Source organism: Pseudooceanicola sp. NS-SX8 (assembly GCF_057380755.1).
On the sequence record NZ_CM170819.1, the window covers coordinates 3,192,309 to 3,248,598 of the forward strand.

The window sequence follows — 56,290 nt, forward strand, 5'->3', positions numbered from 1 at the left end:
GCGTGTCCGTCACCGAACAGACGGCCGAGGCGGTGAAGCCTGCCCGCCCTGCCGGCCCGTCGGTGGTCACGATGTTCACCGCGCCCGCCAGGCAGGCCATGCCGTTGCGGAACTCTTCCTTGCTGACATGGGGATAGCTCATCGCCCTCTCCTTTCCTCTGTGCCCCTCAGGGCCCTCTTTCCGAAGAAGCGACGGATCGACGGTCAAGTCCAGCCTCTCCTGCGCGCGACCGATCGTGCGCCAGCGCAAAGGTTTCAGAAAGGATTGCCGCTAACCTCCCCCTCAACCTGTCATGTCCACGCCAGCGCCCCGACGCGCGCAGGCACCAGGTTGGTCCTCCCCCATCGCCCCACAGGCGGCCCGCCTCCAGCCTCCCGAACGGCTCCACAGCTCCGCTTCCGCCCGAAATCCATACGTACACATATATCTCGGCAGCCCGTCAGCCAGCGCCCACCTTTCAACGGTGGCGAAAATTCCACCTTTGATATCAGTTGGATCCCCGACCGACCGCGGCACTGGAAGTGCTCATGCTTCCCGCCTTTACCCGGGGCATCCCAACGCCTGCATGTCTCCGCCGCTCAGGATTTGTGCACTTTTCCGGCGGCCGGAAATCCCTTCCCCTACAGGCCCGCTCCCGGGAAATTGCCCCCGAACACCTCCGGCCGCCCCGGTCGCCCGGCGCGAATTTAAACAACAGATGTTTTCTCCCCCCGCGGCATCTGCCACTAATGGGAAGCGGATCCCGGGCAGCAAGCACCGGTTCCGCCGAACGGCCCCCACGGCTTCCGGGTGCCGCGCGTATTGTCCCGTCGGAGGCCGAAGGACGATTACATGTGTTGTGTTGTGAAGACCTGGTGGGTGATGAGGGACTCGAACCCCCGACATCTTCGGTGTAAACGAAGCGCTCTACCAACTGAGCTAATCACCCGCCGGCCGCCGAATTACTCCAAGCCGTGCAGGGGACGCAAGGGGGTGACATGACAAATCCTCCATTCATCGTATTCACCGACCTCGACGGCACCCTCCTCGACCATGAGGACTATGCCTACGCCGCCGCCCTGCCCGCCCTGGCACAGCTTCGGGCGCGCAATGTGCCGGTCGTGCTGGCCTCGTCCAAGACCGGGCCGGAAATCCACGCCCTGCGGGACGAACTGCGCCTGTCGGCCGCGCCGGCCATCGTGGAAAATGGCGCAGGCCTGCTGATGCCGAAGGAGGCTCCGCCCGAACGTGGCGAAACCTACCTGCGCCTGCGGGCCCTGCTGGAAGAGGTTGATCCGGCCCTGCGTGAAAAATTCAACGGTTTCGGGGACATGGGTCCCGAAGGCGTGATGGAGGATGCAGGCCTGCCGGAACACAAGGCCCGCATGGCCTGTCAGCGCGCCTACTCCGAACCCGGCATCTGGACCGGCAGCCACGAGGAAAAGACCGCCTTCATCGAGGCCCTGTCGACCCTTGGCATCACCGCCCGCCGCGGCGGTCGCTACCTCACGCTGTCCTTCGGCGGCACCAAGGCCGACCGCATGGATGAAGCCGCAGCCCTCTTCGGCGCGCCGCATTCCATTGCCCTGGGCGATGCCCCGAACGACCGGGAAATGCTGGAACATGCCGACATCGGCGTGATCATAGCCAATCCGCACGGCGCCCCGCTGCCCGAACTGAAGGGCGAACGCGACGGCGCCATCCTGCGCAGCACCAAACCCGGCCCTTCGGGCTGGAATGAAATGATGCTGAAGTTAATATCCAGACTGACCTGACTGACCACGGGGGGCCCTTAGGTGGCTGACTTTCACCAGAACGGCAATATTGCCACCATCCACAACCTGCGCACCCGCTCGTCGGAGGATATCACACGCGAACTGACCAGCTACGGCGCCAGCCGGAAGATTTCCCTCGTCCTGCCCTCCCTCTATTCAGAGCTGGAAGGCGATGCGCTGCCCAATATCATCAAGGAGTTGTCGGAGGTTCCCTACCTCCACCGCATCGTCATCGGCCTCGATCAGGCGACGGAGGAGCAGTACCGCCACGCGCGTGAATTCTTCTCGGCCCTGCCGCAGAACCACGTGGTGATCTGGAATTCCAGCCCGCGCATGACCGCCATCCAGGACCGCCTGACCGCGCTCGGCCTCGGCCCGATCGAGAACGGCAAGGGCAAGAACGTCTGGGGCTGCCTCGGCTTCCTGATCGCCTGCGCCGACAGCTCGGTCGTGGCGATCCACGACTGCGATATCGTCACCTACGAAAAGGACCTGCTCAACCGGCTGGTCTACCCGGTGGCGAACCCGTCGTTCCCCTACCAGATTTCCAAGGGCTACTATTCCCGCGTCGGCAACAACAAGATCAATGGCCGGGTCAGCCGCATGCTGGTCTCCCCCATCCTGATCGCGCTGAAGCGCACCATCGGGGACCGCGATTACCTCGACTACCTGCGCGCCTTCCGCTACCCGCTCTCGGGCGAAATGGCGATGCGCACCGGCATCCTGCCCGACCTGCGCATCCCCTCGGACTGGGGCCTGGAAATCGGTGTCCTTTCAGAGGCCTGGCGCAACCTCGCCCCCAAGTCTGTCTGCCAGGTGGAGATCGCGGACAACTACGACCACAAGCACCAGGACCTCTCGCCCGAGGACAAGACGAAGGGCCTGTCGCGCATGTCGATCGACATCTGCAAGGCCATGTTCCGCAAGCTGGCCGCCGACGGCACCGTCTTCAACGAAGAAGTCTTCCGCACGCTGAAGGCCACCTACTACCGCTCCGCCCTCGACCTGCTGGATTGCTATTACAACGATGCCAAGGCCAATGGCCTCTACATCGACCGCCACGCAGAAGAAGGCGCGGTGGAACTCTTCGCCGAAAACATCATCGAGGCCGGTCACATGTTCCTCGACAACCCGTCGGAAACACCCTTCATCCCGACGTGGAACCGGGTGCATTCGGCGGATCCGGACCTGATGTCGGACATGCTGAAGGCCGTGGCCGCTGACCTCGAAGAGTTCAAGTAGATCCCCCGCAACGGGCCATGCTCCACAGGGTCACGAAATGCAGACAGGGCAGCGATCTTCCCGCTGCCCTGTTTTCGTTTTGCCTTGAACTGTGGTGACTTAGCCGCGGTTGGTGATCCAGCGGCACTGGTAGGGCGCGAAACGGATGGGCGCGCCGCCGGTGGCGATTTCCTCGTCCGTCAGAAGGTCCACCCAGTCTTCCCCGTCGATCAGGTTGATCGCCATAGGGTCGATTTCCATGTCGTCACCCGACACGTTGTGCAGGGCAAAGATCGACTGGTCGCGGTCCAGGCTCTGCCGCCACAGGCCGAAGATGCGGTCGTCCAGCTGCAGGGTGAACTGCGTCGCATTGGGGTGGAAGGCCCGCTGGCGGCGGCGCACACCGATCCTGCGGCGCATTTCCTTCAGCACCTGGTGCTGGTCGGTCGCCGGATCGTCCAGCCGCGCCTGCAGGGCCTCATAGTCCCAGCGGTGGCGGTTGATCGCACGGTTGTGGCCCGATTTCTCCACCCCCTCCTGATCGTTCGGCGTGGCCAGCAGCGAATGGATGTAGAAGGCCGGGATCCCTTCCAGCGCCATCACCAGTGTCTGGGATGCCAGGAACCGCTGCACCTGGTGTTCATCCTCGCCCTTGAAGGTCCCCTTCATCGCCTCGAACCAGGTGATGTTCAGCTCATAGGGCGCCTCGCCCCCGCCCGGCAGGGCGCGCATCGACACGCGACCGCCGAAACCCTTCATCGTATCAACGATCTGCGCCTGATCCTCCGGCTTCAGGATGCCCTCGGCCGGGCGCATGCCGATCCCGTCGTGGGAGGCGGTGAAGTTGAGGTAGGCACAGCCCAGCTGCGCCGGCGGCATCGTCGCCTGCCAGCGGATCAGGTTCTTCGCCGTCCCTGCCAGCATCGCGTGCAGCACCAGCGGCGGCAGCGAGAAGTTGTAGACCGCATGCGCCTCGTTCCGGTTGCCGAAATAGCTGAGGTTCTCGGCATTGGGCACGTTGGTTTCGGTCAGCAGGATCACCGGCTCCGCCGCGAAATCGGCAAACAGCCGCATCAGCCGCACGATGGCATGGGTCTGCGGCATGTGGATCGACTTGGTGCCGATCTGCTTCCAGATGAAGGCCACGGCATCCAGCCGGATGATCCGCACGCCGTTGTCGACGTGCAGCCGCATGACCCGCAGGAATTCCTTCAGCACCTCCGGATTGCGAAAGTCGAGGTCGACCTGGTCGTGGCTGAAGGTGCACCAGACATGGCGCACCCCGCGAGATGTGTTCACCTCCCGCAGCAGCGGATGGGTGCGCGGGCGGACAACGTCGCTCAGATCGTCATCGGGCGAGGCCTCGAAGAAGAACTTGTCGAAGGGTTCGTGCCCCTGTCTGTAGGCGTTGAACCAGGCAGAGCTGGAGGACACGTGGTTCAGCACTAGGTCCGACATCAGCAGGAATTCCGATCCGATCCGCTTGATGTCCGCCCAGTCGCCCAGCACCGGGTTCACCGCGCGGTAGTCGGTGACCGCGAAACCGTCATCGCTGGTCCAGGGGAAGAAGGGCAGGATATGCACCCCGTTCACGACCCCGGCCAGGCGGTTGTGCAGGAAATCCCGCAACAGATCGAGGGGCTTATGCACCCCGTCTACGATCGAATTGCCGTAGGTGATCACCAGGGCGTCCCGTTCGGACCACTGCCGGTTGCCCGGCACGCGGCCCCGGCGACGGCGCGTCGTGCCATCGGGCCAGAAGGCCTCCGCCAGCTCCTCCGCAAGGGTCTCTGCGTCATGATCGGGATAGATCTGGCGGACCAGTGTCTCGAGCTTGTGGTGAAAGGTCGAGGAGGCTTCGGCGGTCATGTGGGATGATCTCCATGTGACGTCTTCATGACTTCACAGATTGAGAGACGACTTTCAAGCATCCTGCACCCCGCCGCCACCCGGGTCTACCAAAGCGTGACAGGAAATGGCCTTCGCTTGTGCATCGGGCGCTTCTGCATCGGGCGGACGCCGCGCCGCCGATCACGATGCCCCGCACCGCCCCCGGCTACCGACATCGGGCTCTGGTCGCCTGCCCCGGCCGACAACCACCCCGGGGCGGGTGGAAAATGACTGTCCGTCAGGCGGTTGCCAGCGCCAGGCCATCCACCACGGCGGTAAAGGCTTCGGACCGGCGCAGCTGCGCACCGGGGCAGATCCCCTGCGCCTCCTCCTGCACCATCGACATCAGGCTGGAGCCCCCAACGAGGATGACCGAGCTTACCTGAGCAGGCATCACGCCCGCCGCCATCATCGTTTCATAGATCGCACCGCGCAGCGCCTCGCGGGCTTCCGACAGGGCACCGTTGACGGACCCTGCCGTGACGCGGGCAGACAGGCCCCGCTCGATCATGCCCATGGCGATCTGCCCAGCCTTCTCCGGCCCGTTCGCGGCGATCTTGCCCCGTTCAACCGCGAAGGCCAGTTCATGGCCCAGTTGATCCTCGATCACCGTGGCGAGGCGCTTCATCGGAACCGGCTCCACCGCGTGCGCTTCCATATCGGCCACGGCGCGGCGGGTTTCGGCACTGTAGAGAAACGGGATTGTCGCCCAGGTCGACAGGTCCACGTAGATCGGCTTGGGCACCGGCAACAGCCCTTCGCCCAGGGTGCGGCGCAGCTGCCCGCCCAGCCCGAGAAGCGGCATCGCATGGGTCATCGACACGGCATGGTCAAAGTCCGTCCCGCCCAGCCGGATCCCGTGACTTGCCAGGATCGCGATCCCGTTGCCCTCTGCCCGGAAGAGCGTGAAATCCGAGGTGCCCCCGCCGATATCGACGATCAGGCCAAGCGCCCCCGGCCCCCCGTCACCCAGGCTTGCCAGCGCAGCGGCCTCCGGCTCGTACATGAAGGAGATCTCTTCGAACCCGGCCGCCTCGTAGCAGCCGCGCAGGTCCGCTTCGGCGCGCGCATCACGCTCCGCATCCGCGGTGTGGAAATGCACCGGCCGCCCCGACAGGACGCGCGTCATGCCTTGCCCGGTCTCCTGCTCCGCCCGGCTGCGCATGGCCACCAGGAAGCTCGTCACGATCTCTGCCAGGGTACGCCGCTTTCCGCCAACCAGCCGCTTTTCATGGAAAAGCCCGGTGCCCAGAACGCTCTTTAGGGCGCGCATGTAGCGGCCCTCGTCGCCCTCGATCAGCGCTTCCGAGGCCGCGGCCCCGATCAGCATCTGGTTGCTGTCTGCCGGGAAGAAGACCGCGGTCGGCAGCGTTTCCTCGCCCGCTTCGATATGGATGCGCCTGATCTTTCCGCCCTCCAGAACCGCCGCGGCGGAGTTGGAGGTGCCAAAGTCGATGGCGAGCACGGGGCCCGCAGAAGAAGCGGTCATGGGAAGGTCTCCGGAGCAGAAGAGCCTGCCGGGCTACTGCATCGGAGGACGCGGTGCAAGAGGTTGCAGGGCTCAGCCCATGTCCATCAGTGCGCTCAGCACATCCGAACGGCGCAGCATGCCAAGGACGCGCCCATCTTCCACCACGGGAAAGATCCGGTGGGGGCACTGCATGAAGGCCTCGGCGGCGGTGATCAGGTCATCCGAGGGGGCGACGCTCACGGCATCTGCGGTCATGTTCTCGGCCACCGTGCCCTTCCATTCCTGGTAGTAGGAGGCGTAGAGCGCGGGGCGGAAGCAGTCCTTCTGGGTCAGGATACCGATCAGCATACCGCTCTCGTCCACGACGGCCGCTGCGGCGGCCCTGGCCTCCACCAGCAGGGCCGCCGCGCGGCGCATTGGCATCTCGGGGGTGACCTCCACCCAGTCGGTCTGCATGATGGCGGCGACACGGGCCTCGGTCGTCATGCCTCGCCCTCCTCTCTGGCGCGGTTGGGACAGAAATCACAGGCGACACGCTTCCCGCAGGACACCGCCCCCCCGCAGGACGTCTTCACCGGTCCGCGTCCGAAGGCGAGGCCAAGCGCAAGCCCCCCCGCAGCCAGCAGGAAGATCAGGAAGACAAGAAGCAATTCCATGGCCACCCCCTACACAAGATGGTCCGCGAAGGCGCCGGTGACCTCCCGGTGCAGGCCGTTTGGCCCTGCCGAAAGGAAAAGCGTATCAAGACCGGCCGCCCGTGCCAGCGCGGGCCCCGCGTCGCCCGCCGCGAACAGGGCGGTGGCCCAACCATCCGCCTGCATCGCAGTTTGCCCCAGGACCGAAACCGACAAGAGCCGCGCGTCCACCGGCGCGCCTGCCTGGGGATCGATTATGTGGGAATAGCGCCGCCCGTCCAGGTCGTAGCCCTGGGTCTTCACCCCCGAGGTCGCAACGCTCCGTGTCAGGGTAAGCACCGCCGCCAGCCCCGGTTGCCCCGCGCGCGGATCTTCCACCGCGACATGCCAGGCACGGCCCGTGGGATGCCTGCCCCGCGCTGTCAGCTCCCCACCCAGGTCGATGACGAAACTGTCGTGCCCGGCCGCCTGAACCAGCTCTGCCATGCGATCGAGGGCATAGCCCTTCGCGATGCCGCACAGGTCCAGCGTCAGCCCCGGATGCGACTTGGCGACACCGCCCGCCTCCGCCGCGAAACCGCGCCAATCGGGGCGCTGATCACCCTGGATCGGGCCAAACCCCCAACGCGCGACAAGCGGCCCCACGGAAGGGTCGAAGTGCCCGCCACTGTCGCGAGCCAGCTCCAGCGCGGCGCGCGTTACCGTCATCGCCTCCTCCGGCAGGGCACAATTGCCCGCCCCGGCCCGGTTGAGGCGGGAGATATCGCTGTCAGGCCGCCAGGGCGACATTTGCCTGTCGACCTCTGCCAGAAGTGCGGCCAGGGGGCTCCTCAGGCGGTCCACGCCGGCCCCCGCGGGCAGGGTCACCTGCCATTGCGTCCCGAAGGCGCCGCCGCGCAGGATCTCCGTCCCGGCTCCCGCCCGAAGCAATCCGGGCGCCGCCAGCAGGGCCAGGGTGCCCGCAGATCCCGCCAGGAAGCGGCGGCGGCTTTGGGTCTGCTCTTGCTGCTTCATCATGGCTCAGCCTCCGAAATCGTCCTTGAAGATGTTCTGCGGCTCCACCCCCAGCCGCTCCAGCGTGGCCAGCACGGCAGAGATCATCACCGGCGGCCCGCAAAGGTAGTATTCGCAATCCTCCGGCGCGGGATGTCCTGCCATCGCGCGCCGGACACTGTCGTGGATGAAGCCCGTCGCGCCCGTCCAGCGATCCCCGGGGGCGGGATCGGACAGGGCCGGCATCCAGCTGAAATTCGGATGCGCCTCGGCGATGGAATCGAACTCTTCCACGTAGAACAGGTCCGCGACGGAACGCGCGCCGTAGAAGTATCGCATCTTCCGCCCCGTCCCGAGGCCGATCTGTTCGTGGATCATCGCCCGAAGCGGCGCCATGCCGACGCCCCCGCCGATAAAAACCATGTCCGCTGCAGTGTCCTGCACGTGGATTTCCCCGAAGGGCCCCGAAACCTGGACCAGATCACCCGGCTGCCGGGCAAAGAGCCAGGAGGACACCTGCCCTGGCGGGATTTCCTCCTCCCGCCCGGCGGGTGGCACGGCCAGGCGGATGTTGAACACCACCTGCCCCGCCTGGGTATCCTGCGGGCGCGACGCGATGGAATAGGCCCGGGTCACCGGGCGCAGCGCATCGGCCACCAGCGTGTCCCACCGGGCCATGTGCCAGGCATCGCGGAAGGCCTCGTCGACCGGCATGGCGGAGAAGTCCAGCTCGTAGGCCGGGGCGGAGAGCTGCATGAAGCCGCCGGCACGGAAATTGAACTCATGCCCCTCCGGCAGTTGAAGGACCAGTTCGCGGATCAGCGGAGCCATCATGCGGTTCGACACGACCTCGCATTCGAACCCGCCGCCGCCGGACAGGAATTCATCGGGAACCGTCACGGAACAGGGGCCGCGCAGCTGGGTCTGGCAGGCCAGCCGCTTGCCTGCCTTGCGTTCTGCCGCAGACAGGATGCCACGTTCCGTCGCGCCCGCTTCGCCGGCGCCCTCCCCGTCCACGATCACACGGCACAGGCCGCAGGTGCCCGACCCGCCACAGCCCGCCGGAATGCCGATACCTGCCCCATGCAGCACGCCAAGCAGGCGATCGCTGCGCTGCGCCTCGATCTCCCTTGAACCGTTGACCCTCACGCATATCGCCGCCTGCGGCACCAGGCGGCGCCGGGCGAAGAGCAGGCCAAGTGTCAGCCCCACGACCAGCAGGACAACGATGAGGGAAGCCAGGAGGATCTCGTCGGTCATGGCGCGGCCATCTGGGCAAAGGAGGAAAAGCCGAGCGACATCAGCCCGGCGAGGACGAAGGTGATGCCCAGCCCCCGCAGGCCTGCGGGCAGATCGGCATAGGCAAGCCTGGCGCGGATCGCGCTGAGCATGATGACCGAAACAGCAAAGCCCGTGCCACCGCCCAGGCCAAAGACGAAACTTTCCGCCAGGGAGTAGTTGCGCTCGACCATGAACAGGCTTCCCGCAAGGATCGCGCATTGCACGGTCAGCAGTGGCAGGAAGACCCCGAAGGCCGCGTGGACCTTCGGCATGAACCGGTCGAGCAGCATTTCGAGCAGCTGCACGATCGCGGCGATGACGCCGATGAAGGCAACGAGGGCGAGATAGGACAGGTCGATCTCGGGATAGCCCGCCCAGGCCCAGGCGCCGGGCGCCAGCAGGAAGGCATAGATCACCTGGTTCAGGGGCGTTGTCACCGCCATCACCGCAATCATCGCGATGCCCAGTCCCACGGCCGTCTCGGGACGTTTCGACAGGGCCAGAAAGGTGCAGAGGCCAAGAAACAGCGTAAGCGGCAGGTTCTCGACGAAAGCGGCAGAGAGGAAAAGGGACCAGAGCGCGCTCATTCCGGCACCTCTGTCGTATCCGGTGCGGTGAATTCAGCCGGCTCCGCCTGTTCCGGCCAGATGCTGCGGATACCCCAGACAAGCCCCCCCAGGATGAAGAAGGCCGAGGGCGCCAGCAGCATCAGCGAAAGCGGCGTGAACCAGCCCCCCTGTTCGACCAGCGGCAGCACCTGAATGCCAAGCAGGCTGCCTGCGCCGAAAAGCTCCCTCAAGGCGCCGACGATGCACAGGATCAGGGAATAGCCCAGCCCGTTGCCGAAGGCGTCGATCATCGCAGGTACGGGCGGGTTCAGGCGGGCATAGCTTTCGGTGCGCCCCAGCACGAGGCAGTTGGTGGTGATCAGGCTGACGAAGACGGACAGGCTCCGGCTGATCTCGAACAGGTAGGCCTGCAGCAACTGGTCGATGACGATCACGAGCGAGGCCACGATGACGATCTGAACGATCAGCCGGATGGTGTCCGGGATATGCCGCCGGATCAGGCTGATAATTCCCGCCGACAGGACCAGCACGACCGTCAGCGAACCGGCCATGGTCAGCGCCGTCGGCAAGGAAGTCGTGACCGCAAGCGAGGAACAGATACCGAGGATCTGCAGCGTCACCGGGTTTTGCCGGATCAGCGGATCCGTGAAGGTGGACCAAAGGGGGGACGGCGCGGTCATGGATCAGAACTCCCCGCGCCGGATGGCCTCGATCAGCGGGCCGTAACCCAGGTCCCCAAGCCAGAACCGCAGGATCCGCGTCATTGCGGAGCTGGTCCGCGTGGCCCCGGTGATCCCGTCGACCTCGTACTCGGTCGCGGCGGGCCCCTTGGCGACGGCGAAGCGGACCTCCCCCGCGGCGTCGACCGTTTTCACCCCGTTGAAGGAGGACTGCCATGCAGGCTCCTCGATCCGGGCCCCGAGGCCGGGTGTTTCGGACTGATCCGTGATGGTCAGCCCCGCGATGGTGTGCATGTCCCCCTTCAGGGCCAGAATGCCGTCGATCTGACCGTTGTACCCCTGCCCGCTGAACGGCAGCAGCAGCAAGGAGATCTCCTCTCCGGTCCGCAGCAGGTAGACCTGCGCGTAGTCCGGTCGCTGCACCAGACCGGCCAGGTCGTCGCCCGCATCCAGGACGGTCCAGTTCGCGGTGTCTCCCAGGGCGGTTTCAAGCGTCGCCGGGGTGATCTGGGTCGCCGCCCGCCCCTTGTCGAGGTCGATCACGACCGTGGAAAGCGTGCCGCCCGACTGTTCCAGAAGGTCCGACATACCGGGAATGCCGGCGATCAGCGCCTCCAGCCGGGCCTGCTCCTCCGCCGCGCGATTGGCGGCCTGGATCGGCCGAAGGATGACCGTCGCCCCGCTGACCATCAGCGCGCAGCAGGCCGAGACAAGAAAGGCCACGACGACAGTCTTGGTCCGGCTCTCGTTCGGCAGGGCCAGCAGCCGGCGCCAGGCGGAGAATGGGTTGAGGTCAGCCAAGGTACTTCCTCCGTCTTGCGCGCCAGATGGTAAGGGCGGTCTCATCGAGTATCGGGGCGGCGAGCGATGCCAGAAGCGCTGCGGAGACCGTGATCTGAACCGGTTCGCCGCCCTGCCAGCCAACCGCGAAGAGCACCACCAGCGCCCCGTAGAGCAGACCGTTGCCCCAACGGCCCGGTCGGGTTGCGGCACTGGCGACCGGATCACAGACCAGCAGAACGAGGCCCAGCCAGGCCGCCGGAAGCACCTCGGCCAGGCCCTGGGGCCAGCTCCCCCCGGAGGCGAGCCAGGTCACGCCCGCCGCCAGCAGCGCCCCGGCCAGAACGCGCCCCGGAAGCACACCCAACAGGACACCCAGCCCCGCCGCGGGGATCGCCGCCCAGGCGACCGGCAGAACGAATTCGGGCCAGGGGGCGGCGGGGAAACCGAAGCCCAGGAAGGCAAGCGTCACCGTTGCCGGGTTGATGACATTGCGTCCCCAGCCGCCGAAGACCAGCTCGCCCATAACCGATCCGAAGGTGATCCCCAGGATCAGCCGGGCCGGGCCCAGATCCTCGGGGGCCAGCATCGCCACGGCCAACGCCGTCACCGCCCCGGCGAAGCTGGGAGGCTGCGCGCGGGCAATCATGAAGAACAGGTGCCAGATCCCGGACACCAGCAACGCAAGGGCAAGGCGCCCCGAGGCCTCGATACCGCCATACCAGAGCCATGCCAGGGCTAGTGGCATCAGGCAGATCAGCAGCAGAAGCGCAATCGTTTCCCTATCCCAGATCCCCCGGCTCATGCGGCTTCCTCCGCCGCGATGCGATCAAGGGACACCCGCAGCATCGTCGACAGCGGCGGCTCCGCCCCTGTCACGTAATCAGCAAGGGCCAGGTCCTCCTCCAGCAGGGATAGCCCCCCGAGCGAAACCAGGGTTTCGTCATCTCCGGACGACAGGGCGCGGACAAGCGCAACCCCGGCGAGCGTACCACCGAGCGCCTGTTCCAGCGCGGCAGAGGGGATGATCGGCAGCGGTCGAGCCGCACGGCGCAACGCGGCGCGAAACCAATGACCCCTGTGCGGAGGCCTGTGCCTTGGCAAAACCGTCACCAGCCGGTCGCGCGGCCCCAGCCAGGCCCCTTCACGCCCCTCCAGCGAGGATCCGAGCAGCAGGCTCTGCGCCCCCGGTTTCGTGAAACCATGGCACAGCCCGCGCAGGCTCGCCCCCTCCTGACAGCGAAGCAAACGCGCCTCGGTCATGGCGGGACCGGCAACCGAAACGGTGCGCAGCATCGGGCGCATCCCGCTCATAAGCAGCGCACCGAGATCGGCCACATCCTCTGCCGCGACATCCCAGACCGGCGCCTCGACCGACGCGGGGTGTCTCGCATGAATGCGGAACCCGGCCAGCCCGCCGGGATGAAGAGAACCACAGGTCAGAACCTGCAACCGGCCCTCGATCGCCCCCGGCCCGGCCAGCAGAGGCCCTTCAGGCTGGCAGAGGAAAACGGGCCCCTCCGTCAGTCGCCCAAGGGCTGCCAGACCCCGGAGCAACTCTTCTCCACGGCCCTCCAGCTGTGCCACCGGGTCGGCGGCGAGAGGCCGGCTGTCGACCGCCATGACGAAGATGGCGGCGGGGATCTCCTCCGATCGGGGCATACGCCCGAAAGGACGGCTGCGCAGCGCCCGCCAGAGCCCGCTTGCCTGCATCAGCGCCCGCAAGGCGCCGTCATCCCCGGCAGCCGCACCTTCCACGTCATGCTGATGGCGGTCCTCCCCGGGTTCCCGGAACAGGACGATTTCCTTCAGCTGCCGACCCGGCCCCAGTCGCACCTGCGCGACCCGCGCAGGCATCGGCGCCACCAGGCAGATTTCGGGGTGATCGCGCAACCGCGCGACCGGAGCGCCAGCCGGGATCGGGGCATCTTCCGCCACCAGCATGTCCAGTCGCAGATGTTCGCCATGATTCGCCGTGATCGCAGCCTCGTCGGTGATCAGATCCGTCAGTGCCGGCGCCGAAACGGACACGCCCTGAGTGGGCAGAGCCAGCCCTGCCTCAATCGCACGTTGAAACATCGTCCCTCCAATTTGATGGCATGATCTGGCCGGGCACCCACTCGCACATTGCTCAATACGCCACCGAAGGTACTATGGCATGGGAACGCCATTTTGAAAGCCAGCATCAGGGAAAAACCAATGCCAGGTCTCTTTGCAGCCAAAAGACACTTCGTTTCACTTCTGATCGCCTGCTTCTGCGCCACCGCCGTTCCGGCCGTTGCCCAGGACGATGCAGTCACCCCTTTCGTCCTGCCGGAAGCAGGCCCATTTGAACCAAAGGCGCTTTCGGCGCAGAACACCGCGGCCATCACCGCCTGGCTGAAAGGCGGGCATTCCGACGCCACTGCAGAGGCCTTCCGCCACTGGGACGAGGACGGCGAAATCCCGCCCAACTGTTCCGTTTGCCACTCCGGCGCGGGCTTCCGCAGCTTCCATGGCCTCGACGGCAGCGCCCCCGGCCTGCCGGAGAACCCGATTCCGACCGGCGGCGTGGTCGATTGCGAGACCTGTCACAACGACGGGCTCGCCTCCATCACGGAAATCACCCTGCCCTCCGGTGTCGTGCACCCGGTGGTCGGGGTCGAAGCCGCCTGCATGACCTGCCACTCCGGTCGTGCCGCAGGCAGCAGCGTGGCCGGTGCGGTTGCGGACAAGCCCGTCGACACGCCCGACCCGTCGCTGCGCTTCGTCAATCCCCACTACGCCACGGCAGCGGCCAGCTGGCTCGGCGGATATGGCGGTTCCGGCTATCACTACGACGGCAAGACCTACTCGGGACGTTTCTTCCACGCCCGTCCGGTCGCCACCTGCGTCTCCTGCCATGATAAGCACAGTCTCGAAGTCAAAGTGGAAACCTGCACGACCTGCCACGACGCAGAGGGCCCGCGCGCCATCAGAATCCGCAAGCAAAGCTATGACGGGTCCGGCAACCTGTCCGTGGGCATCCAGTCCGACATCGCCGCGAACGCGCAGACACTGATGGATACCCTTGTCGCCTACACCGGCGAGGTGGCCGGCACCGCGCTCGTCTTCGAAGCGCATTATCCGTACTTCTTCGCAGACGCGAACGGCGACGGTGTCGCGGATCAGGTTGATGGCAAGACGGTGAGCTACGGCAGCTGGACCCCGCGATCCCTCAAGGCGGCCTACAACTGGAAGCTGGTCACCGCAGACCCGGGCATCTACGCGCATAATCCGCACTACGCGCTGGAGCTTCTGTACGACTCGATCGAGGATCTGGCCTCGGCCACGGACAGCGTCGATTTCGACGCCCTGAACATCCTTCGCTAGGCCGGAATGAGGCGCGCCAACCGCGTTCCCGCCCCTTCTACCGGGGCGGGAAGACGCCGGGAATCGGGCATCTCTTGAACTTGCAAATTGTCTGTAGGCTTACTCTGGGGTAATCAGGTCGTGGAGGAGACCGAAATTACCGACAGAAGCCTGCATATCGAACGGGTGATGAGCGCCATTGCGTCGCGCTCCGCCGCTGCACGCTCGCCCCTGGCTGCGTCCTGGCGGCGTTCGGCCACGCACTTCGGGCTGGACCCGGCGACCGAAACCCCCGTTGATCGCCTCGCCCAGGAGGCCCTTGCCACCCGCCGTGGCGAATTGGAACGCTTCATGCGCATCGCCGCGCCCAAGCTGGACCAGCTTTTCGACCTGGTCGGCCAGTCCGGCTGCGGCGTCCTGCTGACGGATGGCAGCGGGATCATCCTGGACCAGCGATGTTCCTCCGGGGATGCGGACACCTTCCGCGACTGGGGCCTCAGCCCCGGTGCCGACTGGTCGGAAGCGGCGGAGGGCACGAATGGAATCGGCACCTGCATTGCAGAACAGCGGCAGGTCACGATCCATCGCAATGAACACTTCATGGCGCGCAATATCGGCATGTCCTGCATGGATGCGCCCATTTTCGATCCGGATGGCCAGATCCTGGCAGCGCTTGATGTGTCCTCAGCCCGTGCCGACCAGACCGAGGGCTTCAACCGGCTGATCGCGGCAATGGTCGGTGAAACCGCCCGCGCAATCGAGGCGGACTTCTTCCGCTCCTCCTTCCCAAAGGCCCGGATCGTCGTGACCGGTGAAGGTGAGGCAATCGCGGGCGCGCTCCTCGCGGTGGACAATGACGATATCGTCGTCGGCGCCACCCGCGAAGCCCGCCGCGCCTTCGGCCTGGAAACCTGCGGCAGCTTCAGACCCCGTCCGGCATCGGATCTCTTCGGTCGCGAAGACGGCGCCAAGGGCTTCGAAAAGGCGGAACGGGCCGCGGTCAAGCGGGCCCTGACCCGCGCCGGCGGAAACGTTTCGGAGGCCGCACGCGACCTCGGGATCGGCCGCGCCACGCTCTACCGCCGCATGAAGCGCCTCGGCATCGGCGACTAGCCGCAAGAGAACCTGGCCCCTGTCTCTGATCTGAGACACTTCGCCGGATCCGAATGCTTGCCCCATCCTGACGAATCCTTCGGCCACTGCCATCTTCCCTGACACCCGGATGGAGGATCCGGGCACATGGAGGAGACCCAAGATGAACGAGATGACACAGGCCGCAGGGCAGTACACCTCGCCGTTCAAACAGCGCTACGACAACTTCATCGGCGGCAAGTTCGTCGCCCCCGTCAGTGGCCGCTACTTCGACAACATCACCCCCATCACCGGCGCGACCGTTTGCGAAGTCGCCCGTTCCGATGCCGCCGATGTGGAGCTGGCCCTTGATGCGGCCCATGCGGCAAAGGACGCTTGGGGAAAGACACCCGCGGCGGAACGGAGCAACATCCTGCTGAAGATCGCCGACCGCATCGAGGAAAACCTGGAGCTGATCGCCACCGCGGAGACCTGGGACAACGGCAAGCCGATCCGGGAAACGATGGCGGCAGACATTCCGCTTTCGGTCGACCATTTCCGCTACTTCGCAGGCGTCCTGCGCAGCCAGGAAGGCACCATGTCCGAAATCGACGCGGACACCGTGGCCTACCACTTCCACGAACCCCTGGGCGTCGTGGGGCAGATCATTCCCTGGAACTTCTCGGTCCTGATGGCCGCATGGAAGCTGGCCCCGGCCCTGGCCGCGGGCAACTGCATCGTGCTGAAACCTGCGGAGCAGACCCCGGCCGCCATCATGGTGCTGGTGGAATGCATCGCGGACCTTCTGCCCGACGGCGTGTTGAACATCGTTAACGGCATGGGCCCCGAAGTGGGCAGCCCGCTGGCCGAAAGCGACCGGATCGCCAAGATCGCCTTCACCGGTTCGACCGAAACAGGCCGCATCATCATGAAGGCCGCAACCAAGAACCTGATCCCGGTCACGCTGGAACTCGGCGGCAAGTCCCCCAACATCTTCTTCTCCGACGTGATGGCCGAAGATGACGCCTTCCTCGACAAGGCGGTCGAAGGCTTCGTCCTCTTCGCCTTCAACCAGGGAGAGGTCTGCACCTGCCCGTCCCGCGCGCTTATCCAGGAAGACATCTACGAGGAGTTCATCAAGCGCTGCATCGCGCGGGTGGAAGCCATCGTTCAGGGAGACCCCCGCGACATTAACACCATGGTGGGCGCGCAGGCCTCGGCCGAGCAGCAGGACAAGATCCTGTCCTACCTGACCATCGGGGTCGAGGAAGGCGCGGAAGTCCTGGCAGGGGGCGCCGCGGCACGGTTCAACGGCGACATCGCCAACGGCTACTACATCCAGCCGACCATCCTGAAGGGCCACAACAAGATGCGCGTCTTCCAGGAGGAAATCTTCGGCCCCGTGGTCTCAGTCACCACCTTCAAGGACGAGGAAGAGGCGATGGCGATCGCGAACGACACGATGTACGGTCTCGGCGCCGGCGTCTGGACCCGTGACGGGACCCGCGCCTACCGCTTCGGTCGCGGCATCGAGGCCGGCCGCGTCTGGGTGAACAACTACCACGCCTACCCGGCCCACGCGGCCTTCGGGGGTTACAAGCAATCCGGCATCGGGCGGGAAACCCACAAGATGATGCTCGACCACTACCAGCAGACCAAGAACATGCTGGTCAGTTACAACCCCAACAAGCTCGGCTTCTTCTGAAGCGAGGTCGGACGGCAGCGGCCACATCCCTCCCGCTGCTGCCGTCCTTCAGATCCCCCGGGCGGATGCCGTCGTCTCCATCCAGGCTTCGGCCGTCTCCCCCTCGGCCTCCGGCCCGATGTCCCCGGGTACCGGGGGATCCGGCCCCGCGTCCTTCCGCGGGGCCGGTTGCCTTTTGCGGGTCCGTTGCCTTTTCGAAAAGGAGGCGCGACGCCCTATTGAATGGCAGAAAGCCCCGCATAGGCCGCGCGGAAGCCGGCGTAGCCTTCGTCGAACTGGTCTTTCAACCCGGCCACGGGTTCGATCCGTTCGCAGTCCGTGGGCGGAAGCATCACATCCTCGGGCCGGCGCCCCGTCGCGGCGGTGATCCCCAACCGTGCGGCGCCCAGTGCCGCGCCGAACTCCCCTCCGCGCGGTCTGAGCAGCGGCAGATCCAGCACGGTCGCCAGCAACCGCAACCAATAGCGGGAGGCCGTCCCGCCGCCGATCGCATGGAGCGTTTGCGGCCTGGCCCCGACAGCCCGAAGGGCCTCCGCACTGTCGCGCAAACCGTAGCAGACGCCTTCCAGCACCGCGCGTGTCATTGCCGCCAGGTCGCTTTCGGTCCCGAGCCCCGTGAAACCTGCGCGTATGTGCGCATCATTGTGGGGCGTTCTTTCGCCTGCGAGGTAGGGAAGGAACCGCTCCCTTCCCGGCGGGGCGACGTCCTCTCCCAGAAGCGCTGTCAGCTCTGCCGGTCGGCGACCGCAAATGCGGGAAAACCAGTTCAGGCTGTCCGTTGCCGAAAGCATAACGCCCATCTGGTACCAACGGTCCGGCACCGCATGGCAAAAGGTATGCAGGGCGGTTTCCGGCGCGGGCATGCAGCCATCCCGCGCGACCAGCAGCACGCCGGAGGTTCCAAGGGAAACGAACCCCTGCCCTTCATCCAGCGCCCCGATCCCGCAAGCGGCTGCAGCATTGTCCCCAGCACCACCCGCAACGGCAACCGGCCCCGACAGCCCCCAGCGTGCGGCAAGCTCCGCGCGCAGATCCCCTGCATGCGCCGATCCCTCTACCAACCGGGGCATCTGATCCGCCCGCATGTGCGAAACACCCAGCAAACCCGAAGCCCAGTCCCTTGCCCGCAGATCCAGCCAGGAAGTCCCCGCGCTGTCGGACATGTCCGCCACGTTTTCGCCGGTCAGATAGCGCGAAAGGAAAGCCGCCGGCAAAAGGACCGTGGCGACCCGCGCGTGGACCTCGGGCTCATGGATCCGCAGCCATTCCAGCTTGGGCGCCGTGAAACCGGGGAAGACGATGTTGCCCGAAGCCTCCTGCACGCCCGACGTCCGGTCGAGTTCTGCAGCCTCGAGATGACTGCGGGTGTCGTTCCACAGGATGCAGGGGCGCAGCACCGCGCCCTTGCGATCAAGCAGGGTCGCCCCATGCATGTGCCCCGCGACACCGATGCCACGCAGCCCCGCGAACTCGGGGTGGCTGGCACGAAGCTCTGCCACTGCGTCCTCCAGGGCGGCAATCCACTCTGCCGGGTCCTGCTCCGACCAGCCGGGTTTGCGACACTGCACGGTGCAGGCTCGCTCCGCCGCCCCGATCGGCACCCCCTCCGCATCCACCAGCAGCGCCCTCAGGCCCGAGGTGCCAAGGTCGATCCCGAGAAAGCTCATGGTTCAGCCGTCCAGGTAGGCGGCAAGGGTCGCCTCTGCCCCGTGATCATACAAACCCTGCAGCCAGCCGGCGAAGCTCTCCGCGAAGTCGGCAGCGTCGGCGAGGCTGCCATAGAACTGTCGTTGCTCCAACCAGGCCTGTGGCTCCTGCTGGGCAGCGACAGCGGCACCGACCAGGTCTTCCCAGACCGGATCGTTGGGTTCGATGACCGTCCCATTTTCCCTGACACCGCTACACATTCGCGCCCAGAGAGCCTGGGACAGGGCAAGCCCCGCGACCGACGCGCCACCCGCCAATCCCTCCCGGATCACAGGCAAAAGCGCCCCGGTATGGCGCGATGACCCGTCGAAGGCCACGCGGCGCACGGTATCCAGGATCTCAGGGTTGGAAAAACGCCTCTCGATCAGGTCGACATAGGCCTCTGGCGTCATGCCCGGAACGTCGCGGATATGCGGCGCGATTTCCTCTGTAGCGATCTTGCGAAAGAGGCCCCGGATCAGCGGGTGAGCCATGGTTTCCGCAATCGTCGTCAGGCCCAGGATCTCTCCGGCGTCCGAAATGATCTGGTGGCCGCCATTGAGGATACGCAGCTTCATCGCCTCAAAGTCATGCACATGTTCAGAGATGGTCGCCCCGACCTTCTCCCACGCGGGGCGACCGGCGCAGAATTTGTCCTCTATCACCCATTGGCGAAAGTTCTCATGGGTGACGGGCGCCATGTCCTCGACACCGAAACCCTGCGCCAGGGCAAGTTCGCGCGCCCCGGTGGCCGGCACGATGCAGTCCACCATGGAATTGGGAAAGCTCACCTCGGCCTCGATCCAGTCGGCAAGCGCTGGATCCGATAGCCTGGCCAGAGAGGTGACGACTTCCTTCAGGATCGCACCGTTGCCGGGAAGGTTGTCGCAGCTCTGGCAGGTGAAGGGCCCCGTCCCTTCTGCCCGGCGCATGCGCAACGCCGCGACAATGGCCCCGAAGGCCGTGCGCGGTGCCAGCGGTGCAGCGGCATCATGAGCGATGTCGGGATGGGTGGGATCAAATTTCTTGGTCGCCGGATCAAGGTAATAGCCGCCTTCCGTGACCGTCAGCGATACGATCCGGATCTCCGGTGCGGCCATCTGGGCAATCAGCGGCCCGTTCCCCTCCGCAATCGGAATATACCCGATGATGGAGCCGATGACCTCGGCCGAGGTGCCAGCGGGGTCCAGTTCGATCAGCGTTGTCAGCCCGTCCTGGGCAAGCAATTTTTCCCGCATTGTGGCATCATAGGGCCTCACCCCCGCGCCAAGGATGCCCCAGTCCATCGCCTGCCCTTCCTGCATCAGCCTGTGCAGGTACCAGGCCTGATGGGCCCGGTGAAAATTCCCCATGCCGATATGCACGATGCCCGGGGTGATCGCATCACGATCGTAGACGGGGCGCAGCATGGTCTCCGGGAGGTCGGAAAGTGTGGCGTTGCAAAGTTTCATGAGCAGGTCTTTCGCACGAGGAGCGGGCGCGGGAGGAGCCGCGGTGTCCGCGCCCGCGAATGGGCGCGGAAGGGCCGTTCAGTCAAAGCGCAGGCCGTCAGCGCCGAACTTGTGAACGGAGTCGTCACGCGGTGTCAGGAAAATCCGGTCGCCGTGGCGGATGGAAACTTCCCCCCCGGCCCGCACGGTGATCGTTTCCGCCAGGCCGGTTTCATGGATGTGGAAGAAGGTATCGGAACCGAGATGTTCCGATACGCCCACCTTCCCGGACCACTGCCCTGCTTCGGCCGACACGTCGATATGCTCGGGCCGGATCCCGATGGTGTGGGCTCCGTGCTTCGCCGCTTCTTCTCCCTCGATGAAGTTCATCTTCGGAGAGCCGATGAAGCCGGCAACGAACAGGTTGCGCGGACTGCGGTAGAGTTCCAGCGGGCTGCCCACCTGTTCGATGTTGCCCTTGCGCAGCACCACGATCTTGTCGGCCATGGTCATCGCTTCGACCTGGTCGTGGGTGACGTAGATCATCGTGGTCTTGAGCCGTTCATGCAGCTCGGAAATTTCCAGGCGCATTCCGACCCGCAGCGCAGCGTCGAGGTTCGACAGCGGCTCGTCGAAAAGGAAGGCTGCGGGTTCGCGCACGATGGCACGGCCGATCGCCACCCGCTGCCGCTGGCCACCCGAAAGCTGCCCGGGACGCCGGTCCAGGTAATCCGTGAGATTCAGCACCGAAGCGGCGTTTTCGACCCGCTTGTCGATCTCTGCCTTGTCCAGCTTCGCCATGCGCAGGGGGAAGGCGATGTTCTTCCTCACCGACATATGCGGGTAGAGGGCGTAGCTTTGAAACACCATGGCCAACCCGCGTTTCGCCGGCGGCACATGCGTGGCATCCTCCCTGTCGATGCGGATCTGGCCGGAGGAGATGTCCTCGAGCCCCGCGATCAGCCGCAGCAGGGTGGACTTGCCGCAGCCGGACGGGCCGACAAAGACGGTGAATTCGCCATCTTCGATGGTCAGGTCCAGCGGCGGGATGACTTCCAGGTCGCCGAACCGCTTGGTGACCTTGTCGAGGGTGATACGTCCCATTGTCTTCTAGTCCTTGTTTCAGGGCTCTATTTCCGGGCCATGCTGGCCTGTTTCACTTCACCGCGCCGAAGGTCAGACCGCGCACCAGCTGCTTCTGGCTGAACCAGCCCAGGATCAGGATCGGCGCGATGGCCATGGTGGAGGCCGCCGAGAGCTTGGCGTAGAACAGACCTTCGGGGCTGGAGTAGCTGGCGATGAAGGCCGTCAGCGGCGCCGCTTTCGCAGCCGTCAGGTTCAGCGTCCAGAAGGCCTCGTTCCAGGCGAGGATGATGTTGAGCAGGATGGTGGAGGCGATGCCCGGCACCGCCATCGGCGTCAGCACATAGAGGATCTCCGCCCGCAGGGTCGCGCCATCCATCCGGCTCGCCTCCAGGATCTCCGAAGGGATCTCGCGGAAGTAGGTGTAGAGCATCCAGATGATGATCGGCAGGTTGATCAGCATCAGCACCACCACCAGGCCGATCTTGCTGTCCAGCAGACCCAGACGGATGAAGATCAGGTAGATCGGGTAGAGCACCCCCACGGCCGGCAGCATCTTCGTGGACAGCATCCACATCAGGATGTCCTTGGTCCGCTTGGAGGGCACGAAGGCCATGGACCAGGCGGCCGGCACCGCCACGATGATGCCGAGCAGCGTGGAACCGCCGGCGACGATGATCGAGTTCCACAGGTAGCGCATGTAGTCCGAGCGCTCCTGCACCACCGCGTAATTCTCCAGCGTCCAGTGGAAGTTGAGGAACAGCGGCGGGCTGGCGATCGCATCGGCTTCGGTCTTGAAGCTTGTCAGGATCGTCCAGAGGATCGGGAAGAAGATCAGCAGCCCCACGGCCCAGGCAAGGACGGTGTTCAGGATCTTGCGGTTGGTTCTGACGGCTCGTGCCACGGTCTCTCCTCCTCAGGCGTCCAGGTTCTTGCCGACGATGCGCATCAGGAAGAGCGCGACGATATTGGCGAGGATGATGGCATAGACACCACCGGCGGAGCCGAGCCCGACGTTCTGGCTTTCCAGCACGCGCTGGAAGATCAGGTAGCTCAGCGTCCGGGTCCCGAAGGAGCCCTGGGTGGTCACGAAGATCTCTGCGAAGATCGACAGCAGGAAGATGGTCTGGATCAGGACAACCACCGTCATCGCCCGCCCGAGGTGCGGCAATACGATGTGCCAGAAGCGCTTGATCACCGGGGCGCCGTCCATCTCCGCCGCTTCCAACTGCTCGCTGTCGAGCGACTGGATCGCGGTCAGCAGGATCAGTGTCGCGAAGGGCAGCCATTGCCAGCTGACGATCAGGATGATCGAGGGCAGCGAGGCCTCGGTCAGCCAGGAGACGGGCTCCGCCCCGAAGGCCTTCCACAGGTGCGCAAGCAAGCCATTCACCGGGTCCATGAACATGTTCTTCCACACCAGCGCCGACACGGTCGGCATGACGAAGAAGGGCGCGATCACCAGGATCCGCACGATTCCCTGTCCCCACATCGGCTGATCCAGCAGGATCGCCAGCAGCACGCCGAAGACCACGGTGATCACCAGAACCCCAAGGACGATGACCAGGGTCGTCTGAACTGCGGGCCAGAACGAGCTGGAGGAAACGAAGCGGACATAGTTGTCGAAGCCCACCCAGCCCAGGTCGCCACCTCTCAGTGGCAGGTATTTCTTGAAGGAAAACCAAAGGGTCATGGTGAGAGGAACCAACATCCAGCCAAGAAGCAGGATCACCGCTGGGGCCATCATCAGCCGGGCTGCGGATCGGGAATGCTGTGTTGCCATTGAAAGCACCTCCGCCACCGGCGCGCGGCGCCGATCGTCGTCAGGGTGTGGGTCTTTGGGTGAAGTGCCGAAGGGCGCACGCCAGCGCCCTTCGGTCAGGTTGTCAGCATGGACGGCTCAGTAGCCGGCCGCTTCCATCGCATCGGTGGTCAGGGCCTGGGCCTTTTCCAGCGCTTCTTCGGCCGTTTGCTGGCCGGCCAGCGCGGCAGAGAACTCCTGCCCCACTTCGGTGGCGAAACCCGCGAATTCCGGGATCGCGACGAATTGCACGCCGACATAGGGCACCGGATCGACGGTGGGCTCCAGCGGATCAGCAGAGTTGATGGAGTCGAGGGTCATCTTGGCGAAGGGCACCTCCTGGTACTCCGGCGTCTCGTAGAGAGAGGTCCGTGCACCCGGGGGAACATTCGCCCAGCCTTCCTTGGACGCGACCAGCTCGATGTACTCTTTCGAGGTCGCCCACTCGATGAACTCCTTGGCGGCGTCCACGTTGTCGGTGCCCGCCGGGATGCCAAGCGCCCAGGCCCAGAGCCAGTTGCCACGCTTGCCCTTGCCGGTGTCGGGCGCCAGGGCAAAGCCCACCTGGTCGGCGACCGAGCTGTCATCGGGGTTGGTCACGAAGGAGGCCGCCACCGTGGCGTCGATCCACATGCCGCACTTGCCCTGCTGGAACAGCGAAAGGTTCTCGTTGAAGCCATTGCCGGACGCACCGGGAGGGCCCGCCTTGTCCATCAGGTCCAGATAGAAGGTCAGCGTTTCCTTCCAGGCGTCGCTGTCGAACTGGGCCTGCCAGTCCTCGTCGAACCAGCGCGCGCCGAAGGAGTTGCCCATGGCCGTCAGGAAGGCCATGTTCTCCCCCCAGCCGGCCTTGCCGCGCAGACAGATGCCGTAGATCTCGTTGTCCTTGTCGGTCATGGCCAGGGCCGCATCCCGGATGAAGTCCCAGGTCGGCGCCTCGGGCATTTCCATGCCGGCCTTTTCCATCAGGTCCTTGCGATACATGATCATGGAGCTTTCGCCGTAGAAGGGCGCCGCGTAGAGCGTGCCGTCGACGGACAGGCCATTGCGCATGGCCGGCAGGATGTCGTCCACGTCGTAGTCGTCGGACAGGTCGTCCAGCGGCACGAGCCAGCCGTTGGCACCCCAGATCGGGGTCTCGTACATGCCGATGGTCATGATGTCGAACTGACCGCCCTTGGTCGTGATGTCGGTGGTGACGCGCTGACGCAGCACGTTCTCCTCCAGCGTCACCCATTCGACCTCGTGGCCGGTCTTCGCGGTGAAATCGTCGGTCAGACCCTGCATGCGGATCATGTCGCCATTGTTCACGGTCGCGATGGTGATGGTGCCTGCGTGGGCCGCAACCGCCGAAATCAGCGTAAGTGCAGTCGCCGCACGAAGTGCGTTCTTGGCAAACATCCTTTTCCTCCCTTAACTCTGGATGCCTGCAGACCCTAGCCAAGCCTCTCATGACTTGTCAAAATAAATTTTACGCGCGGAAATTTTTAACTTTGCTCACGCAGAATCCCGCATCACGAGCCGCCCTTCGAAGAAGGTATTTTCCCTTGATTTTTCATCGCCCTCTATGGCCTGAAACAGCCTCTCCACCGAGGTGCGGGAAACGGACTCGTAGTCCTGCGCGACCGTGGTCATCGGCGGGCAGGTGAAGCGTGAAAAGGGGTGATCATCCTGCCCGGCGACGCGAATCTGGCAATCGGGTTCCAGCCCGACCTTCAGCCCGCGCTTGTAACACGCCGTCAGGAAACCGATTGCCAGTCGGTCATTGCTGCAAAGAACCGTATTGGTATTGAACGCGCCCTCATCAAGCGCCGCCAGGCCCCCGCGAAGGCCGATCTCCTCGAAGTCCCAGCCCTCGCCCGGCGCACGCACGATCCGAGGCTCGTGGCCATGCGCTTCCATCGCTTCGATGTATCCCAGCCGACGCCTGTTCGCGTTCGGGTTGGCTGGTGTCTCCATCTCGAAGAAGCAGGGCGGCTCGCCGGACCTGCATAGATACTCGACGATGAGCTTGGCAAACTGATGGTTATCGGAGCCGACGAACGCCAGGCCGAAATCCGGCAAGAAGCTGTCGAACAGCACGGTCGGGACATCGGCGCAGAACTTCTCCACCACCGCCTTGTCCGATCCCCGCCCGAGCGCCGCGAGAAGCACGCCCGCGGGCTTGAGAGAGCGCAGACTGTCGAGGATGTCGTTTTCAAGCGCCTGCTGCCCGTGTGAGCTGTAGAGCGTTGGCTGATACCCGACATCGATACATCGCTGTTCGATGTTGCGCGCCAGTTCGGCAAAGAAGGGATCCGCAAGGTAGGGAACCACGATGCCGACATTCTTCGTCAGCTTCCGGTTCTGATTGATGGCAAAGACGTTCGGTCGATAGTCGTACCGTTCCAGCGCCTCCTCGATCCTTGCCCGGGTCGTTGCGCGCACGCTCATCGGATCCTGGAAGTATTTCGAAACCGTCGGTCGAGAGAGCCCGCTAACCGAGGCAAATTCCTCCATGTTCCTGATCTTGCCACCCGACACGCGCGCGCCCTCCATACTCAAACGACCAGCCCTATCTTTACACGAACTTTCCGCGCGACAAGATCAAATCAGGAGTAACTTCCCGGACCCGCGATTCCCCACCCATTATCCGCCTTGCAAAAACGAAAGCCCCGGCCGTGACCGGGGCTGTCCATATCGTGTCGGCCCGAGGGCCTCAGAAAGGATAGTGCTGCTTGGGATCCTCGATCGTGATCCAGCGAAGCACAGTGAATTCGGCGATCCCCGACTTGCCGCCGAACCGGCCATAGCCAGAGGCTTTGACACCGCCGAAAGGCATCTGCGGCTCATCCGAAACCGTCGGGCCGTTCACGTGGCATATGCCGCTTTCGAGGCGGTTCGCCACATCAAGCGCCCGGGTGATATCCTGACTGAACACGGCCGAGGAAAGTCCGTACTCGGTATCGTTCGCGACCCTGATAGCCTCTTCCGTGTCTGCCACGCGGATCACGGACTTCACCGGACCAAAGCTTTCCTCGGCGTAGATGCGCATCTCGGGCGTCACACCGTCCAGCAGGGTCGCGGAATGCAGGGCACCTTCGCACGCGCCCCCAGCCACGAGTGTCGCGCCCTTCGCCGTGGCATCGGAAATCAGGGCTTCCATCTTTGCACCCGCTTCCGGAGAGACCAGCGAGCCCAGCACAACATCGCCCTTTGCCGGATCGCCCCACGGCAGGGTCGCGGCCTTGGCGGCCAGCTTCTCGACGAAGGCATCGGCCACGGCATCCACGACGATGATACGTTCGGTCGACATGCAGATCTGCCCCTGGTTCATGAAGCTTCCGAAGATCGCCGCATTCACCGCGCCCTCCAGGTCTGCATCTTCCAGAACCACGAAGGGCGCCTTGCCGCCCAGTTCCAGCAACGCGGGCTTCAGGTTCTCACCGGCCAGACGACCGATGATGCGACCGACTCCGGTGGATCCGGTGAAGTTCACATGCCGCACCTCGGGCGCCTCGATCAGGGCCTTCACCACTTCAGCCGCGTCTTCCGGGGCGTTGGAAATGACGTTGATCGCCCCTTTGGGCAGCCCCGCCTCCGTCAGGCACTCGCCAATCAGCCGATGGGTGCGCGGGCACATCTCCGATGCCTTCAGAACTACGGTGTTGCCGCAAGCCAGCGCCATGGCGACAGCGCGCGTCCCCAGGATCACCGGCGCGTTCCAGGGCGCGATGCCCAGGCAGACGCCACGCGGCTTGTTGACGGCCATGGCCAGCGTGCCCGGCTTGTTCGAGGGGATGACCTCCCCGCCGATCTGCGTGGTCATGGCGCCTGCCTCGCGCAGCATGCCAGCGGCAAGGTGCACGTTGAATCCGGCCCAGATCCTGGTGGCACCGGTCTCTTCGGTCATGGCGGCAACGAAGTCACCGGCACGGGCATCCATGATGTCGCCCGCCTTTACCAGCACGGCGCGGCGCGCCTCCGGCCCCAGGGCGGACCATTCGGCAAAGGCCGCCTGTGCCGCGGCAACCGCAGCCTTGGCATCGGCAACGGACGCCGCCGCCGCGCGGGTCGCGGTTTCGCCGCTGACCGGATTCACGCGGTCATAGCTGCGCCCACCCTCGGCGGCGGCATTCTCGCCACCGATCAGAAGATCCAGATCCTTCATGATTATCTCCTCATTCCAGGCCGTTGGACGTGGCCTCGATATGGGCCCTCATACCACCGTCGCAGGGAATATTCACGCCCCGCAGCCAGATCGAACCCGGCGACAACAGGAACGTGACCACCGGCGCGATGTCCGTGGGCCTGCCCGGACGGTCCATGATCCGCATGTCCTCCTCGGCGCGCTCGCCCAGGGTTTCCAGGAAGTCACCCAGGATCGGCGTATCCACCGGCCCGGGGCTTACGCTGTTCATGCGGATGCCCCGGTCGCGCCAGGTCCAGCGGTTCTGGTGGGTCCAGGCGACCAGCACCTGCTTGGTGAAGAAATAGCTGTTCTCCGAAGTGATCCCGTTTGCCGCGCAGAAGGCCGGGACATCGGAATGGGTCAGCCCCTCGGCCGCCTTGATCTTGGCGACCTCCCCTTCCCAGCCGAGACCGGCCAGAGAGGCGAGGTTCACGATTGAGGCCCCATCGGCCAGGCTGCCCACCAGCCCCATGGTCAGCTTCTTCAGTGCCACCAGGTTCACCGTAAGAACCACTTCCTTGGGGGCGGTCGGCGGCACACCGGCGATGTTGGCCAGACCGTCGGCCTTCAGGTCGCTCAACTTGGCGATGAGCTCGTCCACCGCGGCCTCGTCCATCAGGTCGACCTGATGGAACTCCTGCATCTCGATCGCAGGCGGGTTGCGGTCGATCCCGACGACCTTGCCGCCAGCCGCCAGTACCTGCTTCGCCGTCTCCTGACCGATCCCCGAGGAAACCCCGGTGATGATGATGATCTTGTCCTTCAACATGGTCTTTCCTTACTCGGCTGCGACAGCGCCCGTGGACATCTCGTAGCCCTCGGGGTGGAAGTGGCCGTTCTCGTCACGGAACGAATGCGCATAGTCCGGCCAGACCAGCGTCAGGCGGCCGGAGCGTTCATCGACGTACCAGGACTTGCAGCCGCCAGCGAGCCAGACGGTGCCTTCGGCCCGGCCCTGCAGCTTGTCCATGTAGGCGTCTTCGGCGGCGCGGGTGGCCTCGAAAACCTGGACCTGCTGGGCTTCAAGGTGATCCAGCGCTTCCAGAATGTAGTTCACCTGCGCCTCGATGATGTAGACGACCGAGTTATGGCCCAGGCCGGTGTTCGGCCCGTTGATGATGAAGAGGTTCGGGAAGCCATTGACCGCGATGGAGTCATAGGCCTGCATGCCCTTGTCCCAATGCGCGTCGAGGCTGATGCCCTCGGTGCCGAAGACCCGCGCCGCGAAGGGCGGACGGACAGCCTCGAACCCGGTGGCGAAGACCAGCACGTCCAGCTCATAGCCCTCCCCGCTGGCGCCATAGACCATGTTGCCGTCGATCTTTGCCAAGGCCGAGGCCTCCAGCGTCGTGTTCTCGGCGCACATGGCGGGGTAGTAGGCATTCGAGATCAGCAGGCGTTTGCAGCCCACGTCGTAGTTCGGCGTCAGCTTGGCGCGCAGCTCGGGGTCGGGCACGTTCTGCTCCAGGTTCCCCAGGGCAAGAGCGCGGGCCTCTGCGATGAAGCGGGGCACGTTGCGGCGCTGCGCGAAGTTGTATTCGCCAGCCCAGAAAATTTCCGACCGCATGGCCTCCACGGTCGAGGGGTCACGGCGGAACATGCGCTTTTCGCCCTCGGTGAAGGCACGGTCCCAGCGGGGGATCATGTAGGGGGCCGAACGCTGGAAGACGACCATCTCGCTGGCCACCTTCTGCATCTCGGGCACGATCTGGATCGCCGAGGCGCCGGAGCCGACAACCCCGATGCGCTTGCCTTCCAGCGGCACCTCATGGTTCCAGTCGGCCGAGTGGAACAGGTCGCCGGTGAAGGTCTCGATCCCGTCGATCTTGGGCATGTGGCTGTCGGCCAGGTGGCCGGTGCCGGTGATCAGCACGTTGCAGGTGTAGTCGCCCTTGTCGGTCTCGATGGTCCAGAGCTTCGTCGCATCGTCCCAGCGGCTGGCCAGCATAGAGGTGCCGAAGTGGATATGCTCCAGCAGGCCCTCGCCCGCGGCGCAATCCCGGATGTACTGCTGGATCTCCGGTCCCGGGGAAAAGACCCGACTCCAGTCGGGTTTGGGCAGGTAGGAGAAGGAATAGAGATGCGAGGGCACGTCGCAGGCGACGCCTGGATAGTGGTTGTCGCGCCAGGTGCCGCCGACATCCTCGGCCCGTTCGATGATCAGGAAATCGTTGCGGTCGGTGCGCTTCAGCTGAATGCCCATGCCGACACCGGCAAAGCCCGCGCCGATGATGATGATCTTGCTGTGGGTGGTCATGATGGGAACCTCCGTTATCTCGGCGTCAGGGTTTCTGGGCGGGGATCATGGTGCCGGCCGGATAGGTGTCCGGGGCCCGGGTGAACATGTCGATCTGGTGGAACAGCTCGGCCGCGCGTTCATGCACCACGGCATGGCCCGAGGGGATCTCGGTATAGCGGGCATCCTCGATGGCGCCGAAGAGCTGCTTGGAATGATGCTTGGGCACCATCATGTCGTAGGCGCAGCCGATCACCAGGGTCTTGGCGGCGATGGTCTCGCAGTCCGCCGCGATGTCGATCCGGGTGTTCAGATCCATCTGCTTGTCGACGAAGGGCGACATCTTCAGCATCCCTGCCGCGCTTACCATGTCGTCCAGCGTCTTCATGTTCATGAAGGCGGGAGAGAAGGCGCAGAAGGTCATGTATTCGGTGATCGAGGGGCTGTCCTCGTCCCGCAGCTTGCGCCAGCCCCGGTTGCGCATCTTCTGATGGGTGTCGGTCTTCAGCCAGCCGGCGACCAGGATCAGGTTCTCGACCTTGCCCGGCAGCTCTGCCGCGACCTTGGCCACCACGCAGGCGCCCAGCGAATAGCCCAGCAGGGTGATCGGGCCTTCGGGCACCGCATCCTCGATCACGGCGCGGACCTGGGCCACCAGATGGGCCAGCTCGACCGTTTCGCCGTCCGGCTCGGACCAGTCCAGTGCGATGACCCGCTGACGGTAGGCCATCATCGGGAAGATGTAGCCGAAATGCCCGTCGATCGAGCCTGCGGTGCCATGCACCAGCACCAGCGGCGTGCGGCCATTGTCGGGGCCCGCCACGCGGTAGCGGACGGTCACGCCATCGACGGTCACTGCACCGTCCTGATATTGGACCTCATCGAGCATGTCTCTCTCCTTTGCATGACGATGCCCGCCCCGATGACGCGGGCAAGCGCCACCGGCTGCCGCAGGAAGGCCTGCGGCTGCGGGATCATTTGGGTCTGTTCAGGGCCTTTCGGCCCGGGGTCTTAGGCCGTGGGGATGTGATACCCCCCGTCCACGTAAATCGGTTGGCCGGTCACATAGGGCAGATCGCCCGAGGCGAGCGTTGCCGCCACGCGACCGATGTCGGAGGTTTCGCCCCAACGTTTCTGCGCCACGGCACCGCTTTCGATATAGGCGTCGATCTTGCCCGTGGGCGCCGATCCGGTCATCTCGGTCCGGATGAAGCCCGGACGGATCTCGTGCACCGCGATGCCGGAGGCGCCCAGCCGGTCGGCGTAAAGTTGCGTCACCATCGACAGCGCCGCCTTGGACACGCAGTAGGGGCTGCGGTCCGTCGACACATGGGTCGCCGCGATCGAGGCGATGAAGGTGATCGAGCGGTAGTGCACGCTGTCGCGGCCCACCATCCGGTTCGCCATCGCCTGGGTCAGGAAGAAGGTCCCGCGCAGGTTGATGCCAAGGTTGCGGTCAAAGGCCTCGGGGCTGATCTCCAGCAGGTCGGTCAGCGGACGCGAGGCGATGCCCGCGTTGTTCATCAGCGCATCGACCGGGCCAAGGGCGGCCTCGACCGCGTCCAGCGCGGCCTCGTGGGCGGAGAGATCCGCCAGATCCATCACGCCGAAGTAGCCCTTGGCCCCTTTGGCCGACAGCTCTGCCAGCAGGCTTTCGGACTTCTCGTCTTCCAGCAGGTCCACCGCTGCAACGTCAAAACCCCTGTCCGCCAGGGCCAGCGCGATCCCGCGCCCAAGCCCCTGGCGGGCCCCTGTCACCAGGGCAACAGGTCTCGTCATGGTCATACCTCCAGCCATTCGGCGCGCACCTCGGCATTGTCCATCAATGCCTTGGGCGTGCCTTCGAATACGATTTCACCATGGCCCATCACGTAGACCCGGTGAGAGATGTCCAGCGCGATTACCAGCTTTTGCTCCACCAGCAGGATCGAGATCCCCCGGGCCGCGATCTGTTCCAGCAACTCGCCCACGGCGGCGACCATCTTGGGCGCGAGGCCCTCGGTCGGTTCGTCCACCATGATCAGCTCGGGATCGCCGATCAGCGTCCGGCAGATGGTCAGCATCTGCTGTTCCCCGCCCGACAGCGATCCGGCGCGGGTGTCGGCGCGGGTGCGCAGCACCGGGAAGAGGTCATAGATCTCCTCCATCGTCCAACGCCCCTCGCCCTTGGGCTTCAGGCCCAGGACAAGGTTTTCCTTAACCGTCAGCTCGGGGAAGATGTCGCGGCTTTCGGGCACGTAGCCCAGACCCGCATGGGCAATCTGGTGCGGCTTCCTGCCCACCAGGTTCTCGCCCATGAAATCCACCTCGCCCTTGGTCTCGATCGCGCCCATGACCGCCTTCAGCAGGGTCGAGCGCCCTGCCCCGTTGCGGCCCAGAAGCGACACGATCTCGCCCCGGCGAACTTCCATGTCGACGCCGTGCAGGATGTGGCTCTTGCCGTACCAGGCCTGCAGGCCATGGATGCCCAGAAGGGTCTCTGCCTTGATGTCCAGCTCTGGCTTGGTCATGCGGCTTCCCCCTCGCCTGCGGTGCCCAGGTAGGCCTCCTGCACGGCGGGGTTGGCGCGGATCTCTTCCGGGGTGCCGGTGGCGATGATCTGGCCATAGACCAGCACGCTGATCCGGTCGGCCATCTCGAAGATCACACCCATGTCGTGTTCGACCATCAGAAGGCTGCGCCCCTCGGTCACCTGCATGATCAGCTCCAGCGCGGCGGCGGTCTCCGAATGGCTCATCCCCGCCATGGGTTCGTCGAGCAGCAGCGTCTCGGCACCGCTGGCAACGGCCAGCCCCAGCTCCAGCGCGCGCTGTTCGGGATAGGTCAGACTGTCGGCGCGGTGGTTGCGGCGATGCGTCAGGCCCAGCTCGTCCAGCAGGCGGGTGCATTCCGCGTCCACGTCCTTCAGCCGGCCCAGCGGGCGCAGCACCGAATAGCGATGCCCAAGCTTCCACAGGACCGAGCAGCGCAGGTTCTCAAGCACCGTCATCTCGGGGAAAATATTGGTGATCTGAAAAGACCGCGACAGGCCGGCATGGACGATCTCGGCCGGGGATTTCCCCTGGATCTCCTTGCCATGCAGCTTGATGACGCCGCTGGTCGGTTCAATCCGGCCCGAGATCAGGTGGAACAGCGTCGACTTGCCCGCCCCGTTGGGGCCGATCAGCGCATGACGTTCGCCCGCGTGCAGGTCCAGGTTCACGCCCCGGATGATCTCGACCGGGCCGAAGCTTTTCTTCAGATCGCGGATCTCGATGGCATTCGTGGTCATGCTTTCTCTCCCTTCACGCCAAGGCTGTGTCGCAGGCTGGCCAGGCGGTCCAGCAGGGGGCGGATGGCGAAGGCCGCGCCCCCGGCCAGCACGGCGGCCAGCGCCCAGGACAGAACGCCATGGGCGTTCATCGGCAGGCCCAGGATGGAGATCTGCGGCCCAAGCGGCGCGTCCAGCCCGGCGCGGTAGCCCAGTTCGATCAGCATGATGATGCCCGCTAGCGACACCAGTCCAAGGGCACCGATGGCCAGCAGCAGCGGCAGTTGCGGCGCCAGCTTGCCGGCACGGATCATCCGCGCGGCACCGACGATCATCCCGGCCAGACCGCCCGGGGCGACCATGACGACAAAGATGAACAGCAGGCCGAAGTACATCATCCAGGCGGGCGTCAGGTCCGACAGCCAGACCTTCATCAGTCCGATGACGATGGCGCCCAGGACCGGGCCGAAGAAGACCCGCGTGCCGCCGATGTAGGTCATCAGCAGAACCAGGGTCGAGGTGGCAGCCCCCAGTTCGATCACCGTGATGATCTCGAAGTTGATGGCCGCGAGGCTGCCCGCGATACCCGCCACGCCGGCGGCAATCGCATAGGTCCACATCCGCACCCGGCGGGCGGAGAAGCCCAGGAATTCGACCCGTTCGGCATTGTCGCGCACGGCATTCGCCAGAAGGCCAAGCGGCGTGGTGGTGAAGTATTTCAGCCCGACGGCACAAATCACGAACCAGACAGCGACGATAACGTAGATGTCCGTCTGGCTGGCGTAATTCATCCCGAAGCTGGAGCCCAGCTCCATCCGGTCCATCGAGATCCCCTCTTCGGACCCGTAGATATGGGGGAAGATCGCGGCGGCCGCATAGACCAGCTCGGACAGGCCGAGCGTGATCATGGCAAAGGGCATGCCGCCCCGGCCCGACGCCAGCCAGCCACCGAAGATGCCCAGCACGAAGGCGCCGGCGCCCCCGATCAGCGGCAGCAGCGGAAGGGGAAAGTTCCAGCCCGCATCCGCCATGCCCAGCAGGGCGTGGGTGGCGATGAAGCCGCCCAGGCCGAAGAAGGTGGCATGGCCCAGCGACAGCAGGCCGGTCTGGCCCAGCAGCACGTTGTAGCTGAGGGCGAAGATCGCCATCGTGCCGAGGTAGTTCAGGGTCGACATCATGGCCGTGCCGGGGAACAGCATCGGCAGGGTGAAGAGCACCACGACAATCGCGGCCCAGGGCAGCGTCGTAGGCAACAGCTGCTGCACGGCGCCGGGGCGGTCGGTGTTGATCGCATTCATGGTCATAGGTCTTGTCTCCTCTCCTCGCGGCCTCAGCCGCGCTTTCCGACAAGGCCCGCAGGCCGGAAGATCAGCATGACGACCAGCAGCAGGTAGGGAATGACCGGCCCCAGCTGTGCGACGGTCACGCCCCAGGCATCGGTGATGATCGGCCCCAGGAAGGTGGGTGCCTCGGTGACGCCGACCCAGCCGAAGACGTCACTGACCGACAGGTCGATCGCCACGGCGAAGGTCTGGATGAAGCCGATGATCAGCGAGGCGATGAAGGCGCCCGCAAGGCTGCCCAACCCACCCACGACGACGATCACGAACAGGATCGGACCGAGCGCCGCCGCCATCGACGGCTGGGTGACCAGCACCGGCCCGGCGATGACGCCCGCGATACCGGCCAGAGCCGAGCCCACGCCGAAGACCGCCATGAAGACCATGGGCACGTTGTGACCTAGCATTGACACCATCTCGGGGTGGGTCAGCGAAGCTTTCACGATCAGGCCGACGCGGGTCTTGGTCAGCAGCAGCCAGAGGCCGGCGAAGATTGCGACCGCGACGACCAGCATGAAGACGCGGAAGGCGGGATAGCCGGTGCCGAAGATCTCGAAGGCGGTGAAGTCCAGCGCCGCGGGCACGCGGAAGTTCTGGCTCGACCGGCCCCAGATCATCTGCACGGCCTCTTCGATGACGAAGGCCAGGCCGAAGGTGAAGAGCAACTCACCCAGGTGGCCAAACTTGTGCACCCGCCGCAGCCCGTATCGCTCGACCAGCGCGCCCAGCAAGCCGACGATCAGCGGCGCCAGCACCAGCGCCGGGAAGAACCCGATGTCCTTGGAAATCTCGTAGCCCAGGTAGGCGCCGATCATGAAGAAGCTGGCATGGGCGAAGTTCAGCACGCCCATCATCGAGAAGATCAGTGTCAGGCCCGAAGCCAGCAGGAACAGCAGCATGCCGTAAAGGACGCTGTTCAGGATCGAGAAGGAAATGACATCCATGCCCATGTGATCAAAGCCCCGAGAAGTTAGGTTTCAGACCCGGCCGCGGCCAGTCCATGGCGATCAGCTGGCCAGAGCCGGACAGCGTGATGTAGGCGGTCTTCATGTCCGGCCCGCCAAAGGCGATGTTGGTAGTGAAGGCGTCGGGAGTGATGACCGTCTCGACCTCCTTGCCCTCGGGCGAGATGACCGAGATGCACCCAGGCGTCAGGCCGGCGCAGCAGATGTTGCCGCATTCCTCGACCGCCAGGCTATCGTAGCGGCGGAAGCCCTCCAGCTGGGCCAGCACGGCGGCGCCCGGTTCGAAGGGACTGGGCTTCTCGATCTCGCCGGGGCCGGTGATCGCATAGCTGTAAAGACGGCCGCTTTCGGTGTCCGCCACGTAGACGGTCTTTTCATCCGGGCTGAGGCCCACACCATTGGCGGTGGTGATCGGCCAGGCGATCTCGCAGGCGTAAGAACCGTCGGGCTTGCCGTAGTAGAGACCCCCGTGGAGGAAGCTGCGCGGGGTGCGGGTGCCGTGGTCGGTGAACCACAGCCCACCGTCGCGGTCGACGACGATGTCATTGGGCATCAGAAGGTCATGGCCCTCGATGGTGCGGTACAGCTCGGTGACTTCGCCGGTTTCCAGGTCCACCCGCTCGATCCGGCCGCCGCTGAAATCGGGGTTGCCACCGACGGGTTGGGTCACGCCGCCCGGGTCGCCCCAGGCAAAGCCATCGCCGTTGTTGCAGATGTAAAGCGCGCCATCGGCGCCCACGGCGGCGCCGTTCGGGGCGCCCTCCATCTGCACCAGCACCTCCCTGGTGCCGTCGGGGGACACGGCAGTCAGGCAGCGGTTCTTGATCTCGCAGACGATCACGCGGCCGTCCGGCAGGACGACGGGACCTTCGGGAAACCCGAGGCCCTCGGTGACGACGCGATAGGGATAGGAATTCTTGGTCATGGCAGTCTCGCAGGGAACCGGAGGGACGTTGGGGAGGCGGCGCGCCGCCTCCCCGCCTGATCGGAGGGGAAGATCAGGGACGATCCATTTCGCAGGTCGACGGCAGGGTGATCTCCGCCGCCGGGATGAGGGCAACATTGGTCCAGCCCCAGCCGGTCCCTTCCTCGTCCAGTTCACCTTCACCCTTCGGCTCGAATTTGGATACGGCCATCTGCGTCAGCAGCTGGTGATCCTCTGCGCGAGAGGTCGCCTGTGCCCCGAAGATGGTCTCGAACTGCGCCCCTTCGAGCGCGGCAACCAGGGCATCGACGTCATTGCTGCCCGCCTTGGCCGCCGCTTCGGACAGCGCGCGCAGCGCCGAGGTATCCCCCGGGAAGGGGCTGGCAGAGATGCCGGAGGCCTCGCGGAACGCGACCTCATGCGCCTGCAGCGCCGCGTCCTGGATCCCGGCGTCACCATCAAAGACGGAGTAGACCAGCCCATCCAGCCCGGCCTGGGCAATCGCCGTCGGCGCACCCGGACCGGTGGAGAAGAACGTGTACCATTCTGCGTCCAGACCACCTTCGCCGGCTGCCTTCAGCACGAGCGCCAGGTCAGCGCCCCAGTCAGAGGTAATGACCGCCTGCGCGCCAGAGGAACGGATCTTGGCGATATAGGGTGCAAAATCGGTGATCTTCTGCAGCGGGTGGGTGTCATCGCCCACCCACTCGATATCCGGCCGCGCCTCGCCCACCATGTCGATGAAGGCCTGTCGGCTCGTCTGCCCGGAAGATCCTTCCGCGTTGAGCAGGAACACCTTGGTGATGTCGGGACGGTCCTTCAGGTAGGTCGCCAGCCCGGCAGTCTTTGCATAGGCATTCAGCACCCAGGAGAAGCTGTAGTAGCTGCACTTTTCACCGGTGATCGCCGGATCGTGGCTCGCCCCATCGAAGACGATGACCCTGTTGTCCGGATTGCGGCGGTTATGCTTCCTGACGAAATCCACGAGCGCAAAGGTATTGGACGACGACACGCTGGTCTGCAGGATCGTTGCGCCGGCATCGATCGCCTTTTGCGCCTGGATCGCGGTTTCCTGCGGGGACATCTTGTTGTCGAAGGTCAGGATCTCGATCTGCTCGCCGTTCAGGCCGCCTTCGGCGTTCACCTCGTCCACGGCATAGCGCAGGACCTTCTCGATACGTTCGGTCACCATCGCGGCCGGCCCGGAGAAGGGATCGATCATCGCAAACTTGAAGGTCTCCGCCATCGCACCGGTCGCCGACCAGATCGCCAAGGCAGAGGTGAAAAGGATCTTGGGTGCTTTCATGGACATTCCTCCCTGAAGGCAAAGCTGTCCCACCCCGCTTGCGCGGGCTGCCGGCTCCACGCCGGACCAGCAATGCCGTAAACTCTCCTCCTGCGGGCCACTCCCGCCGGAACCACTGACCGCCGCTGCCCTGGGCTGGGGCAGAGCGGCCTGTTTCCCGTGATTACACAAATGCCAAATGTGGGATCTGACAGTCAACTTCGGCAGTCCGCATGATGGACTATCAGATCCGTGAAAGGGCGTTTTTTGAGAGACCCCAAGAGCAATCCATGTGTTTATTGATCTATATCAATGACATCATGGAAATACGCTTAACCACAAAAAGTTTGCCAAACGGACTTTAAACTCACCCGAAGGTCAATAGGTCGCCCGCCCGCCCGAAAGATCGAACACCGCCCCCGAACAGAACGAACATTCCTCGCTCGCCATGAAAGCAATCATCGCCGCGCACTCCTCCACGGTACCGAATCGTCCCTGGGGAATCCTGGACAGCGAAAACTCCACCTGCTCGGGTGGCAACTGCTGCATCAGGGGTGTGTTGATCAGCCCCGGCGCGATAACGTTTGCGCGCACCCCGGTCGCAGCCAGCTCCTTGCCCAGCGACTTGATGAAACCGATGATACCCGCCTTCGCGGCAGAATAGCTGGAGGCGTTGGGATTGCCCTCCTTCCCCGCAACGGAGGCAACCGCGATGATCCGCCCCCGATCCCGCGCCACCATATCCTCAAGCACGGAACGCGCGCAGAGGAACACACCCCCCAGGTGAATATCGACCACCCGGCGCCAACTTTCGTACGGATGCCCCAGGACGGGCCGGGTCTCCCCCGTGATGCCAGCGGCCGTCACCATGACGTCAACCGCACCGCAAACCTCCCGGGTACGAACCGCCGCGGCCTCGACCGAGGCCTCATCACTGACATCCACATCGAGGCCGATCGCATCCCCAGGCAAGGTGCCGGCAGCCGCCTGAGCCCCCGCCAAATCCCAGACAACCACCCGCGCGCCCTCTTCGGCCAGCCGCTCCGCGACCGCACGGCCGATCCCGCGGGATCCCCCGGTCACCACCGCCACCTGACCCTCAAATCGACGAAAGTTCATAGCGAAGTTCCTCCAATAGTCCGCATGTCAAACTGACCTTGCGCCCAAGACAACGACAATTGTCAAACATTAACAGACACGACCCTTTCCACATGCGAGGATCGACCATATACATGTCCGCATACCGGACCTATCGGAGCTCACATGGGCGAGACATCGACAAAAGCAGAGTCGGCCCCCAGGGAAGACAGGGGCAGCAAGAGCCAGGTCGTGGAACGCACCTGCGCCATCCTGAGAGAGGTCGCACGCCACGGCCCCCGTGGTGCCCGGCTGATCGACGTGACACGCTCCACGGGGTTGAGCCGCCCGTCGGCCCACCGGATCCTCGGGACCCTCGTGTCCGAAAAGTTCGTGCGCCGGACCCCGGACCGCCGGTATCAGCTCGCCCCACTGATGCATGAACTCGGCCTCAGTGCCCCCAGCCCAGTTGGTGATCCGGAGGCCCTGCGCCCCCTGATCCAGCGCCTCGCGGACGAGACCGGGGACACCGCATACCTGGCCATGCGGCAGGGCGATTACGCCCACTACCTCCTGCGATGCGAAGGCGCCTACCCGATCCGCACCCATGTCGTCAGCGCCAGCCAGAGCCGCCCCCTTGTCTCCACCCATTGCGGACGCGCCTTGCTCGCCGCCATGCCGGAGGAGGATTCGGAAGACATCATCCTGCGCGCCCAGGGCGACGCGGCACTGTTTCTGGGCGCCACCCCCGACTCCCTGAGGGATGAGGTCGATTTCACGCGGGAGCGCGGCTTTGGCTGGGCACAGGACGTGACTTTCACCGGCATTACCGGGTTGACCGTCGCGGTCCCGAACCCGGTCGGCCTGCCCTTTCTGGCGATCTCCATCTCGTCGATCTCCCAACGGCTGTCCTATGCGCGCGCGATGGACCTCCTCCCGGTACTGCAGCGAACCGCACAGGACGTCTCCGACAGGTTGCAGGCAGGGTAAGCTCAGTCAGCCAGGAAGGGGATGGGCAGGCCGAAGGTCTGGGCGAGCAACACGAAGTTCAGGCCCAGCACGAGGACCGCGCCGAGGATCGACAACAGCCGGATCACGGGTCCGACCGCGAAGTCGCCCATGATGTCGCGTCGGGCAGAGAAGATGATGAGGGCGATCATCGGCACCGGCAGCGCGATCGACAACACGACCTGAGACATGACCAGCGCATCGGTCGCGTTGTAGCCCAGCCCCACGACCGCGAAAGCTGGAGCCATGGTGACCAGCCGACGCAGCCAGATCGGCACGCGCACCCGCAGGAAGCCCTGCATGATCATCTGCCCCGCCATGGTCCCGACGACCGAGCTCGACACCCCCGAAGTGATCAGCGAAACGAGGAAGACGGCCGCAGCGGCGGATCCCAGAAGCGGGGTCAGCAGGTGATAGGCCGTCTCGATCTCGGCCACTTCGCTGTGCCCCTGGTGGAACGCGGAGGCAGCCATCATCACCATGGCCATGTTGACCAGCCCCGCAACGGCCAGGGCAACCACGACCTCGACATTCGAGAACCCCAGGACGCGCCGACGATCACCATCGTTGCGCATCACCGCCCGAGACTGCGTCAGACCGGAATGTAGGTAGACCGCGTGCGGCATCACCGTGGCCCCGATGATCCCCACAGCAATGGTCAGCGCCGTTGCATCGGGCATCCGCGGGGTCACAAGCCCGCTCAGCGCCTGATCCCAGGCGATGGGAGCCAGGAAAACTTCCCCGAGGTAGCAAAGCCCGATGATCCCAACCATCGCCCCGATGATCAGCTCCATCGGCCGGAACCCCTGACGTTCGAAAACGAGGATCCCATAGGTCACGATGGCGGTCACGACCATGCCCCAGAGCAACGGAATATCAAACAGTAGGGCCAGACCTATGGCACCGCCCAGGAACTCCGCCAGGTCGGTCGCCATGGCCGCGATCTCGCTCACGCCCCACATGCCCCAGACGACAGGACGGGGGAAGTGATCCCGCGACATCTCCGCCAGGTTCTTGCCGGTGACGATCCCCAGCCGCGCCGATAGGGCCTGAAACAGCATCGCGATCAGGTTGGCCAGCAGGACGACCCAAAGCAGCATGTAGCCATAGCCCGCACCAGCCTGGATGTTCGTCGCGTAGTTCCCCGGATCGACATAGGCGATGGAGGCGATGACGGCCGGCCCGACGAACAGCAGCCGCCCAAACAGTCCTCGCCGGTTCCCGGAGAGGACGGCGGACATGCCCTGGCGCGTGCGATCGGTAATGTTCATCAGGCTCTCCGGACGGGACTCGCTGAAATATAGCCTTGGCTACATTCTGTGCAACAGGGCATATAGGTCCGGCACACCCCGTGCCAACCCGCGGCCTGTCAAAGATGCGTTCACGCCCCATCGCAGGCAAAATCCAGCCTAGGCTACATTGATTTCCGCGGCTTAAATGTGCTAACCTGAAGCCTCGCCCAGCACCACTTTGGACGAGCACGACGGGAGGATAAATGACCGAATCCGCATCAGAAGAACCGGTCACGCCTGCCCAGGCGACACCGGCCGAACTGGCCGATCGCTTTGCCCGCACGAGAGAGGCCCAGGCCCGTGCAATCCTTGAAGACTACGTGGAAATGATCGGCGATCTGATCGCCTCTCACGGTGAGGCGCGCGTTGCCGACATCGCCGCGCGCATGGGCGTTGCGCATCCGACGGCCACCAAGGCCGTGGCCCGGCTCAAGCGTGAAGGCCTGGCGACATCACGCCCCTACCGTGGCGTCTTCCTGACCGATGCCGGGCGGGAACTGTCGGAGTTTGTCCGAGCACGCCACCGGACCGTCGTCGATCTTCTGATCGCGGTCGGCGTCCCTGCGGAAACGGCAGAGGTCGATGCAGAGGGGATCGAACACCACGTTTCGCCTGACACCCTGCGCGCCTTCGAAGCCCACCTCGCCCGGGGCACCTGACAGCCCCCAGGCGAAACACCCCCGCCCTCAGAGCCAGAGAAATCGCACCGCTTCTGCCAGGAAAGGTGTGACAGAGGCCCCGTGCGTCGCCCCTTCATAGGTCACCAGACGGGCGCCGGTTTTCCCTGCCATACGCCTGGCACGGCCGAACATGTCCCGCGCCCGCAGCCGCTCCAACCGGTCAAGCGGCTGCACGCCCGCGCCTTCCGCATCAGGATCTTCCAGCGCGCCGAGGGTGATCAGCAATCGTGGCGCGGCATCCCCGGACCGGGCAAAGTACCAGTCAGGATCGGTCCAGATGGAGGGGCTTCCAGCCGCGAAATGGGAAAAGCAGAGGCTGTTCGAAATCGCCATCCGCAGGGTGAAGGCGCCGCCGAAACTATGCCCAAGCATCAGCTTGCGGGCCTGGTTCACCGGATGCAGCCCTTCGATCAGCGGCAGCAGCTGCCGCGTTACGAATTGCAGCGTATCCTCTCGATGCCCCTCCTCCGATGCAGGCTGCACCAGATCGCGCCCGCGTCGCTCCATGTCCACCAGATCGGGCGTGGGCCAACCGACACCGACGACGATGGTCGGCCCGGCACCATTTTCGCGTTGAAGCCGCAGCGCGTCGCAGAGCGTTCCGAAGGTCCAGCCGGCGTCGATGGCACAGATCAGGCCGTAGCCACCCGTCGGGACGGGGCCGTCCGGCACGGAGAGCAGGATGCGAAACACCTCTCCGCCCGGTGTCGTCATATCAAACTGCGTCACGCCCCGGGGGCTCCAGGGCGTGACAGGTGGCAGATCCGTCGAAAACGGTTCGTTGCGGGAAAGGCGGTCAGTCATCGTCTTCAGGGCGAACGCCCTCCCCTGGGCTTCAGAATTCCTTCGTCAGCGCAACGTTGAAGGTACGCGGGGCACCGCGGAAGTTGAACACGGTCGTGCCACCGACACGGGTATAGTAGGCCTCGTCGAAGACGTTATCGACCCCCATCCGCAGCGTCATGCCATCCGCGATCTCTTTCTTCGCAAGCAGGTCCACCACCTGGTAGGCCGGCGCCACCACACCTTTGGAAGAGAAGCTGGACATCGCCGTGATACGGCCGCCGAAGCTCCAACCGGTCAGCGGACCGCTATCGACATCATAGAGCGCCTGAATCTTGAACATGTGTTCCGGCGTGTAGGTGGAGAAGGTGTCCCCTTCGCTGTCACCGTTCAGGTACTCGGTGTGGGTGTAGGTGTAGCCACCCGCGAGGTGCCAGTTCTCACCGACCTCCCCCGAAAGCTCCAGTTCCAGACCGCGCGAACGCACCTTTTCCTCGGCCTCGTAGTAGCTGGTCCCGGTCACGGAGACAGGGCGGTTCACCTCCGTCAGGTCGAACAGCGCGGCCGAGGCGTTGATGCCATAACCAAGTTGCGCCTTCACGCCCACTTCGTACTGCTGCCCTTCGATCGGATCGAGCAGGTTGCCGTTCACATCCAGCTCCGACTGCGGAATGAAGATCTCGGAGTAGCTGGCGTAGAGCGTCGCATCAGGCGTGATGTCGTAGGTCAGACCGGCAAAGGGAGTGACCTGGGCATCGACATCGTAGTCCTCGACCGAAGTGTCGCCGGAGGTAATCGTCGTCTCGGTGACCGTCCCGTCGTACCAGCTGAGCCGCGCGCCCCCGATCAGGGTCAGCGCCTGGTTCGGCGACAGCCGCAGTTGGGAGTAGAGCCCGCGGGACGTCGTTTCCGTGTCGGTCTTGGTGGAATAGGTCACGTCCGGTTCATCCACGGCGGAGCTGTCCCAATCGTCCAGATCCCAGGTGCCCGTAACGGACCCGCGCGCCTGGTACATCGTGCTGTCGACCTTCTGCCAGTCTGCGCCGACGATCGCGGCACCATCCCAGCTGCCGAACTGCAGCGGGATTTCCGCATGCAGGTCCAGCGCAAGGCTGTCCTGATCGAAATCACGGGCGAGCCAGGAAATCTTGGAAATCTGATTGTCGGAATCCGCCGTGCTGCCGGAATAGCCGTAAAGCATATTGGCCGACTGGTTCGACTGGCGCAGCGATGCCTTCAGGCGGGTGCCATTGTCGAAGTAGTGCTCTGCGCTCAGAACGACATCAGTCGTCTCGTTCTCGAAGTTGTTCCAGTCCAGAACAGTCGTCGCGTCGCTGTCCAGCCACAGCAGATCGCCATTCTCATCGGTCGGCAGGCCGTTGTAGGGGACGATATCGCGTTCCATGTGGCTGACGGAGAAGGTCAGCTGGGTGTCAGGCGTCACGTCCCAGGCAACGGTGCCGTAAAGCGAAGTGACACCGTTCTCGACGCCATCGACGAAGTTGTCGCCATCGCCATAAGCCGCGACAAAGCGGCCGCGCAGGGTGCCATCCTCGTTCAGCTTGCCGGAGATATCGAACTCGCCACGCACCTGTCCATCGCTGTCGAGAGAGGTGCTCGCATAGCCCGTCGTTTCCGTCGCGGTGGCCTGCTTCAGGCGCATGTTGATCGAGCCTGCGGGTTCGCCGGTGCCGATGAACAGCCCGTTCGGCCCCTTCAGCACCTCCACGTGGTCGACGATCGAAAGGTCGGGCTGGGTGCCGTAGATGGAGCTGACAGGCGCCGGCAGGCCATCGAAGTAGAGATAGTCGAACTCGTAACCTCGAGAGAAGATCGAGGACCGGCCGACGTTGTTGTTCAGGATCATGATGCCCGGCGTATCTGCCAGCGCCTCCTCCAGCGCGGTGTAACCGCCATCTTCGATCTGTTCGCTGGTCACCACCGAAGTCGACTGCGGCACCTGGCGCGGTGTCATCGTCGCCTTTTCCCCGACGGAAACGAGGTTGGTCGTGTAGCTATCCGAATCCTCGGTCTCGTAGCTCGAACCATCCACCTGGATCGCCGGCAGGACGATATCCTCCGCAAATGCGGGCCCGGCCAGAGTGGTTGAAGCGAAGAGAGCCATGCGGAGCGAGGTGCGCGTGAAGGCATTCATGAGGTCTGTCCCTGACTATCCCGAATTTCTGACTTTTTTAGTCGATAAAAGCTCTGTAAGGTCTCGACCAGCCATGGACCTTCTGCCAAACGCCAAAAACCTCATCCAAAACGCCAAAGATGGAAGGGTGACCGGCGGTCATGGGACAGATTCGCATTTCTGATGTGGCAGAACGCCTGGCAACGCCCGGGCAGGATTTCGGTGCCACCCTGCCCCTCGACCGGGTCGTCATGCGCGGCGCGCGCGCAGGCGCCAGGACGGCCTCGGGCTTTACCGTCAACCTCCACGATTCCCGGGCCGAGGAAGATTTCGAAACCCGGAACCTGCGCCCGGCCAACATCGTCCTTCACCTCGTCCTGTCGGGCCAGGTCGAAGCGACCGTTGCCGGTGCCCCGCTCGACATGTCGCGGGAAGACGGGCAACCGGCCCGACTGCTTCTTTCTGCCCTTGATCAGCCGTCGGAGTTTCGCCGGAGGGTGCGGCGGGGTCAGAAGCTCACCAAGGTCACCGTCGTGCTCGACTGGGACTGGCTCGCCGCGCGCGGTGTCGCCAGGGAAGCGGTCCTGCGTGGGCAGTCGCAGCGGATCGCGCAATGGACGGCCAGCGCCGATGACGTGATCCACGCCGAACGGCTCTTTGCCCTGCGCGCGGCCGGGGATGGGGCGCAGGTCGCCCTGCAATTCGCTTCGGAAGCCCTGGGGATGTCCCTCGTCCAGCATGCGATGGAGGGGATCCTGTCGCAGGATGATGGGCTCAGCGCCCACCAGCGTGACCAGCTGCGCAGGGCCGAACGGCTTGCCGCAATGCCCGGCCCCCTCCCCACCCTGCCCCAGGTGGCCGCCGCCGTGGGCACCTCCGTCTCCTCGCTTCGCAGGCTGTTCGAAAGGGGCTGCGGGCAGACCGTTCTGGACCGGCTGCGCGACCTGAAGATCGACCTCGCGGCAGAGGCCCTGCGCGAAGGCGCCTCCGTCGCAGAGGCGGCCCATATCGCGGGCTACGCCAGCCCCGCTGCCTTTGCGACAGCCTTTCGTCGCAAGAAGGGCGTCTCTCCCTCTCGCTATGCCGGCGGGCAAAACGGCAGCTGACCCTCCCCGCACGCGCGGATCGCCGTACTGGCCCCTGCCTCGCTTGACGCAGGGCACGGCACCACTTACCGAAAAACGGCTCGGACACTCCGGACCACCGCACCGATTGCGGCCCGGCCCGACCGGCATCATCACGGGGACGACATCTCCCGCCTGCATGCTGCGCCCTGATGGCCAACGACCGGAGAGACACGATGACCGCACCCACCGCCACGCCGCCCGAACCGCTGGGCCGTTTCGAAAGGCTGCTGACCCTGTGGGTTGCGCTTGCCATGGCGGGCGGCATCCTGATCGGCCTGCTTGCCCCCGGGCTGGTGCAGGCCGTCGCCGCGGCCGAAGTCGCCTCGATCAACCTGGTGGTCGCGGTACTGATCTGGGCCATGGTCTACCCGATGATGGTCAACGTCGACTTCGGCGCCGTGGCCGGGGTTGCACGCCAGCCCCGGGGACTTCTGGTTACGCTCGTTGTGAACTGGCTGGTGAAGCCTTTCACCATGGCCCTGCTCGCGGTGCTCTTCTTCGACCACGTCTTCGCCCCATGGATTTCGCCGGATGATGCGGCACAATACATCGCCGGCCTGATCCTTCTGGGCGCGGCACCCTGCACAGCCATGGTCTTCGTCTGGTCGCAACTCACCCGTGGGGATGCGACCTATACCCTCGTGCAGGTCTCGGTGAACGATCTCATCATGGTAGTCGTCTTTGCCCCCATTGTCGCCTTCCTGCTGGGGGTCACGGAAATCTCCGTTCCCTGGAGCACGCTGGTCCTTGCCACCCTGCTCTACGTCGTCCTGCCCCTCGTCGCAGGGCTGATCACCCGCCGCATTCTGGCGAGCCCCGCCGCGATCGAAGCCTTCTCGGCGCGGATCAAGCCCTTATCGATGATCGGGCTCATCGCGACCGTCGCGATCCTATTCGGCCTGCAGGGAGAGGTGATCCTGTCCCGCCCGCTGGTGATCGCGCTCATCGCGATCCCGATCCTGATCCAGAGCTACGGCATCTTCGCCCTGGCCTACGGCGCAGCCTTCCTGCTCAGGGTGCCGCACCGCATCGCCGCGCCCTGCGCAATGATCGGCACGTCGAATTTCTTCGAACTCGCGGTCGCCGTGGCGATCTCCCTCTTCGGGCTGAACTCCGGCGCGGCCCTGGCCACCGTCGTGGGCGTGCTGGTGGAGGTGCCGGTGATGCTTTCCCTGGTGGCCTTTGCCAACCGCACCCGCGCCCGTTTCCCCGAAGACGCCAACTGACGCGGCCCCTCAGGTGAGGGAGACCAGCATCCGGGCGACCGCTGTGGCATCGTACTTCTGTACATCTGTCTGCTTCAGCGGCAATCGAATGCAGGGGATCCCGAAGCTTTCGGTCACGGCCGCGCAGGCCGCCTCCGGCACGCTCCGATCACACAGGACATGGGTCATCAGCCGCGCAACCGGCACGTCGTCCCCGGCATCCCGCTGCAGCGGCGTCAGGATCGCGGCCACCTGCGCCGTCAGGTCATGGCCCATGGCCTCGGGATCCTCGCCAAGTGACGGCAGGTAGACCTTGGGCACCCGGCGGGCGGCGATTGCCCGGCCCACACCCGCGGGCAGAAGGTTGGCGATGACACTGGAATAGAGACTGCCCGGCGGATAGCAGATGACCTCTGACCGCTCGATCATCTGGCGGTTCCGCGCCTCCAGCTGGACAGAGGCCGGCGTGCACTCGGTCCCGCCACCATCGCTCAGGAAACAGCGCCTGATCGGGCTGGCCAGCGGCGGCCCTTCTTTCCCGCTGATTTCCCTCTGTCCGATCACCCGAGAGCCATCCGCCAGCTCCACACCAAGCTGCAGGTTCTCATCCACGATCGCACGGACGATTCCGCGCACGTCGACCATCTTCGACATCAGGAACAGCACCGGCTCCAGAGCGCGCCCATGGCTCAGGTATCCGCCTGCAAGGATCAGGTTGCCGATACTGGCATTGCGATAGTCGAAACTGTCGGGCACCTCGGCCAGGAAGGCCTGAAGCTGTTCCTGGATCAGCTGCCGCATCGGTTTCGGAATGACCGCAATCAGCGGATGCCCCCCCTGCGCCATGTCCTCCACCGCCGTCCGCAGCTCTGCCTGATCGCCCGTTTTCGGCATGCGGTGGGAAAACAGCGCATATATGTCCGGCTGTCCCAGCACCGTCTCATCCGCCAGCGCCATCAGCCGCGACCGCAGATCCCCCACGGCGGGCATGTCGAAAACCTCCCGCAGGACCTGGCTGCTGCCGCCGCTGTCGAAGGGGGTGATCAGATGCATGGAGTTGAAGGTGTACCGCTTCAACCGGCGTGAAATACCGTTCAGGGCGGAGCCCCCGCTGAAGAACAGGATCCGTGGCCCCAGGTGGGGCGCGCTTTCCGCACGGGCGACCCGCAGGTCATCGGGCAGCCGCAGGGCGCGCTCTACGGTAATCGTGGTCATTCAGGGGCCTTCGGTTCACACGGTCCCCGCAGGGAGGCTCCGGCCTGTTCGGATCGGAGGATCAGGGGAGCCCAGCCCGCATGCCAGGTCAAGTGGGCGGCCGCTTCACGCAGGCCCCAGGCAAGACCCCGCGCCTCTGCGCTAAGCACTTCCCCAGTTGCTTCGCCCCGCGCCCCGGGCGGCGAAAGACGAAAGCCCCGCCATGGATCTCCACGACGGGGCCGCTTGAGTGTTGCCCCCGGATAGCGGGGGAGCCCTCCGTTCAGGCCGGGACGGGCTCGTAACCTGCGGTGCGGATCGATTGCAGAACCGCCTGAATGTTGGAAGTGCCGGAAATCTTCACGGTCTTGGCCGTCAGATCGCAGGTGGCGCTGGCCGAAGGGTCGGCTGATGCGACCGCCTTTTCGATCGTGGAAACGCAGTGGCCACAGCTCATGTCTTCTACCTTGTAGAGGCTCATCTCGGACTCCTTGGTTCGTTTGACAACCGATCAGGTAAGGTCTCCCCCCGCTGGAGGGTCAAGAGCGACCGCCGATGCACCCATGACTTTCTCCCGCCAACTTCCCCCCGACACCGCAAGGTTTCCAGGGCGCGCAGCTGCCCCTTGACCCTCCAGCAGCTGGAACCTTTATATGACATACGAAAGGAGCAGGCTAATGAATATCGGACAGGCTGCAAAACAGACCGGGCTCACCGTCAAGACGATCCGTTACTACGAAGAGATCGGTCTGATAGAGCCTGATCGCGCCGAAAACGGCTACCGTGACTTCGGCGACCGCCAGATCACCCGCTTGCGCATGCTGGCGCAGGCGCGCCACCTTGGTTTCGGGCTGGAAGAATGCCGGCGCCTGCTGGAACTGAACGCGGATGAAACCCGTGCAAGCCGCGACGTCAGGGCTCTGGCTATGCGCAACCTCGAAGCCGTGCAGGCCCGGATCAGCCAGCTGCAGGACCTCGAAGCGCAGTTGCAATCGCTGATCGGGCAATGCCACGGCGACGACACCCCGCATTGCGCCATCCTCGACAACCTCGCCCGTCCCGTCGACCCGCATTGACGGACCGATCTGGCGGCAATCAGGCAGAACTCTTCCAATGGCCATGGCAGGGAAACAAAACGTGCGGCTGTTTCTGACGCTCGTGATGACAGTCCTCATCGCCTGGACGCTGGCGTCCGGGGCAGCCGTCGCGCACCAGGGCCATCACCGCGGCACCTGCCCTGAGTGCCCCGGGATGACACATGTCATACCCGAGATGGCCGAGGCGGATCAAAGCCACGGGATGCCCTCATCGCACCGGGACTGCCAACATGGCGCCGCCTGCGCCCTTTACGTCCTGAGCAGTGCTCCCGGCGTTCCGGAGATAACTTTGCCCGGATCGCAGGCGAAGGTGCCCGCCCCCGACGCAGGCCTGCCGTCGTTTCCTCCTGCCACGATCCTGCCCCCACCCCGCGCCTGAACGCATCCAATTTCACCGGCGGAGACCTCCGCCCGGATGCGACCACGCGGCCCCGGCCGCGCCTTTCAGGATATCGACATGAAAAAGTTCCTCCCCGCCCTGGCCATTGCCGCCGCCGCGGTTGCAGGCGGCAGCTGGTACCTGGCCCGGTCCGGCACGACCGGCACACCGGCCCCTGCTACGACACCTGCCCAAGGTGACGCCATCGTCCAGATCACGCTTCCCGAAAGCCTCGGCCCACAGGCGCAGATGGGGCAACGCACCTTCGACGCCGTCTGCGCTGCTTGCCACGGTCAGAATGCCACAGGCCGCATGGGGTTCGGCCCGCCACTGGTCCACAAGATCTACGAACTCTCGCACCACGGCGACATCGCCTTCCAGATGGCCGTTCAGAACGGGGTAAGATCCCACCATTGGAAGTTCGGCGACATGCCCCCGCAAACGGGCCTGACCCGGGCGGACGTCGCCGATATCGTCGCCTACATCCGGGCGCTGCAACGTGCCAACGGGATCGACTGACATGCCCAGGAACCTTTCCCGCCGCGCCTTCTGCGCCGGCGTTGCAGGGGCCGCCGGGGCCCTTGCCCTGCCGGCCCGCGCGGCCTCCCCGCGCGCCCTGACCGCCCGTGTCTCACAGGCGCAGATCGCGCCGCCCTCCTTCCCCAGAACCGAGGTCTGGGCCTACGACGGACAATTGCCGGGGCCGGTGCTGCGCCTGCCGCAGGGCGGTCGCCTGACACGCCGCCTCGTCAACGAACTGCCGGTCCCGACCTCGATCCACTGGCATGGCATTCGCATCGACAACGCGATGGACGGTGTCGCAGGGCTGACACAGGACGCGGTGTCGCCCGGCGCCACCTTCGACTACGATTTCACCCTGCCGGATGCCGGGACCTACTGGTACCACGCCCATACCAACTCCATGGAACAGGTCGCCCGCGGCCTCGCCGGCGCGCTGATCGTCGAGGAACCTGCCCTGCCGGACGTTGACCGGGACGAAGTACTCCTGCTTGACGACTGGCTGCTTGATCCCGCCGACGCCCAGTTTTCCCTGCCCTTCGGCCTGCCGATGAGCCTCAGCCACGGCGGACGTCTGGGCAATCTGACCGGCGCCAACGGGGTCTACAACCTGTCCCTCCCCGTGCAACGGAACCAGCGGATACGCCTGCGCCTGATCAACGGCGCCAACGCGCGCATCTTCGTCCTGGGCCTGCAGGGGCTGACGGGATGGCAAATTGCCCTGGACGGCATGCCCCTGCCCGTGGTTGAGCCGGTGACCTCCCGCCTCGTGCTTGCCCCGGCACAGCGGATCGACCTGATTGTCGACGTCACGGCGCCCGCAGGCACCGAAGCCGCCCTGCTCAACCTCGGCCAGGACGGGGAGTGGCGCGCCCAGGTCAGGTTCCCGGTCAGCGACCAACCGCGCAGCTCCGACACTGGGACGAAACGGCCACCACCTGCCCCGCTGCCCCCAAACCCCCGCATGACGCCGCCCGAATTGACCGGCGCCAGATCCCTTGATCTGAGGATGGAGGGTGGCGCCATGGGGCGGCTCTCTTCCGCGCGGTACAGGGGGCGGGAGATGACTTTTGGAGAGATTGCGCGGCAGGGTCAGTTCTGGGCGCTCTCGGGTCAGGTCGGCCTTACCGAGACCCCGCTTGTCCGGCTGGCGCGAGGGGAGGCATTGCGCCTGCGCCTGATCAACGACACCGCCTTCGCACATGCCATGCACCTGCACGGAATGCACTTCCGCGAAGTCCTCCCCGACGGCCGCTTCGGCCCGCTCCGGGACACGATCCTCAGCATCCCGGGCGCTCCGGTGGAAATCGCGTTCACCGCGGACAATCCCGGCAAATGGCTCCTGCATTGTCACATGCTGGCCCATGCCGCCGCAGGGATGAGCACCTGGATAGAGGTCGCCTGATGCCCTGCCTCACAGTCAAAACGCGAAAAGCCCCGGAAGAACTCCGGGGCTTTTAAGCACGTGGCCTCAAGGGAACACCTAGGTCCCGGCGCGCAGGGGCACGCCCTTCCCCGCCTGGACAGGGTGATCCGCGTCATCGGGGCGCTGCAATTCAAGGTCCAGCATCACGCCGGACAAGGTCTTGCCATGCCGGTCCAAGCGCAGGGAAATCGTGACCCCACCCGCCAGCGCCTTGCGCAGAACGAAGTTCAGCGCGCCGAGGTGCGGCAGGCAATAGCGCTCCACCTCCCCCTGGACGATCCCGCCAAAGTGTTTCCTCACCACCTCTCGGGTCAGCGCCTTTTCAAGGAAAGGGTAATCGGCAAGATCGTAGGCGATCACAGAAATGCAGGAGTCATTGCCCTTGTCGCCTGCGCGCGCATGCGCAATGTCAAGCAAGCGCACCCGTCCGGGGGAAGAACCCGGTCTGCTCATTCTGCCGGTCCCCGGGACTTCTTTTCGGAATGATCGCGGGAATTCCGGCGGTAGTCAGGCCAGAACTGCGTCCCCTCCCGGGCCAGGCCACCGCCGATGCCCATCGGCGTGCCATCCGCGCGCCAGCAAGCCGCACCGATCATCGCGCCATCCTCGACAAACTCGATCGCGCACATGCCGCCCGCGATATGCGGCACCGGGACGATGGGATGCCCCATCTCTGTCCAGCGCTGCTGCAGGGCTTCGGAAAACTCGTTTTCGCATTCGCTGTCTTGCCCCTGCGTCCAGACGCGCGGCGCCTCCACGGCCTCCTGCAGGGTCATGCCGTGGTCGATCAGGTTGACGACCGCCTGCATCGCGGATCCGTAAAGGCGCGGCCCGCCGGGCAGACCCAGGGCGAAATAGGGTTTGCCGTCGCGGTAGCCGATCAGCGGTGACTGGGTCGAGGTGATCCGCTTGCCCGGCACCAGGGACAGCGTGTTCCCGGGATGCGGATCGAACAGATACATGTAGTTGTTCGGGATGATCCCGGTCCCGGGGATCAGCATCCGCGCCCCGAAGAGAGAGTTGATCGTCTGGGTCGAGGTGACGATGTTGCCCTCGGCATCGGCAACAGTGACATGCGTGGTGTTCTGCGACTCGTTCGACAGCGCCGCCGCCTCGAATGCCTTGGCCCGGGTCAGATCGATTTCCGGCCGGCGCTCATCGCCGTAGGCTTTCGCCATCAGCTTCTCCACCGGCACGTCGACGAAGTCCGGATCAGCGGTGGAGGCCCGTCGGTCCGTCGCCGCGATCTTCAGCACCTCGTAGAGCAGGTGAACACCGGTCTCCGTACCGAAGCCCAGCTCGGTCACGTCGAAGCCTTCCAGAAGGTTCAGCATCTGCACCACGTGTACCCCGCCGGAACAGGGCGGCGGGCAGCCCGTGATCTGCACGCCCCGGTATTCTCCCTTCACCGGTGTCCGGTCGATGGTACGGTAGTCGCGCAGATCCTCCTCGCGCAGGAACGACCCGGCCTCGGTCAGCGCCTCGGCCACACGGCGGCCCAGCTCGCCGCCGTAGAGAACATCCGGCCCCTCCCGCGCGATCAGCTTCAGCGTCTCGGCATATTCGGGCTGGCGGATGACATGGCCCGGCACCGGCGGCTTGCCCCCCGGCAGGAAGATCGCAGCGATCGCCGGATCCTGCGCCAGGTCGGATGCGACACCGGCAATGCAATTGCACAGGTAGGGGGTCGCCTGGAAACCCAGCTCGGCGTAGCGGATCGCGGCAGCCATGACCGTCGTCAAATCGCACTTGCCATAGCGTTCCAGCGTTTCGCACCAGGCCTTCAGGTTGCCCGGCACGGCAATGGATTTCGGCCCGACCGCATTCTCCCGTCCCTCGACCTCCATGTAGTCAGGCCAACTGTCCGATACCGCGCGGAAACTGTCCGGGGCAGATGCGGCCGGGGCATAGGACAGTCCGTCAAGCACCACCTCCTCGCCCGAGGCGAGCCGGATCAGTGCCGTGCCGCCGCCGAAGATGCCCACCATCATCGGCTCGACCACGCTGAGCGTGAAGAGAGAGGCGATGGCGCCATCGATGGCGTTCCCGCCGCCCGCCATGACCTCGATCCCCGCGGCAGAGGCAAGCGGGTGGTTCGTCACGACCATGCCGCCCTTCGCGCGCACCGGGTATTTCTGAGGCTCGAAGGGGGTTCCTGCGCGGCTGCGCCAATCCTGTCTGGTCATCGGGTCTTCCTCTTGGTCATTCTGCCGGCACGTCTGCGGCCGTGGACGGGCGCGACGCGATGATGCGCGCCCCTGTTTCGTGGACAAGCTCGGCGCGGTGGCAGGCCACGCCATGGCCCGGCGCGACCTCCCTGCGGTCAGGTCTTTCGCTGCGGCACAGGTCGATCGCGAAGGGGCAGCGCCCGGCGAAGGCACAGCCTTTCGGCACGTTGATCGGGCTCGGCGGCTCCCCCTTCGCAGCAAAGGCGAACTTCAGCCCCGGGCGCACGTCGGCGGGGGCCGCGGCAGAGATCAGCGACCAGCTGTAGGGATGCCATGGGCCAGCAAAGAGCGATGCCGACGGTGCATCCTCGATCAGCCGGCCCAGGTACATCACGCCCACCGTGTGGCAGACCTGCTGCACCACTGCCAGGTCATGCGAGATGAAGACATAGGACATCCCGTAGTCGTCCTGCAGCCGCCGCAGCAGGTTCAGCACCTGCGCCTGGATCGCCACGTCCAGCGCCGACACCGCCTCGTCGCAGACGATCAGGCGCGGCTGGCTGGCCAGGGCGCGCGCGATGGCAAGCCGCTGGCGCTGTCCGCCGGAGAACTGGTGGGAAAACAGGGTCGCCGCCTGGGGAGGCAGGCCGACTTCGGCCAGCACCTCGGCCACGCGCCGGTCCCTCTCCGCTTCCGTCCCGGGCTGTGACAGCAGGGGTTCACGCACCGCCTCCCCGGCGCGCCAGCGCGGGTTGAGAGAGGCGAAGGGATCCTGAAACACCATCTGGAAATCCCGGCGCGCCTTGCGCAGCCCCTCGTCGCGCAGAGCCCGCAGGTCGGTGCCGTCCAACCGGATTTCCCCGGCGGTCGCCTCTACCAGCCGCATCAGCGCGCGGGCGGTCGTGGATTTGCCGGATCCGCTTTCACCGACGATCCCGTAACTTTCGCCCGGACGAACTTCGAAGCTGACGTCGTCGACGGCGCGCACCGTCTTGCCGTTCTTCATGGGGAAATGAACCTTCAGGTTCTTCACGCTCAGAAGGGGTGGGGTTTCAGCGGTCATGCCAGGCCTCCGGGATGCCAGCAGCAATAGCTGCGGCCGGTCTCTGTCTGTTCGGTCGGGACGTCATCGTGGCAACGTCCATCTGCCAGGGTGCAGCGCGCCGCAAAGGCGCAGGCGGGGCGCGGCGCGCCAAGCTGCGGCACCTGGCCCGCGATCTCAGGCAGCGGTTGCGGCAGGTCGGCCGCGCTCACGCCCAGCCGCAGCGATGGTGCGCTGCCCAGAAGCGCCTCGGTGTAGCGATGCCGGGCCGAGGCAAGAAGCGCCCCGGTCGGCGCCGTCTCGACGCACTCGCCCGCGTACATGACGGACACCCTGTCGGCCATTTCCGACACCGCGTGCAGATCGTGGGTGATCAGCATGATCGCCATGCCGGTTTCCTCCTGCATGCGTTTCAGCAGGTCGAAGATCTGTTCCTGCACGGTCACGTCCAACGCCGTTGTCGGCTCATCCGCGATGAGCAGTTTCGGTCGGCAGGCCAGAGCGATGGCGATCACGATCCGTTGCCGCATGCCCCCAGACAGCTGGTGCGGATAGGCCGCCATGCGCGATTCCGGCTCCGGAATCTCCACCGCGCGCAGCATCTCCAGAGCCATGGCCGCGGCATCCGACCGCGAGACGTCGCGGTGCAGGCGTATCACCTCGATGACCTGACGCCCCACGGGCTGCAACGGGTTCAGCGCCGTCATCGGCTCCTGAAAGATCATCGACATCAGCGCCCCGCGCAGCCGCCGCAACTCTCTGTCCGACCGATCCTGGATCCGCTCCGCACCGACGCGGATCTCCCCGCCGCTCACGCGGAAGCCATCGGGCAGCAGGCCCATTGCCGCCAGCGCGAGTGTGCTCTTGCCACAGCCGGATTCCCCGACCACGGCCATGGTTTCCCCCTCGTCCACCGCGAAGGAAACACCGTTGATGACCCTCGCCTCGCCCTCCCGGCGAACAATGGTGATCGTCGTATTGTCGAATTCTGCAACAGCCATGCTCAACGGGACCTGTACTTGGGATTTTGGGAATCGTTGATGCCGTCGCCGATCAGGCTGATCGCCAGGACCGACAGGAAGATCGCCGCCCCCGGCCCCAGCACGCCCCACCAGGCGACAAGGATGTAGTCGCGGTTCTCGCCGATAATGAAACCCCAGCTCATCATGTTGGGATCACCCAGGCCAAGGAAGGACAGCGCACTTTCGAACAGGATCGAGGTCCCCACGGCCAGCGCCGTAGACACGATGATCGACGGCAAGGCGTTCGGCAGCACCACGCGGAAAAGCAGCCGCGCCCTCGATGCCCCGCTGCTGCGAGACGCATCAACGTAGTCCAGGTTGCGGATCCGCAGGATCTCTGCGCGGGTCAGGCGGGCGGTGGCCGTCCAGGCCACCAGGCCGATGGAAATGGCGATCACCCAGAGAGACACGCCGAAGAGCGTCACGATCACCATGGCGAACAGAAGTGGCGGCAGCACCTGGAAGAATTCCGTCGCCTTGGTGGCCGGGAAGGACAACCAGGCCCGGTCAGAGGTCGACAGCGCCCCGACGCCGATGCCGATGGTCACCGTGATCGCGGCCGCCAGGGCGCCCACGGCCAGGGT

The 56,290-nt window shown here is 65.0% G+C and carries 53 protein-coding genes and 1 tRNA gene (2 of these 54 only partly in view); 12 read left to right on the plus strand and 42 right to left on the minus strand.

What is annotated here, in order from left to right; all coding sequences use genetic code 11:
• Positions 1-142, minus strand: partial view of a flavin reductase gene (locus AC2IR1_RS14670; protein WP_486472713.1) — the start only. Its footprint begins 350 nt before the window's first position; 142 of the gene's 492 nt are visible here — the first part of the coding sequence; its start codon is at positions 140-142; the stop codon falls past the left edge of the window.
• Positions 143-853: 711 nt separating this feature from the next.
• Positions 854-929, minus strand: a tRNA-Val gene (locus tag AC2IR1_RS14675).
• A 49-nt stretch (positions 930-978) separates the two neighbouring features.
• Between AC2IR1_RS14675 and AC2IR1_RS14680 the strand changes: the two genes are divergently transcribed.
• Complete coding sequence (locus AC2IR1_RS14680; RefSeq protein WP_486472714.1) at positions 979-1,755, plus strand: HAD-IIB family hydrolase; 777 nt, start codon at positions 979-981, stop codon at positions 1,753-1,755.
• Positions 1,756-1,776: 21 nt separating this feature from the next.
• Complete coding sequence (locus AC2IR1_RS14685; RefSeq protein WP_486472715.1) at positions 1,777-2,997, plus strand: glycosyltransferase family protein; 1,221 nt, start codon at positions 1,777-1,779, stop codon at positions 2,995-2,997.
• A gap of 99 nt (positions 2,998-3,096) precedes the next feature.
• On the opposite strand, the gene AC2IR1_RS14690 is transcribed toward AC2IR1_RS14685, so the two are convergent.
• From AC2IR1_RS14690 to AC2IR1_RS14740, 11 genes are all read right to left on the minus strand, one after another.
• Entirely contained in the window at positions 3,097-4,845 is a 1,749-nt protein-coding gene (locus AC2IR1_RS14690; RefSeq protein ID WP_486472716.1) for a sugar phosphorylase, read from the minus strand.
• Between the two features lie 259 nt (positions 4,846-5,104).
• Complete coding sequence (locus AC2IR1_RS14695; protein ID WP_486472717.1) at positions 5,105-6,355, minus strand: Hsp70 family protein; 1,251 nt, start codon at positions 6,353-6,355, stop codon at positions 5,105-5,107.
• 72 nt (positions 6,356-6,427) lie between these two features.
• The gene (locus AC2IR1_RS14700; protein ID WP_486472718.1) at positions 6,428-6,823 is read right to left on the minus strand and encodes a CBS domain-containing protein; all 396 of its coding nucleotides are present in this window, start codon (positions 6,821-6,823) and stop codon (positions 6,428-6,430) included.
• Positions 6,820-6,993, minus strand: coding sequence for a hypothetical protein (locus tag AC2IR1_RS14705; RefSeq protein WP_486472719.1), 174 nt, complete (start codon positions 6,991-6,993; stop codon positions 6,820-6,822). Before AC2IR1_RS14705 ends, AC2IR1_RS14700 begins: the two co-directional genes overlap by 4 nt.
• A 9-nt stretch (positions 6,994-7,002) precedes the next feature.
• On the minus strand, positions 7,003-7,989 hold the full coding sequence (locus tag AC2IR1_RS14710) for an FAD:protein FMN transferase (protein ID WP_486472720.1): 987 nt from the start codon (positions 7,987-7,989) through the stop codon (positions 7,003-7,005).
• Positions 7,990-7,992: 3 nt separating this feature from the next.
• Entirely contained in the window at positions 7,993-9,225 is a 1,233-nt protein-coding gene (gene nqrF / locus AC2IR1_RS14715; protein WP_486472721.1) for an NADH:ubiquinone reductase (Na(+)-transporting) subunit F, read from the minus strand.
• Positions 9,222-9,833, minus strand: a complete 612-nt coding sequence (nqrE, locus tag AC2IR1_RS14720; protein ID WP_486472722.1) for an NADH:ubiquinone reductase (Na(+)-transporting) subunit E — start codon at positions 9,831-9,833, stop codon at positions 9,222-9,224. The genes nqrF and nqrE overlap by 4 nt, the downstream gene beginning before the upstream one ends.
• The gene (locus AC2IR1_RS14725) at positions 9,830-10,495 is read right to left on the minus strand and encodes an NADH:ubiquinone reductase (Na(+)-transporting) subunit D (protein WP_486472723.1); all 666 of its coding nucleotides are present in this window, start codon (positions 10,493-10,495) and stop codon (positions 9,830-9,832) included. Before AC2IR1_RS14725 ends, nqrE begins: the two co-directional genes overlap by 4 nt.
• A gap of 3 nt (positions 10,496-10,498) precedes the next feature.
• A complete protein-coding gene (locus AC2IR1_RS14730; RefSeq protein WP_486472724.1) occupies positions 10,499-11,296 on the minus strand; it encodes an FMN-binding protein in 798 nt (265 codons plus the stop codon).
• Positions 11,289-12,080, minus strand: coding sequence for an RnfABCDGE type electron transport complex subunit D (locus AC2IR1_RS14735; RefSeq protein ID WP_486472725.1), 792 nt, complete (start codon positions 12,078-12,080; stop codon positions 11,289-11,291). Before AC2IR1_RS14735 ends, AC2IR1_RS14730 begins: the two co-directional genes overlap by 8 nt.
• Positions 12,077-13,354, minus strand: a complete 1,278-nt coding sequence (locus AC2IR1_RS14740; RefSeq protein ID WP_486472726.1) for a Na(+)-translocating NADH-quinone reductase subunit A — start codon at positions 13,352-13,354, stop codon at positions 12,077-12,079. Before AC2IR1_RS14740 ends, AC2IR1_RS14735 begins: the two co-directional genes overlap by 4 nt.
• A gap of 120 nt (positions 13,355-13,474) precedes the next feature.
• Between AC2IR1_RS14740 and AC2IR1_RS14745 the strand changes: the two genes are divergently transcribed.
• The 3 genes from AC2IR1_RS14745 (at position 13,475) to adh (ending at position 17,381) form a co-directional block, all read left to right on the plus strand.
• The gene (locus AC2IR1_RS14745) at positions 13,475-14,626 is read left to right on the plus strand and encodes a cytochrome C (protein ID WP_486472727.1); all 1,152 of its coding nucleotides are present in this window, start codon (positions 13,475-13,477) and stop codon (positions 14,624-14,626) included.
• A gap of 168 nt (positions 14,627-14,794) precedes the next feature.
• Positions 14,795-15,718, plus strand: a complete 924-nt coding sequence (locus AC2IR1_RS14750; RefSeq protein ID WP_486476420.1) for a helix-turn-helix domain-containing protein — start codon at positions 14,795-14,797, stop codon at positions 15,716-15,718.
• 142 nt (positions 15,719-15,860) lie between these two features.
• Positions 15,861-17,381 (plus strand): aldehyde dehydrogenase, encoded by a 1,521-nt coding sequence (gene adh / locus AC2IR1_RS14755; protein WP_486472728.1) that lies wholly within the window; start codon positions 15,861-15,863, stop codon positions 17,379-17,381.
• Positions 17,382-17,596: 215 nt separating this feature from the next.
• Here the strand turns inward: adh and xylB are convergent, their stop codons facing one another.
• The 19 genes from xylB to AC2IR1_RS14850 all read right to left on the minus strand — a co-directional run bounded on the left by xylB (position 17,597) and on the right by AC2IR1_RS14850 (position 38,672).
• Complete coding sequence (gene xylB / locus AC2IR1_RS14760) at positions 17,597-19,048, minus strand: xylulokinase (protein ID WP_486472729.1); 1,452 nt, start codon at positions 19,046-19,048, stop codon at positions 17,597-17,599.
• Between the two features lie 3 nt (positions 19,049-19,051).
• Positions 19,052-20,518 carry a mannitol dehydrogenase family protein gene (locus AC2IR1_RS14765; protein WP_486472730.1) on the minus strand — a complete coding sequence of 489 codons (1,467 nt, stop codon included), beginning with the start codon at positions 20,516-20,518 and terminating at the stop codon, positions 19,052-19,054.
• Between the two features lie 78 nt (positions 20,519-20,596).
• The gene (locus AC2IR1_RS14770) at positions 20,597-21,601 is read right to left on the minus strand and encodes an ABC transporter ATP-binding protein (protein WP_486472731.1); all 1,005 of its coding nucleotides are present in this window, start codon (positions 21,599-21,601) and stop codon (positions 20,597-20,599) included.
• A gap of 52 nt (positions 21,602-21,653) precedes the next feature.
• Complete coding sequence (locus AC2IR1_RS14775) at positions 21,654-22,484, minus strand: carbohydrate ABC transporter permease (RefSeq protein WP_486472732.1); 831 nt, start codon at positions 22,482-22,484, stop codon at positions 21,654-21,656.
• Between the two features lie 12 nt (positions 22,485-22,496).
• Positions 22,497-23,363, minus strand: a complete 867-nt coding sequence (locus AC2IR1_RS14780) for a carbohydrate ABC transporter permease (protein WP_486472733.1) — start codon at positions 23,361-23,363, stop codon at positions 22,497-22,499.
• Positions 23,364-23,480: 117 nt separating this feature from the next.
• A complete protein-coding gene (locus tag AC2IR1_RS14785) occupies positions 23,481-24,782 on the minus strand; it encodes an ABC transporter substrate-binding protein (RefSeq protein WP_486472734.1) in 1,302 nt (433 codons plus the stop codon).
• A 96-nt stretch (positions 24,783-24,878) separates the two neighbouring features.
• Positions 24,879-25,904 carry a LacI family DNA-binding transcriptional regulator gene (locus AC2IR1_RS14790; RefSeq protein ID WP_486472735.1) on the minus strand — a complete coding sequence of 342 codons (1,026 nt, stop codon included), beginning with the start codon at positions 25,902-25,904 and terminating at the stop codon, positions 24,879-24,881.
• Positions 25,905-26,079: 175 nt separating this feature from the next.
• Entirely contained in the window at positions 26,080-27,531 is a 1,452-nt protein-coding gene (locus AC2IR1_RS14795; protein WP_486472736.1) for an aldehyde dehydrogenase, read from the minus strand.
• Between the two features lie 10 nt (positions 27,532-27,541).
• Complete coding sequence (locus tag AC2IR1_RS14800) at positions 27,542-28,321, minus strand: coniferyl-alcohol dehydrogenase (protein WP_486472737.1); 780 nt, start codon at positions 28,319-28,321, stop codon at positions 27,542-27,544.
• A 9-nt stretch (positions 28,322-28,330) separates the two neighbouring features.
• Positions 28,331-29,809, minus strand: a complete 1,479-nt coding sequence (locus AC2IR1_RS14805; protein ID WP_486472738.1) for a flavin-containing monooxygenase — start codon at positions 29,807-29,809, stop codon at positions 28,331-28,333.
• A gap of 25 nt (positions 29,810-29,834) precedes the next feature.
• Entirely contained in the window at positions 29,835-30,677 is an 843-nt protein-coding gene (locus tag AC2IR1_RS14810) for an alpha/beta fold hydrolase (protein WP_486472739.1), read from the minus strand.
• A 122-nt stretch (positions 30,678-30,799) separates the two neighbouring features.
• The gene (locus AC2IR1_RS14815) at positions 30,800-31,567 is read right to left on the minus strand and encodes a 3-ketoacyl-ACP reductase (protein ID WP_486472740.1); all 768 of its coding nucleotides are present in this window, start codon (positions 31,565-31,567) and stop codon (positions 30,800-30,802) included.
• Positions 31,568-31,569: 2 nt separating this feature from the next.
• Positions 31,570-32,298 (minus strand): ABC transporter ATP-binding protein, encoded by a 729-nt coding sequence (locus AC2IR1_RS14820; protein ID WP_486472741.1) that lies wholly within the window; start codon positions 32,296-32,298, stop codon positions 31,570-31,572.
• The gene (locus AC2IR1_RS14825) at positions 32,295-33,059 is read right to left on the minus strand and encodes an ABC transporter ATP-binding protein (protein WP_486472742.1); all 765 of its coding nucleotides are present in this window, start codon (positions 33,057-33,059) and stop codon (positions 32,295-32,297) included. The genes AC2IR1_RS14820 and AC2IR1_RS14825 overlap by 4 nt, the downstream gene beginning before the upstream one ends.
• Positions 33,056-34,342, minus strand: coding sequence for a branched-chain amino acid ABC transporter permease (locus tag AC2IR1_RS14830; RefSeq protein ID WP_486472743.1), 1,287 nt, complete (start codon positions 34,340-34,342; stop codon positions 33,056-33,058). The genes AC2IR1_RS14825 and AC2IR1_RS14830 overlap by 4 nt, the downstream gene beginning before the upstream one ends.
• 26 nt (positions 34,343-34,368) lie before the next feature.
• Positions 34,369-35,322 (minus strand): branched-chain amino acid ABC transporter permease, encoded by a 954-nt coding sequence (locus tag AC2IR1_RS14835; protein ID WP_486472744.1) that lies wholly within the window; start codon positions 35,320-35,322, stop codon positions 34,369-34,371.
• A gap of 10 nt (positions 35,323-35,332) precedes the next feature.
• Positions 35,333-36,268, minus strand: coding sequence for an SMP-30/gluconolactonase/LRE family protein (locus AC2IR1_RS14840; protein WP_486472745.1), 936 nt, complete (start codon positions 36,266-36,268; stop codon positions 35,333-35,335).
• 73 nt (positions 36,269-36,341) lie between these two features.
• Positions 36,342-37,574, minus strand: a complete 1,233-nt coding sequence (locus AC2IR1_RS14845) for a branched-chain amino acid ABC transporter substrate-binding protein (protein ID WP_486472746.1) — start codon at positions 37,572-37,574, stop codon at positions 36,342-36,344.
• Between the two features lie 357 nt (positions 37,575-37,931).
• On the minus strand, positions 37,932-38,672 hold the full coding sequence (locus tag AC2IR1_RS14850; protein ID WP_486472747.1) for an SDR family NAD(P)-dependent oxidoreductase: 741 nt from the start codon (positions 38,670-38,672) through the stop codon (positions 37,932-37,934).
• Positions 38,673-38,816: 144 nt separating this feature from the next.
• Between AC2IR1_RS14850 and AC2IR1_RS14855 the strand changes: the two genes are divergently transcribed.
• Positions 38,817-39,620 (plus strand): IclR family transcriptional regulator, encoded by an 804-nt coding sequence (locus AC2IR1_RS14855; RefSeq protein ID WP_486472748.1) that lies wholly within the window; start codon positions 38,817-38,819, stop codon positions 39,618-39,620.
• Positions 39,621-39,622: 2 nt separating this feature from the next.
• Here the strand turns inward: AC2IR1_RS14855 and AC2IR1_RS14860 are convergent, their stop codons facing one another.
• The gene (locus AC2IR1_RS14860; RefSeq protein ID WP_486472749.1) at positions 39,623-40,909 is read right to left on the minus strand and encodes an Nramp family divalent metal transporter; all 1,287 of its coding nucleotides are present in this window, start codon (positions 40,907-40,909) and stop codon (positions 39,623-39,625) included.
• A gap of 224 nt (positions 40,910-41,133) precedes the next feature.
• Here AC2IR1_RS14860 and mntR point away from each other — a divergent pair, with 224 nt between their 5' ends.
• Complete coding sequence (gene mntR, locus AC2IR1_RS14865; protein ID WP_486472750.1) at positions 41,134-41,589, plus strand: manganese-binding transcriptional regulator MntR; 456 nt, start codon at positions 41,134-41,136, stop codon at positions 41,587-41,589.
• 27 nt (positions 41,590-41,616) lie between these two features.
• On the opposite strand, the gene AC2IR1_RS14870 is transcribed toward mntR, so the two are convergent.
• Together AC2IR1_RS14870 and AC2IR1_RS14875 are read right to left on the minus strand one after the other, a co-directional pair.
• Positions 41,617-42,339 carry an alpha/beta hydrolase gene (locus AC2IR1_RS14870; protein ID WP_486472751.1) on the minus strand — a complete coding sequence of 241 codons (723 nt, stop codon included), beginning with the start codon at positions 42,337-42,339 and terminating at the stop codon, positions 41,617-41,619.
• 106 nt (positions 42,340-42,445) lie between these two features.
• Positions 42,446-44,548: a TonB-dependent siderophore receptor gene (locus AC2IR1_RS14875; protein ID WP_486472752.1), complete on the minus strand. Its 2,103-nt coding sequence runs from the start codon at positions 44,546-44,548 to the stop codon at positions 42,446-42,448.
• 140 nt (positions 44,549-44,688) lie between these two features.
• Here AC2IR1_RS14875 and AC2IR1_RS14880 point away from each other — a divergent pair, with 140 nt between their 5' ends.
• Together AC2IR1_RS14880 and arsB are read left to right on the plus strand one after the other, a co-directional pair.
• Positions 44,689-45,633: a helix-turn-helix transcriptional regulator gene (locus tag AC2IR1_RS14880; protein ID WP_486472753.1), complete on the plus strand. Its 945-nt coding sequence runs from the start codon at positions 44,689-44,691 to the stop codon at positions 45,631-45,633.
• Positions 45,634-45,827: 194 nt separating this feature from the next.
• Positions 45,828-46,880, plus strand: coding sequence for an ACR3 family arsenite efflux transporter (gene arsB, locus AC2IR1_RS14885; RefSeq protein ID WP_486472754.1), 1,053 nt, complete (start codon positions 45,828-45,830; stop codon positions 46,878-46,880).
• Between the two features lie 9 nt (positions 46,881-46,889).
• Here arsB and AC2IR1_RS14890 read toward each other — a convergent pair whose 3' ends face one another.
• Both AC2IR1_RS14890 and AC2IR1_RS14895 read right to left on the minus strand, forming a co-directional pair.
• Positions 46,890-48,074 carry a GAK system CofD-like protein gene (locus tag AC2IR1_RS14890; protein WP_486472755.1) on the minus strand — a complete coding sequence of 395 codons (1,185 nt, stop codon included), beginning with the start codon at positions 48,072-48,074 and terminating at the stop codon, positions 46,890-46,892.
• 262 nt (positions 48,075-48,336) lie between these two features.
• The gene (locus AC2IR1_RS14895) at positions 48,337-48,534 is read right to left on the minus strand and encodes a heavy-metal-associated domain-containing protein (RefSeq protein WP_486472756.1); all 198 of its coding nucleotides are present in this window, start codon (positions 48,532-48,534) and stop codon (positions 48,337-48,339) included.
• 196 nt (positions 48,535-48,730) lie between these two features.
• Between AC2IR1_RS14895 and cueR the strand changes: the two genes are divergently transcribed.
• The 3 genes from cueR to AC2IR1_RS14910 all read left to right on the plus strand — a co-directional run bounded on the left by cueR (position 48,731) and on the right by AC2IR1_RS14910 (position 51,453).
• Complete coding sequence (gene cueR / locus AC2IR1_RS14900) at positions 48,731-49,129, plus strand: Cu(I)-responsive transcriptional regulator (RefSeq protein ID WP_486472757.1); 399 nt, start codon at positions 48,731-48,733, stop codon at positions 49,127-49,129.
• 478 nt (positions 49,130-49,607) lie between these two features.
• On the plus strand, positions 49,608-50,048 hold the full coding sequence (locus AC2IR1_RS14905; RefSeq protein ID WP_486472758.1) for a c-type cytochrome: 441 nt from the start codon (positions 49,608-49,610) through the stop codon (positions 50,046-50,048).
• 1 nt (position 50,049) lies between these two features.
• Positions 50,050-51,453: a multicopper oxidase family protein gene (locus AC2IR1_RS14910; RefSeq protein WP_486472759.1), complete on the plus strand. Its 1,404-nt coding sequence runs from the start codon at positions 50,050-50,052 to the stop codon at positions 51,451-51,453.
• Positions 51,454-51,531: 78 nt separating this feature from the next.
• On the opposite strand, the gene AC2IR1_RS14915 is transcribed toward AC2IR1_RS14910, so the two are convergent.
• The 5 genes in view from AC2IR1_RS14915 to AC2IR1_RS14935 are tightly spaced (at most 32 nt apart) and all read right to left on the minus strand, a layout consistent with a single transcriptional unit that may run on beyond the window.
• Positions 51,532-51,891, minus strand: coding sequence for an AtuA-related protein (locus AC2IR1_RS14915; protein ID WP_486472760.1), 360 nt, complete (start codon positions 51,889-51,891; stop codon positions 51,532-51,534).
• 32 nt (positions 51,892-51,923) lie between these two features.
• The gene (gene ggt, locus AC2IR1_RS14920) at positions 51,924-53,660 is read right to left on the minus strand and encodes a gamma-glutamyltransferase (RefSeq protein WP_486472761.1); all 1,737 of its coding nucleotides are present in this window, start codon (positions 53,658-53,660) and stop codon (positions 51,924-51,926) included.
• Positions 53,661-53,676: 16 nt separating this feature from the next.
• The gene (locus AC2IR1_RS14925) at positions 53,677-54,705 is read right to left on the minus strand and encodes an ABC transporter ATP-binding protein (protein ID WP_486472762.1); all 1,029 of its coding nucleotides are present in this window, start codon (positions 54,703-54,705) and stop codon (positions 53,677-53,679) included.
• Positions 54,702-55,685 carry an ABC transporter ATP-binding protein gene (locus tag AC2IR1_RS14930; RefSeq protein ID WP_486472763.1) on the minus strand — a complete coding sequence of 328 codons (984 nt, stop codon included), beginning with the start codon at positions 55,683-55,685 and terminating at the stop codon, positions 54,702-54,704. Before AC2IR1_RS14930 ends, AC2IR1_RS14925 begins: the two co-directional genes overlap by 4 nt.
• Before the next feature lie 2 nt (positions 55,686-55,687).
• On the minus strand, positions 55,688-56,290 hold the 3' portion of the coding sequence (locus tag AC2IR1_RS14935; RefSeq protein ID WP_486472764.1) for an ABC transporter permease. The gene runs 267 nt beyond the window's last position; only the last 603 of its 870 coding nucleotides appear in the window; the start codon falls outside the window, past its right edge; the stop codon is at positions 55,688-55,690.

Coding starts and splice junctions, on each gene's coding strand:
- AC2IR1_RS14680 (WP_486472714.1), top strand. CDS start 979: ATGACAAATCCTCCATTCATCGTATTCACCGACCTCGACGGCACCCTC.
- AC2IR1_RS14690 (WP_486472716.1), bottom strand. CDS start 4,845: ATGACCGCCGAAGCCTCCTCGACCTTTCACCACAAGCTCGAGACACTG.
- AC2IR1_RS14695 (WP_486472717.1), bottom strand. CDS start 6,355: ATGACCGCTTCTTCTGCGGGCCCCGTGCTCGCCATCGACTTTGGCACC.
- AC2IR1_RS14700 (WP_486472718.1), bottom strand. CDS start 6,823: ATGACGACCGAGGCCCGTGTCGCCGCCATCATGCAGACCGACTGGGTG.
- AC2IR1_RS14705 (WP_486472719.1), bottom strand. CDS start 6,993: ATGGAATTGCTTCTTGTCTTCCTGATCTTCCTGCTGGCTGCGGGGGGG.
- AC2IR1_RS14710 (WP_486472720.1), bottom strand. CDS start 7,989: ATGATGAAGCAGCAAGAGCAGACCCAAAGCCGCCGCCGCTTCCTGGCG.
- nqrF (WP_486472721.1), bottom strand. CDS start 9,225: ATGACCGACGAGATCCTCCTGGCTTCCCTCATCGTTGTCCTGCTGGTC.
- nqrE (WP_486472722.1), bottom strand. CDS start 9,833: ATGAGCGCGCTCTGGTCCCTTTTCCTCTCTGCCGCTTTCGTCGAGAAC.
- AC2IR1_RS14725 (WP_486472723.1), bottom strand. CDS start 10,495: ATGACCGCGCCGTCCCCCCTTTGGTCCACCTTCACGGATCCGCTGATC.
- AC2IR1_RS14735 (WP_486472725.1), bottom strand. CDS start 12,080: ATGAGCCGGGGGATCTGGGATAGGGAAACGATTGCGCTTCTGCTGCTG.
- AC2IR1_RS14740 (WP_486472726.1), bottom strand. CDS start 13,354: ATGTTTCAACGTGCGATTGAGGCAGGGCTGGCTCTGCCCACTCAGGGC.
- AC2IR1_RS14745 (WP_486472727.1), top strand. CDS start 13,475: ATGCCAGGTCTCTTTGCAGCCAAAAGACACTTCGTTTCACTTCTGATC.
- AC2IR1_RS14750 (WP_486476420.1), top strand. CDS start 14,795: ATGAGCGCCATTGCGTCGCGCTCCGCCGCTGCACGCTCGCCCCTGGCT.
- adh (WP_486472728.1), top strand. CDS start 15,861: ATGAACGAGATGACACAGGCCGCAGGGCAGTACACCTCGCCGTTCAAA.
- xylB (WP_486472729.1), bottom strand. CDS start 19,048: ATGAGCTTTCTCGGGATCGACCTTGGCACCTCGGGCCTGAGGGCGCTG.
- AC2IR1_RS14765 (WP_486472730.1), bottom strand. CDS start 20,518: ATGAAACTTTGCAACGCCACACTTTCCGACCTCCCGGAGACCATGCTG.
- AC2IR1_RS14770 (WP_486472731.1), bottom strand. CDS start 21,601: ATGGGACGTATCACCCTCGACAAGGTCACCAAGCGGTTCGGCGACCTG.
- AC2IR1_RS14780 (WP_486472733.1), bottom strand. CDS start 23,363: ATGGCAACACAGCATTCCCGATCCGCAGCCCGGCTGATGATGGCCCCA.
- AC2IR1_RS14785 (WP_486472734.1), bottom strand. CDS start 24,782: ATGTTTGCCAAGAACGCACTTCGTGCGGCGACTGCACTTACGCTGATT.
- AC2IR1_RS14795 (WP_486472736.1), bottom strand. CDS start 27,531: ATGAAGGATCTGGATCTTCTGATCGGTGGCGAGAATGCCGCCGCCGAG.
- AC2IR1_RS14800 (WP_486472737.1), bottom strand. CDS start 28,321: ATGTTGAAGGACAAGATCATCATCATCACCGGGGTTTCCTCGGGGATC.
- AC2IR1_RS14805 (WP_486472738.1), bottom strand. CDS start 29,809: ATGACCACCCACAGCAAGATCATCATCATCGGCGCGGGCTTTGCCGGT.
- AC2IR1_RS14810 (WP_486472739.1), bottom strand. CDS start 30,677: ATGCTCGATGAGGTCCAATATCAGGACGGTGCAGTGACCGTCGATGGC.
- AC2IR1_RS14815 (WP_486472740.1), bottom strand. CDS start 31,567: ATGACGAGACCTGTTGCCCTGGTGACAGGGGCCCGCCAGGGGCTTGGG.
- AC2IR1_RS14820 (WP_486472741.1), bottom strand. CDS start 32,298: ATGACCAAGCCAGAGCTGGACATCAAGGCAGAGACCCTTCTGGGCATC.
- AC2IR1_RS14825 (WP_486472742.1), bottom strand. CDS start 33,059: ATGACCACGAATGCCATCGAGATCCGCGATCTGAAGAAAAGCTTCGGC.
- AC2IR1_RS14830 (WP_486472743.1), bottom strand. CDS start 34,342: ATGACCATGAATGCGATCAACACCGACCGCCCCGGCGCCGTGCAGCAG.
- AC2IR1_RS14835 (WP_486472744.1), bottom strand. CDS start 35,322: ATGGATGTCATTTCCTTCTCGATCCTGAACAGCGTCCTTTACGGCATG.
- AC2IR1_RS14840 (WP_486472745.1), bottom strand. CDS start 36,268: ATGACCAAGAATTCCTATCCCTATCGCGTCGTCACCGAGGGCCTCGGG.
- AC2IR1_RS14845 (WP_486472746.1), bottom strand. CDS start 37,574: ATGAAAGCACCCAAGATCCTTTTCACCTCTGCCTTGGCGATCTGGTCG.
- AC2IR1_RS14850 (WP_486472747.1), bottom strand. CDS start 38,672: ATGAACTTTCGTCGATTTGAGGGTCAGGTGGCGGTGGTGACCGGGGGA.
- AC2IR1_RS14855 (WP_486472748.1), top strand. CDS start 38,817: ATGGGCGAGACATCGACAAAAGCAGAGTCGGCCCCCAGGGAAGACAGG.
- AC2IR1_RS14860 (WP_486472749.1), bottom strand. CDS start 40,909: ATGAACATTACCGATCGCACGCGCCAGGGCATGTCCGCCGTCCTCTCC.
- mntR (WP_486472750.1), top strand. CDS start 41,134: ATGACCGAATCCGCATCAGAAGAACCGGTCACGCCTGCCCAGGCGACA.
- AC2IR1_RS14875 (WP_486472752.1), bottom strand. CDS start 44,548: ATGAATGCCTTCACGCGCACCTCGCTCCGCATGGCTCTCTTCGCTTCA.
- AC2IR1_RS14880 (WP_486472753.1), top strand. CDS start 44,689: ATGGGACAGATTCGCATTTCTGATGTGGCAGAACGCCTGGCAACGCCC.
- arsB (WP_486472754.1), top strand. CDS start 45,828: ATGACCGCACCCACCGCCACGCCGCCCGAACCGCTGGGCCGTTTCGAA.
- AC2IR1_RS14890 (WP_486472755.1), bottom strand. CDS start 48,074: ATGACCACGATTACCGTAGAGCGCGCCCTGCGGCTGCCCGATGACCTG.
- AC2IR1_RS14895 (WP_486472756.1), bottom strand. CDS start 48,534: ATGAGCCTCTACAAGGTAGAAGACATGAGCTGTGGCCACTGCGTTTCC.
- cueR (WP_486472757.1), top strand. CDS start 48,731: ATGAATATCGGACAGGCTGCAAAACAGACCGGGCTCACCGTCAAGACG.
- AC2IR1_RS14905 (WP_486472758.1), top strand. CDS start 49,608: ATGAAAAAGTTCCTCCCCGCCCTGGCCATTGCCGCCGCCGCGGTTGCA.
- AC2IR1_RS14910 (WP_486472759.1), top strand. CDS start 50,050: ATGCCCAGGAACCTTTCCCGCCGCGCCTTCTGCGCCGGCGTTGCAGGG.
- ggt (WP_486472761.1), bottom strand. CDS start 53,660: ATGACCAGACAGGATTGGCGCAGCCGCGCAGGAACCCCCTTCGAGCCT.
- AC2IR1_RS14925 (WP_486472762.1), bottom strand. CDS start 54,705: ATGACCGCTGAAACCCCACCCCTTCTGAGCGTGAAGAACCTGAAGGTT.
- AC2IR1_RS14930 (WP_486472763.1), bottom strand. CDS start 55,685: ATGGCTGTTGCAGAATTCGACAATACGACGATCACCATTGTTCGCCGG.